This window comes from Massilia sp. UYP11 (assembly GCF_050434805.1).
Classification (GTDB): Bacteria; Pseudomonadota; Gammaproteobacteria; order Burkholderiales; family Burkholderiaceae_D; genus Telluria.
This window is the reverse complement of sequence record NZ_JBNDJE010000009.1, coordinates 1-55964: the sequence shown is the minus strand read 5'-3', so window position 1 is coordinate 55964 and position 55964 is coordinate 1. Positions and strand designations below refer to the sequence as shown.

Sequence of the window (55964 nt, the reverse complement as noted above, 5' to 3'; positions counted from 1 at the left end):
TGCCGTCCTGGCCGTTCTGGCCGTTCTGGCCGTTCTGCCCGCCCCCGTTGCCGAGGCCCTGGCCCATCGCGCCGTTGTTGCCGTTGTTGTTACCGGCGTCGGCCACCGAGGTCGACGACACGCGCAGGTTCGACATGCCGCGTCGCTGGGCGGTCAGGTAGTTCACGTGGAACATGCGGGTCTGCATCGTCAGCGGACGGATGCTGATGCGCGCGCCCTCGATCCGGTAGTCGTAGCCGTACATGTCGCGCACGGCTTCGAGCGTCTCGACCAGGGTCACGTCCTTCAGGTTGGCGCTGATGTTGCCGCTCACGTCCGGGTGCACCAGCATGTTGTAGCGGGTGCCGGCCACGATCGAGCGGAAGAACTGCTGCGCCGGCACGTTGTTGAAGGCGACGTTGAAGCGCTCTTCGAGCGCCGGCCGCGCCTTCGGCAACTGGCTGGCCAGGGCCGCGGCCGGCGGCAGCAGCGCATTGGCCACCGCATCGTCGACCGCCGGCCGCGACGCCGGCTGGCTGCTGGCCTTGGCCATCTCCTGGGCGATGGCGTCGTAGGTGGCGTTCGGCGGCGCGCTCTGGCAAGCGCCCAGCAACAGCGCCGCCGCCAGCGCGCAGGGAGTCGCGAAAAGCTTGGTCATGGATTGCCTCGTCATTTGGCGGCGGCTGTCATGCCCGGCAGCGGCGCGTCCATGCGCAGCACCTGGCGCTCGGCGCCGCGCACCAGCACGACCTCGTTGGCGCTGACGCGCGCCACACGCGCGCCCTTGAAGGTCTCGCCCGGACGCACCGTCTCGCCGTCGATCACGGCCACGTGACGGCCGCCCGCATGGCGCGCGATCAGCACCGATTGCAGGCGCGGCCCATCGTCGCCGGCGTTGGCCTCGGGCGCGATCCGGTCCATCCCCGGCGGTGGACGGGTCGGATCGAGCAGCGTCTGCGCGCCGGCGGGGTGGGACAGCGCCAGGCAAGCCAGCGCGCTCAGGAACAGGTTTTTCACAGCTTCATCCATTGTCGGTCCAGGCTCAGGGTGTGCAGGGTGAGCGTCAGGCGCGCGGCGGGATACGCCTCCACGTCGAGCTGCGCGCGGCCCCAGAACATCCGGGTCGGCATCGCATCGAGTGCGCTCATGTAGTCGACCATGTCGAGATAATTACCGCGCACCGTGACTTCGATGCCGTGGCGGTACAGCAAGGGGGCGGGGGCCGGCGCCGACGTTGGCGCCGACGTTGGCGATGACCTCGCCGGCCCCGCCAGCGGCTCGACCGGCAAGGTGCGCATCGACACCAGCTTCAGGCGCCCGTTGGCGCGCAGGATGCCGTCGACCAGTGGGCCCATGCGCTCGGGCGGCACCAGGCCGTGCTCGATGGCCAGCAGCTGGTCGCCGAGCTGGCCCACCTCCTGGCGCAGCGCATTCAGGCGCGTGCGCGCCGGCGCGTCGGGGTCGAGCTGGAAGGCTTGCACGCGGCCCGTGATGGCGTCGTCGATGGCGGCCATGTCGGCGCGCTGCTGGGCGATCTGGCTGCGCAGCGCCTCGCGCGCCGCGTCCATCGGCGAGAGCACCAGCGCGTGGCCGAGGATGGCCAGCAGCGCGCACGCCGCCAGGCACACCAGGGCGCGTTCGCGCAGCGACAGCGCGTCGATGCGCGCACGCAGCTGAAGGATGCGCTCCTTGATTTGCCCGCTCATGGAACAGGTTCCTCGACAAGCGATTGCAGGCTGAATTCGATATAGGGCGCCGGGCGCGTGGCCGGCTTGCCCTCGGCATCCTGCACCTGCAGCGGCGCGGCCTCGCCGATCTGCAGGCTGGCGAACGACTTGCCCTGCATCAGCGGCTCATGGGTCAGGCGATTGAGGTAGCCCGGCACCATGGCCGGATCGACCGTGCGGCCCTTGATGCCGATCTGCGCGCCGCCGGCGCCGATCGTCACGCCGGTCAGCCACAGGCCCTGCGCGCTCTGGCGCGCCAGCGCCTCGAAGTAGCCGGCGAAGCCGCCCGCGGCTCCCAGCTCGCCGCGCGACAGCGCGCCGGTGATGTGGCGCATGGCGGCCAGCCGGCTGCTCGCCTCGGCGGTCTGCGCTTCCAGCGTCGCATCCTTCTGGCGCGGGGTGAATTCGCGGTTGGCCGACGCCAGGCGCGCCTGGCGCAGTTCGAGCTGGGCCGCGCCGCTGTCGGCCTGCCGCCGGAGTTCCGTCGTTTCCATCTGGCCAATGACGGCGAGGATGGCGACGCCGGCGAGCACGGCGCCGACCGCCAGCGCGATGGTGGCGCTCGACAGCGCCTGCTTCTGCGGCTGGAACGCTGGATTGAACAGGTTGATCTGCTGCTTCATGCGCCCTCGCCTTCGCGCAGCGCGGCGCCGATCGCAAGAAAGAAGCGCTGCTGCTGCGCCCGGTCCGCCAGCTCGGGCGTGCGCGACAGGTCGAACAGCGTGGCCAGGTCGAGCGTCTCGACCGGCGTGTACAGGTTGCTCGACAGGTATTCGTCCAGGCCAGTGACGGCCGACGGGCCGAGCACCAGCTTGGCGACGCTGATGAAGGAATACTGGCGCTCGAAATGGTCGAGCGAGCGTTGCAGCTCCAGGGTGATCTTGTCGAAGCTCTGGTGCTTGCGCTCGTGGTCCGCCTCGAGCAGCTGGTCCAGGGTCACGTCGAAGCGCCGCGACAGATACAGCTCGCCGCGATACGACACCGTGAGCAGGCCGCCGTCGTCGCCGAACGACAGCATGGCGACGCCGCGCCCTTCCGGCTCCAGCATGGCCGACACGTTGCGCTGGGCCATTTCGGGGATGTCGATAGCATGCAGGTCGACTTTCGCGTCGAGGAACATCTTCTGGCGCGGCTGGATCACGGTGTTGCGGGCGGCGACCGCGAAAATCGATTGCTGGGCGCGTGAACTGGCGTCCAGCGGGATGTCGAGCACGTCGATGGTCGCCTCGAGCGCCGGGAAATCGAGGATATCCTTCAGGCGCCAGCGCATGGCCGTCTTCATTTCATCTCGCGGCACGTTCGGCGCTTCGACGTTGAGAATCTGGTATTCGCCGCCGGCCAGCAGCGTGACGACGTGGCGCGATGCGACTTGACCCTCGCGCGCCACCTTGTCCAATGCGTCAACGCCAGGGTGGCCAGGGAAGAACTGCATCACGCCGAGAGCCGGCCTCGCATTCGCGTGGCAGTCGACTGTGACGGCCGCCACCCCATCTCGCAGCAAAGCAATGGCTAGCCAGCCATCCTTCTTTTTTGCTCTATTAAACAGGCGCATGCAGGCAGCTAAGGTAGTCGAGACGGTTGCCGGTGGCAGAACTCTCTTGATTATAGACAATGCTACGCGGAAAAATCGCAGAAACTCGCGAATCCTGCAATTGACCGATTCCAGCGTGGCATACGTACATCAGGATAGAAGGAGTTCGTTACCGGGTCGGTTGTCGCGATAAAAAAGCGCTGCCTGGGCAGCGCTTCGATGGTGCCCGATTCGTTATTCACATTTGAGGGGATTCGCCACCGTCACCACAGCGGCGCCGCCACTCTCTGGGGCCGTATAGACGACATTACACGTATCCGCGAGATCTGCAGGCAAGTTCTTAGGCACAACGCGCAAACCCTTGGTGCCGATGGGGGTTGTGGTGAACTCTTCGTCCACACCCGCCGCTCTCGCCATCGTCGCGGCGGTTGGATACCCGTGCTCCATCGCCACGACGTGTCCGCCTTCGACCGTGATCGAGCTGGCGTTATTGATCAGCCACTTGCCATGCAGCATGGCCGACGTCGACACCAGCGAGCCGCGCGCGGCCTGGACTGCAGCTGCGCGGGCATCGCCGCCCAGGCCCGCAAATTTCGGCAGCGCGGTCGCGGCCAGGATACCCAGGATGACGATCACGACGATCAGCTCGATCAGGGTGAAACCACTCTGCGCTTTCTTGTTAAAACTGCCTTTCATTATTTCTTCTCCATGACGATAATAGGACGAGTGGCCATGCTGCCTAGCGCTACACTGCTGCACGATTCTACCGTGAGAACTCGCAACTTTGATGTCTTGGCGGAAAACAGGTCGCCATATTGCAATGTTTCATTGATGAAATTTTAAGTTTCATCGGGCCCGTGCGTGCTTTTTACAACATGGCGCCCGGCCGGCGCTCATTTCGGATGCAGCGCGGCCTGCCCGAGGTCCCACATCGGCATGAAGATCCCCAGCGCCAGGATCAGCACCATCGCGCCGAGGAAGGTGATCAGGATCGGCTCGATCTGGCTCGACAAGGTCTTGAGTTCGTAGTCGACCTCGCGCTCGTACATCTGCCCGATCTCGTCCATCAGGTCGTCGATCGACCCGGTTTCTTCCCCAACCGCGATCATCTGCAGCACGATCGGCGTGAACACGTTCGCCGCGGTCGAGGTGCGCAGGATGCTCTCGCCGCGCTCGACGCCGTCGCGCATCTGCTCGATGCGCGAACTCAGGTAAGCATTGTCGGCGGTCTGCGAGACCACGGTCAGCGCATGCACGATCGGCACCCCGCTGCGCATCGACAGCGCGAAGCTGCGCGCGAAGCGCGCCATCGTGGCCTTGTGGATGATCTTGCCGGCGATCGGCAGGCGCAGCTTGCAGCGGTCCCAGTCCAGCCGCCCCTTCGCGGTGCGGGTCCAGGCGCGAAATCCGAACCAGGCCAGCGCCGCGCCGCCGGCGATCGCCGGCCACCAGGTGACCGTGAAGCTGGAGGTCGCCAGCAGGATGCGCGTCATCAGCGGCAATTCGGACCCGAACGATTTGAACACCGAGGCGAACTGCGGGATGACGAAGATGTTGACCACCACCATGGCGAGGACCATCGCGATCACCACGAAGCCCGGGTAGCGTAGCGCCGTCTTGACCCGCTCGCGCATGTCGCGATCGAACTCCAGGTGGTCGAACAGGCGCAGGAACACTTCTTCGAGGCGCCCGGTCATCTCGCCCACCTTCACCATCGCCAGGTAGAACGGCGAGAAGCATTGGGGGTGACGCATCATGGCCGCCGACAGCTCGCGCCCGGCGTCGAGCGACTCGCGCAAGTCCTTGATCACGCGCGCGAACGACTTGCTGATGGCCGACTCCTGCAACCCGGCCAGGCCGCGCATGATCGGCACGCCCGACTTGAGCAGGGTATGGATCTGGCGGCTGAACAGCTGCACGTCCATCGACGTGACCTTCTTCTCGAACAGGCGTTCGCGCCAGAGCAGGCCCTTGGCGCCGGCGCGCTTGCGGGTGGCGCTGATCTCGATCGGCGTGACGCCGCTGCCGAACAACTGGTCGGCCACGGCTCCGCTGTCCGCGCCCTCGAGCACGCCCGTTACCTGCTCGCCGCGTCCATTGCGGCCCTTGTAGGCGAAATATGGCATCGATCAGTCCCGGGCGTCAGTCGTCCATCTGGTTACTGACCCGCATCGCCTCGGCGATCGTCGAGCGCCCCTGCACCGCCAGGCTCACCGCGTGGCGGCGCAAGGTCTCGCCGCGCATCTCGCCCTGGGCGACCTTGAGGAAATGCCCCGGATCCGGGTGGTTGACGGCGTCGGTGACGGCGCGCGTCATCTCCAGCAATTCGTAGACGCCGGTGCGGCCGCGATAGCCGGTGCCGTTGCAGTGCGAGCAGCCCTTGCCGTGATAAAAGCGCGTGCTCGCGGCCTGCTCGCCCAGTTCGGCGCGCAGCCAGTCGATCTCGTTGGCGGCCGGCCGGTAGTCGACGGTGCAGCTCTCGCAGATCACGCGCACCAGGCGCTGGGCCAGCACGGCCTGCAGCGAGCCGCTCACCATATAACGCGGCACCCCCATGTCCATCAGGCGCAGCGGGGTCGAGGCGGCGTCATTGGTGTGCAGCGTCGACAGCACCAGGTGACCCGTCATCGCGGCGCGCAGGCCGATGGCGGCGGTTTCCTGGTCGCGCATCTCGCCGACCAGCACGATGTCCGGGTCTTGCCGCAGCGCCGAGCGCAGCACGCGCGCGAACGACAGCTCGATCTTGTCGTTGACCTGCACCTGGTTGATGCCCGCCAGCCGGTATTCGACCGGGTCCTCGACCGTAATAAGCTTTTTCTCGACCGAGTTCAGTTCGGACAAGGCGCTGTAGAGCGTCGTGGTCTTGCCGCTGCCGGTCGGCCCGGTCACCAGCACCAGGCCGTTCGGCCGGGCGACGATGGCGCGGAAGCGCTCGACCAGGCGCGCCGGCATGCCGATCGCATCCAGGCGCAAGTTGGCGCTGACCTGGTTCAGCAGACGCATCACCACCGATTCGCCGAACTGGGTCGGCATGGTCGAAATACGCACGTCGATGCGCTGGCTGCGCACCTTGACCGCGAAGCGGCCGTCCTGCGGCAGGCGTTTCTCGGAGATGTCGAGATCGGCCATCAGCTTGAGGCGCAACGCGAGCGGCGTGGCGACCTTGAGGTCGGCCTCGGTCTGCAGGTGCAGCACGCCGTCGATACGGAAACGGATCTGCAGCCGCCCCTCCTGCGGCTCGATGTGGATGTCGGATGCGCGCACCTGGGCCGCGTCGTCGAACACCGATTGCAGCAGCTTGACGATCGGCGCTTCCTCGAGCCCCGGATTGGCGGCCAGCGCACCGAAGTCGATCGACGCATCGCCCAGGTCGGCCTCGACCTCGCGCGCGAGACCCGTGATCTCGCCGGTGCGGCGGTAGATGCGGTCGATCGCGGCCAGCACCTCGGTCTCGTTGACCACCGCCAGCTCGACACCCTTCTTGATGAGGCGCGCGATCTCGTCGTAGGCGAACAGGTCGGTCGGGTCGGATACGCCGACCAGCATCGTTTCCTTGCGGTCTTCCAGCACCAGCGCGCGGAAACGCCGCGCCGCGGTCTCGGGCAGCAGGCGCACCAGCTCGGCGTTAATGTTGTAGAACTTCAGGTTCAGGTAAGGGATGTCGAGCTGGCGCGCCAGAGCGCCCGAAATCTGGTCTTCGGTGACGAAGCCGCTTTCGACGAACACGCGGCCGAGCTTGCGGCCGGTACGCTTCTGATCGGCGAGCGCCTGCTGGAGTTGCTCTTCGCTCAACAGTTTCTGCTGCATCAGCACTTCGCCGAGGCGGACTTTCTCTGGCCTTGCCATACCATCCCTTGGGTTAATTCCTGCAAAAGGGATTCTAATGCCTGAAGGCACAATAGTGATTATCAGCATCATGCGGGCGCGCAATTCTGTCTCGGTTTCGCCTCGTTGCCAGTATCTTCCACTCACCTTCCGGTAACAATCTCCCTTCGACTGACGCATCTGTGGCGTTCAATCCGGACCAGGTGGAAGGTCCGGCATGTTGCAGGGTGAATACGATGCACGATGGCAATTAAAACCGGTGCTATGCGGCATGGATGGGGCCAGCTAACATGCTGGCTGTGTCCGTTACCACGTTAAAACCAGGAGTCGTCCTTGCCGTTTGCCCGTCTTTCGCTGCCTTCGATCCGCGCCAAGCTGTACATCCTGGTGCTGGCGTGCGCGCTGCCGATCCTGGTCGGCTACGTCGCCCTGGCGCGCGACGCCGCCGTACGCGAGCGCAACCACGTTTCGCGTGACGCCCAGACCGTGGCCGAGGTACTGGCGGCGGCGGTCGATCGCGACATCGACAGCGGCGAGACCGCGGCCCGGGTCCTGGCCAATACGTCGATCATGACCCGGGGCGACATGGTCGCCATCCACGAGATGGCCAGGGGCCTGCTGCGGCCCGACTTCCCGGCCCAGGCCTTCGTCCTGAGCCTGCCGAACGGTATGCCGTTGATTAATACTCGCTATCCCATCGGCGTTTCGCTGCCGCGCACCGGCAACGAGGACGACATCCGGCGCGTGGCCGTGACCGGCAACACCGTGGCCTCCGGCCTGCACCGGCTGGACGACGGCGGCCAGTACGCGCTGTCGGTCGAAGTGCCGATCTGGCAGGAGGGCGAGGTGCGCTTCGTGCTGTCGGTGCACCTGCGTCCGCGCCGCATGGCCGAGCTGCTCGACAGCCAGCACCTGCCGGAAGGCTGGATCGCCGGCATCTACGACCGCCGCTTGTTGACCATCTCGCGCAGCGGCGACCGTGGCCAGCACCTGGGCCTGCCGATGGCGCCGGCGCTGGCCAAGGCCGTGGCAAGCGGCGGCGCCGGCACCGTCGAACTGCCGCAGGATGGCGGGGCGCGCGGCTACGCGGCCTTTGCCCGTTCCCCCGAACATGGCTGGGTGGTGACGATCCGCTATCCGTACCACGCGGCGCGCGAGCTGCTGGGGCAGTCGATGGCCAAGACGGTGGCCGCGATCGGCGGCATGCTGGCGATCAGCCTGGCCCTGGCCTGGGCCCTGGGCGGCTCGATCGCGCGCGCCGTGCAGGGACTGGCCGGCCCCGCCGAACAGCTGGGACGCGGCGCGCCGCTGGTCTTGCCGCTCTCGAACATCCGCGAGGTGGAGACGGTGGCGCGTGCGCTGCGCCGGGTGGACGCCGAGCTGCAGGAACACCGGCACGGCCTCGAGACGCTGGTGGCCGAACGCACGCAAGAGCTGGAGCGCTCCAAGGCGCAGCTGGAGACGGTATATGCCTCGATCCCCGTCGGCCTGTGCTTCATGGACCGCGAGCTGCGGGTGGTGATGGTCAACGACTACCTGGCCGACATCAACGGCCGCCCGGCGCGCGACCATGCGGGCCGCAGCCTGCCCGAGCTGCTGGGACCGATCGGGGAGGAATTCGAAACGAACTACCGGCGCGTGCTAGCCAGCGGCCGGCCGCTGGTCGAGATCGAGGCCGCCGGCGAGGCCCCGTCGGCGCCGGGCAGCACGCGTCACTGGATCTCGAGCTACTTCCCGGTCTATGGACCCGACCGCCGGCTGATGGGCGTGAATGTGGTGGTGCTCGACGTCACCGAGCGCAAGCTCCAGCAGCAGCGCGAGCGCGACCACCAGGAGATGTTCCGCGCCCTGTTCGAGGCCGCCGGTGACGCCCACCTGCTGCTGGCCTACGGCGCCGGCTACGTCAGCGCCAACCAGGCCGCGGCCGACCTGTTCGGCTTCGCCAACCCGGCTGCCCTGCTCGACGAGTCGCCGGCCAGTCTGTCGCCGCTGCTGCAGGCCGACGGCCGCGCGAGCGACGAGGTGGCGATGGAGCACATGCGGCGCACGCTGGACGAGGGCCGGGATGCCTTCGAGTGGCTGCACCTGCGCGCCGACGGCAGCGTGTTCCATGCCGACATCCTGCTGACCCGGGTCGACATCGGCGGCGTCGGCATGATGCAGGCGACGATCCGCGACATCAGCACCCGGGTCGCGGCCGAGGCGGCGCTGCGCGCGACCGGCGTCCAGCTCGAGGCGGCGCTGCGCCTGGCCGAACAGGCCAGCCGCGCCAAGAGCGAGTTCCTGGCGAACATGAGCCACGAGCTGCGCACGCCGATGAACGCCATCGTCGGCCTGGCGCGCCTGCTCGAGGAGGGCCAGCTGGGCCGGCGCGAACGCGGCTATGTGGCGCGCATGCGCACCGCTACCCGCTCGCTGCTGGGCATGCTGAGCGACCTGCTCGACTTCTCGCGCATCGAGGCCGGCCAGCTGAACCTCGAGCGCATCCCGCTGCGCCTCGACGAGATCCTGGCCAGCATCGCGGTGCTGCACGGCCCCGGCGCCTGGGCCAAGGGCGTCGAGCTGACGTTCGCGGTCGATCCCCACCTGCCGCCGCTGCTGGAAGGCGATCCGGTGCGGCTCGAACAGGTGCTGCTCAACCTGGTGGGCAACGCGGTCAAGTTCACCGAGCGGGGCGAGATCGTGCTGTCGATCGCGCCGCGCGGCGATGCCGACGGCCAGCTGCTCCTGGCGTTCGAGGTGCGCGACACCGGCATCGGCATCGCTCCCGAGGTGCAGGCCGGGATCTTCGAAGTGTTCTCGCAGGCCGACAGCTCGACCGTGCGCAAATATGGCGGCGCCGGCCTGGGACTGTCGATCGCGCGCCGCCTGGTGGAGCTGGCCGGCGGCGCCCTGCGCCTGGAGAGCGTGCCCGGCGACGGCGCCGCCTTCCGCTTCGAGCTGTCCTTCCCGGTGCTGGAAGCCGCGGCCGACGCGCCGGCCGGTCACGACGATGCCCTGCGCGTACTGGTCGCCGACGACAACGCCAGCGCGCGCGCCGCCCTGGCCGCGGCCTGCGCCGCCTTCGGCTGGCGCGTGGACACGGCGCCCGATGGCGCCGCCGCCCTCGATGCCTTGCGCGCTGAGCGCTATGAGTTCGCTTTCGTCGACAGCGCCATGCCCGGTCTGGACGGCCTGCCGTTGATCTCGGCCGTGCGCACGGCGCACGCGCATGTGCCGCGCTTTTGCCTGCTGGCGCCCGACCCCGACACCGAGCGCTATGCCGAGCTGGCCGATGGGCTGGAGAATGAGTCGGGCCTGGCGGCGGTGCTGGGCAAACCCTTTACCCGGGCCAGCCTGCGCGCGGCCGCGTGCCGGCTGCTGGGCGGCGCCGGGGCGGCGCTCGCGCTCCCCGCCAGCACGCCGCTGGCTGGCGCCCTGCGCGGCCTGCGCGTGCTGCTGGTCGAGGATAACCTGATCAACCAGGAAGTGGCGGGCTTCATCCTGGCCCATGCCGGCGCCACGCTCGAGATCGCGGCCAACGGCCGCGCCGCGCTGAGCATGCTGCAGGAAGACGCCGCCTTCGACGTGGTGCTGATGGACTTGCAGATGCCGGTGATGAACGGCTTCGAGGCGACCGCCGCGATGCGCGCCGCCGGGCTGGACCTGCCAATCGTCGCCATGACCGCGAATGCGATGGACGAGGACTGCCAGCGCTCCCTCGACGCCGGCATGCAGGCCCACCTGGCCAAGCCGATCGACGTCGACGCGCTGGTGGCGACCTTGTCGCGGGTCACCGGCCGCGCGCAGGGCGCGCCCGCCGCGGCAAGCGCGGCTGCGGGCGCCGCGTCCGCGCCGTGCGCGCCACTGCCGCACCTGCCCGGCATCGACCTGAAATCGACGCTGCCGCGCTTCGCCGGCAGCATCGAGCGCTTCTGCGAGGTGTTCGTACGCTTCGCCGAGGGCCAGGCCCACACCTTCGGCGAGCTGCGCGCGCACGTCGAGGCCGGCGAGCGCGGCGCCGCAGGCCAGCTGGCGCACCGGCTGCGCGGCGTGAGCGCCAATCTCGGCGCCACCGGCGCGGCCGAGGCGGCCCGCGCCCTCGAACAGGCGCTGCGCGATGCCGACGACGCCACGGTGCGCCTGCGCCTGGCGGACCTGGCGCGCGCGCTCGAGGCCGTGACGGCGACGGCGCGCGAGCTGGCGCCGCCCGCGGCCCGTGAACCGGCCCAGGAACTACCTGGCATGGACCAGGGCGCCACGCTGCACGATGCGCTGGCGTGCCTGCTTCACTTACTGGAGAATAACAATATGAGGGCGATCGCCGCCGAAGGCGCCTTGCGGCCGGCGCTGGCGCTTGACGCCGGGCAGCCGGCCGCGGCCGCGCTGGCCGACGCTGTCGCCACCCTGCGCTTCGGCGACGCGGCGCGCCAGGTGGCAGACCTCATGAAGCGAAAGGGAACCCCATGAGCTGGACCGAGATGGCGCTCAATGGCCGCATCCTGGTGGTCGACGACGCGATGGAAAACATCCAGATCCTGCATGCGGCGCTGCAGGAAGAGCAGGAAGTGCTGTTCGCGCTGGACGGCGCGCGTGCGCTCGCGCTGGCGCGCAGCCAGCACCCCGACCTGATCCTGGTCGACGCGATGATGCCCGACATGGACGGCTACGCCGTGTGCGCGGCCCTGCGCGCGGCGCCCGAGACGCGCGACATCCCGGTCATCTTCGTCACCGCGCTCAAGACGCCGGAGGACGAAACCCGCGCGCTGGAGGCGGGCGCGGCCGACTTCATCACCAAGCCGGTCAACGCGGCCGTGGTGCGCGCCCGCGTGCGCACCCAGCTGACCGTCAAGCGCCAGGCCGACGCCCTGCGCGCGCTGACCCTGACCGACCCGCTGACGGGCGTGGCCAACCGCCGCGCTTTTGATGAGCGGCTGGAAGCCGAATGGCGCCGCTGCGCGCGCGCCGGGCTGCCGGTGGCGCTGATCCTGGCCGACGTCGACCATTTCAAGGCCTATAACGACCACTACGGCCACCAGGCCGGCGACGCCTGCCTGGTGCAGGTGGCGGCGGCGCTGCGCCGCGGCGCCGGCCGCACCCACGACCTGGTCACGCGGTATGGCGGCGAGGAATTCGCCATTCTGCTGCCCCAGCTCGACGCGCTCGGCGCCGAGGGCGTGGCGCACCGCCTGCAGGCCGAACTGGCCCAGCTCGGCCTGCCGCATGCGGCCTCGCCCACGGCGCCGTACCTGACGATGAGCCTCGGGCTGTCGAGCCTGGTGCCGCGCGACGCGCAAGGGCCCAACATCCTGGTGGCCAGCGCCGACGCCCTGCTCTACCAGGCCAAGGCGGGCGCAATCAGTATCGGATGAGCGGCATCGGCGCACTCGGCAGCGCCGGCAGCGCCGGCGGCCACGGGGTCTAGTGGCTGCGCCTCGGGTGCTACCGGCGCGTCAGGGGTAGCAGCGGATCAGAAATTCGGCCACGCATACGGGCTTGGTCGCCCCATCGGCTTCGATCGTCACGTCCCAGGTGAATTGCCAGCCGCCGGCAACCGGCTCGGCGCCGTGCAGGGTCCAGCGCCCGCGCACCCGGCTGCCGGCCGGCAGCGGACTCGGGAAGCGCACCCTGTTCAGGCCATAGTTCACGCCCACGCGCATGCCCTCGATCGCCAGCGCGCTGGTCAGCATGGCAGGCAGCAGCGACAGGGTGAGAAAACCGTGCGCCACCGGCTGGCCGAATGGCGACTCGCGCCTGCAGCGCTCGGGGTCGAGGTGAATCCACTGGCGGTCGTCGGTGGCTTCGGCAAAAGTGGCGATGCGGTCTTGCCCGACTTCGAACCAGTCGGAGACGGCGACTTCGCTGCCGATCCGGGCCGGCAGCGCATCGAGTGCGATCGTGACAGCCATCAATTCTCCTTGGCGGGCCGGCGCCCGTAGAGGCCGACGCCGTCGATCGTGCATACCGCGACGCCGTGCTGGTTGGTGGCGGTCCAGGTCGACCAGACGACGCCGCGATCGGGCTTGCTCGCGGACGCCTTGACCTGGCGCGTGAGATAGTGCACGCGCAGGGTGTCGCCGGCGCGCACCGGTTGCAGCCAGCGCACGCCGTCCAGGCCGGGCGAACCCATGCCGTCGGCCGCGCCCAACAGGCCATCGACCACCAGGCGCATCATCATGCTGCAGGTATGCCATCCGCTGGCGATCAGGCCGCCGTAGGGCGACGCTTGCGCCGCCTCGGCGTCGACGTGGAAGGACTGCGGATCGAACGCATGGGCGAAGGCGAGAATCTCGGCTTCGGTGACGGTGCGCTCGCCCAGCGCGATCTCCTGGCCCGGATAAAAGTCTTCGAAATACCAGCGCTTGCCAGCCGGCGCAGCGGGCAGTACGCGCTCGCGCGCGTGGGCCGGCGTGCCTGCTCCTTCGTCTGCTCCTGCCGTCATGCCGCCTCCCGGAAACCTGGCTGCGCGATGAAGCGGTCCAGGTGGTGGCCCATATCGCCCAGCGTCAGCTCGATCATCGACAGGCGCTTGAAGTAGTGCGAGGCCGGCAGTTCGTCGGTCACGCCCATGCCGCCATGCAGCTGGATGGCGCCCTGGCCGATGAAGCGCGCGGCCAGGCCGACGCGGTACTTGGCGGCCGACACCACACGCCGGCGCGTCTCGCGGGCGGCGGCATCGCGGTCGCCATCGCGATCGGCATCGGCGCCACCGGAACGCGCCAGGGCCAGCGCCGCCAGCAAGGCCATCGATCGCGCCTGTTCGAGGTGGATCGCCATGTCGGCCATCCGGTGCTGCAGCGCCTGGAACTTGCCGATCGGCGCGCCGAACTGCTGGCGCGTCTTGAGATACTCGAGCGTCATGTCGAACAGGGCCTCCATTGCCCCCAGCGCCTCCGCGCACACCAGGCCGGCGGCATAATCGAGCGCTGCATCGAGGATGGCGCCGCCCTCTTCCACCCGGCCGATCACGGCGTCGCGCCCGACCACCACGCCGTCGAGCGCCACGTCCGCCGCGCGCAGGCCATCGAGCGTACGGTACGCCGTGACGCGCAGGCCTGCGCTGTCGCGCGGCACCACGAACAGGCTCACGCCATCCATACCCTGCCCTTCGCCTACAGCCCCTGCGCTGCGCGCCGATACGATCAGGGCGTCGGCTTCGGCGCCATGCACCACCACGCGCTTCTCGCCATGCAGGCGGTAGCCGCCATCGACGGCATCGGCCCGGGTGGCGATGTCGAAGGCGTCGTGCCGCGACTGGCGCTCGCCCAGCGCGCAGGCGAGCTTGAATTCGCCGGCGGCGACCCGCTCGAGCAGCGCACCATGCCCCGCCTGTGCGCTCCCCAGGCGCAGGAATTCGGCGCCCAGTACCGTCGCCATATACGGTTCGACCACCAGTCCACGGCCGAGTTCCTGCATCACGGCGAACATGGCGAGGGCGTCGCCGCCGAAGCCGCCGCGTTCCTCGGGCACCGGCAGCGCCGTCAGGCCCAGTTCGGTCATCGTGGCCCAGGCGTCCGGCGAGACGCCCGAGGTCGAATGGACGATCGCGCGCCGCGTCTCGAAGCCGTAGTCGCGGCCGATCCAGCGCCGCACCGCATCGGCCAGCTGCTGCTGTTCCTGGTTCAGTTCGAAATGCATGCCGTCCTCACAGTCCCAGGATCATCTGGGAGATGATGTTGCGTTGGATTTCGTTCGACCCGCCGTAGATCGAGGTCTTGCGGTAGTTGAAGTAATGGCCCGCCAGCGGCGCCGCATCGTCGTCGCCCGCGACGGCGTGCTCGCGCGCGCCGGCCAGGTAGGCCGGATCGAAGGGCAGCGCCTGCGGGCCGGCCGCTTCGACCATCAGCTCCGTCAACTCCTGCTGGATCTCGGTGCCCTTGACCTTCAACATCGACGCCTCGGGACCGGGGGCGGCGTCGCCCCTGGCCAGCACGCGCAGCACCGTCATCTCGAGCGCGATCAATTCGATCTCGAGCGCCGCCACTTTCGCGCCGAACAGGGGGTCGTCGAGCAGCGGCCGTCCGCGCTTCTGTTCGCGCAGCGCCAGGCGCTTGACGAAGGCCAGCTCGCGCTTGGAGCGGCCCACGGAGGCGATGCCGGTGCGCTCGTGGCCGAGCAGGTATTTGGCGTAGGTCCAGCCGCGGTTTTCCTGGCCCACCAGGTTGGCGACCGGCACCTTGACGTCGTCGAAGAAAACTTCGTTGACTTCGTGGTCTTCGTCGAGCGTCGCGATCGGACGCACCGTGATGCCGGGACTGCGCATGTCGATGAGGAGGAAGGAAATGCCCTCTTGCTTGCGCACGCCGGGATCGGTGCGCACCAGGCAGAAGATCATGTCGGCGTGCTGGGCCAGCGTGGTCCAGGTCTTCTGGCCGTTGACGACGTAATGATCGCCATCACGGACCGCGCTCGTCTTGAGCGCGGCCAGGTCCGAGCCGGCGCCCGGTTCGGAATAGCCCTGGCACCACCAGTCCTCGCAGGACAGGATGCGCGGCAGGTAATAGTCCTTCTGCTGCTGGCTGCCGAAGGCCATGATCACGGGCGCCACCATATTGACGCCGAACGGCAGGACTTGCGGCGTGCCGGCCAGCGCGCATTCTTCCTCGAAGATATGGCGCTGTAGCGGCGTCCAGCCGGTGCCGCCGTATTCCACCGGCCAGCCGGGCGCGGCCCAGCCCTGGGCGGCCAGGATGCGGTGCCAGCGAACGTAGTCGTCGCGGGTCAGGCGCAGGTGCTGGCGAACCTTGTGCCGGAGGTCGGGGGGAAGATGGGAAGCGAGAAAGGCGCGGACCTGGTCGCGAAAGACCAGGTCCTCGTCGGAGTAATACAGGTCCACGTCGTCTCCTTGTTGTTGTCGTCATGAATAGCACGATCGTTCACAAGGATTGTACCCGAATCAGCCGCGCCGCCAAGCCTGGGCAGCGCGGATCAGCGCACCTGGCGCGGGCGGGAAGCGCCCGGGCCGGCAAGCCATTTACTGCTTAGCGTTGCGGCGGCGCGAGAACACGCCAGCGCCCATCAGGCCGGCCATCATCAGCGCGATGGTGCCTGGTTCCGGCACCGCATTGACCTGGTTCGGCAGTGCGCCGATCTGGTCCTGGCTTGGCAGGGCGAAGATCGGTTCGGCATCCGCCACCGGGACGGTCACGCTGCCGCCACCGCTGGCGCTGCCCGAGCCTGGCGCGGCCGGGGTGGCGCTGCCGCCACCCACTGCGACGCTGCCACCCACCGCGGCGCCGCCGCCAGTGCTACCGCCGACGGCTGGGGCGCCGCCATTCTGACCAGCCACGATCCTCACGCCATCGCCATCGTTGATGACAGAGACCGAGTTACCATAACGCGCTGCCAGCAGGCCGTTACCGGCGCTCAGCACGTACGAGGCGTCGATACCTTGCTGAACGAAGAGCTGCTGTGCGTCCGCGGACGACAGGCTGGCGCTTGCCATGCCGATCAGGTTGCCGTTGGAGCCGTGCGCGACGCCGCCAACCAGGCTGACGTCGCTGCCGAGCACGCCGGAACCGATCACACTGGTGCCGTTACCGGCGGTCCATCCATTCTGGAAGCCTGTCGTGGAGACGACTTCGGCCTGGGCTGCACCGGCACAGGCCAAAAGGGCAGCAACAACGAGGTGACGTGTTGACATAGAGATAACTCCTGAGTTAAGTAAGGATTATTGTTTTTGCAACTGCAGAGTTATCGTATCACAAACTAAAAATACCTATCTATTAACTATCTGCAAATCGTGCATGCGATCTTATTGTCGAGTGATAGTTTTCTCATGCCAATTCTGTGATCTTTAAAGCAATTTCATTTCCTTTAGATGCTTGCCTAAAGAACATGTACTTTTAACAGACACACGAACGTCCGCCGGTCACCATGATTGCCTTGCCAACAGGTCGGCCAGGTACGGCAAGGCCTGTTTGCTGGAGACCAATAAAAAAGGCCGCACCAGTCACGGTGCGGCCTTCACGCTGCGGCGCGGCGTGTTGTCGGCGTACTTACTTGCTTTCGACCACGGTCATATATGGCATGACGCGTGACGCCATCCGGGTATCGGTCTTCAACATGCCGACCTCATCCGCCAGGATATTCGCGGCTTCCTGCAGCATCACGTCCTTGGCATCCTTGGCCGCCTTCTCTGCTGCCAGTTCGGCCTGGAGATTGCGCTCGTCGGCTTGCAGGCCATCGTCCTGGCGCGGCGTGCCGCGCAGGGCGACCACCGACTTCTCGGGCTTGGTCGGATCCGGCGCCTCGGCGCGTTTCTCGGCGCTGCCCGGACCGCTGGTGGGCTCGTCCGGCGTGGCCGACGTGCCCGCCAGGCGCGCTTCGCGCAATTTCGAGCGGGCATCCTGGGCGTCGCGTTCCTTGCGGCGCACGACCTCGTTGAGCGAGATGACGTTTTCCTTGCGCAGCTTGAGCACCTCGTTGATATCTTCCTGCAGGAACTGGAAGTCCTTGTCCTTGGCGATGCGTTCTTCATGGCGCTTCTGCAGCGGTGCGACGAGCTCCTTCAGGTCGCCCAGCGGCATGTATTGCGCCGGCTTGATCGCCACCCATGGCAGCGCATTGTCGTAGGACGATTCGCCAAAGGTGTCCATATCGGTCAGCACCGGCAGCTTGATGTCCGGCGTGACGCCACGCAACTGAGTGGTGCCGCCATTGATGCGGAAGAACTGGGCAATGGTCATCTTCAGCTCGCCGTAGCGCATCTTCTCGTTCGGCGCAAAGCGGTCGAGGTCGATCAGGGTCTGGACCGTACCCTTGCCGAAGCTCGGCTCGCCGATCACAAGGCCGCGGCCGTAATCCTGGATCGCCGCCGCGAAGATTTCGGACGCCGAGGCCGAACCGCGGTTGATCAGCACGCCCATCGGACCATCCCACGCCAGGCCCGGCTTGGTGTCGCTCTCGACTTCGACCCGGCCTTCGGCCGTGCGCTGCATGACGACCGGGCCCTTGTCGATGAACAGGCCGGTCAGCTCGACCGCCTCGATCAGCGAACCGCCGCCGTTATTGCGCAAATCGATCAGGACGTTGTCGACCTTCTCTTTCTTGAGCTCGGCGAGGATGCGTTCGACGTCGCGGGTCGCGCTGCGGAAATCGCGCTCGCCCTTGCGGCGCGCTTCGAAATCCTGATAGAAGGTCGGCAGCGAAATCACGCCGATGCGGCGCTCGACGCCGTTTTCCTTGACCTTGATGATCGTCTTCTTGGCGGCCTGCTCTTCCATGCTGATCTTGTTGCGCACCATCGACACGGTCACGTGCTTGGCGTCCACGCCGCCGTCGCCCGGGATCACATCCAGGCGCACGGTCGAGCCCTTCTCACCGCGCACCAGCGCCACCACGTCGTCCAGGCGCCAGCCCAGGACGTCGACGAACGGCTTGTCGCCCTGGGCCACGCCGACGATGCGGTCGCCGACCTTCAGCTTGCCGGACTTGTCGGCCGGGCTGCCCGGCACGATTTCGCGGATGATGGTGTAGTCGTCGCGCGTCTGCAGCACGCAGCCGATGCCTTCGAGCGACAGGCGCATCGCGATGTCGAAGTTGTCGGCCGAGCGCGGGCCGAGATAGTTGGTGTGCGGCTCGATCGCGGTCGCATAGGCATTCATGAACATCTGGAACACGTCCTCGTTGTTCAGCTTGCCGATGCGGCTGACATAGTTGTCGTAGCGTTTATCGAGCGTTTCGCGAATCGACTTGTCGTCCTTGCCCGCCAGCTTGAGGCGCAGCCAGTCGTTCTTGACGCGCTTGCGCCACAGGTCGCGGATGTCGTCCTCGCTCTTGGCCCAGGCCGCCTTCTCGCGGTCGAGTTCCATGGTCTCGTCGGCGCCGAAATCGAAATTGGTCTTGAGCAGGCCGCGTGCATAGGCCATGCGCTCGGCAAAGCGCTTCTGGTACAGGTTGTAGATGGCGAACGGCGCGTTCAGGTCTTCGTTGTTGATGGCGTCGTCCATCTGGGTGCGCAGCGCGGCAAACCGATCCAGGTCGGCCTGCACGAAGTACAGCTTCTCGCCGTCGAGCCCATCGAAGTAATTGTCGAAGATCTTGGCCGACATCGCGTCGTCCAGCGGCACCGGGCTGTAGTGATAGCGGCCCAGCACGCGCGAAGCCCACAGCGCGGCCTGGGTCTGGGCGGCGATCGGCTTCATCTCGGGGGATGCCGGCGCGGCCTTCTTGTTGGCATCGAGGGGTTTGGCGGGCGCCGCGGGCGTTGCGATGGCAGCCGATTTCTCGGGCTGCGCGGTCACCACGTGGGCGGACATGGCAAATGCCAGGGCTGCGATGAGCACGTGCTTCTTCATTCTGCGTTTCTCCGAACGGAATTCCTTGCGGATGCGACATGACCATATATCGATAAGCCAGCCATACCGCGCTTTACGGTCCATTCTACAGGATAGAACCCGGCGCCAGAGGCGGCTTGTCCCGCCGAAAACGCCGAAATCGCCGGGAATTAAGTCTGCCGTAAGCCATTTTTTGCGCGGTATTTACGCCTTGATAAGCCCCAGCACCGCATCCTTGCAATACCAGCATGCCGCGACCAGCGCCAGCAGTGGCGCCCAGGGCCAGGACCGGGCCGCCAGCTTCCAGTCGACCGGCGATGGCCAGAATGACAGGAACTGGGGCGCGAGGAAGAACATGATGGCCAGGTCGGCCGGCGCGAAGTCCAGCCCCCCGCGCGTGCGCCACCACGCCACGCCCAGCGGCACCAGCAGCACCAAGAGCGGCGCCAGCGCGGCCGGGGCCGCGTTGTACCAGCGCAGGTTGGCAAAGGTGACCGAGCCGAGTTCCCAGTTGTGGCCGCCGGGTTGGCGTCCTTTTGGCCGCTTGATCCGGCGCGGGACGACGCTCATCCCTACCGGCTCGGCATTGGTCAGCAAGCCCATTGAGAAGTGGGCAAGCTCATGGCACAGGGTGCCAGCGGCGGTGAACACGAAAAAGGCGGGATGTGCGCTGGAGGCGATCCACAGCAGCACGGCCAGCGCGGCCGAGGGGATCAGGTACAGAGCGATGTCGAGCGCGGGCCCGGCCGCGGCGCAGGCGGCGGCGGGGAGCCAGGCGCCGCAACCGAACGACATGGCGGGCTCAGGCCGAGTAGAAGCAGCGCCCGCAGGCCTGACGGTAGCGCTCGTTGCCGCCGATGCTGACCTGCTCGCCCTCGCGGATGCGGCGCCCCTGTTCGTCGACGCGGATATTCATGGTCGCTTTCTTGCCGCAGGTGCAGATATTCTTGATTTCCTCGATATCGTCGGCCAGCGCCAGCAGGTAGGCCGAGCCGGGGAACGGCTCGCCGCGAAAGTCGCTGCGCAGCCCGTAGCAGATGACGGGCACGCCCCGCACCTGGGCCAGCTGGTGCAGCTGACCGACCTGGGCGCTGGTGAGAAACTGGGATTCATCGACCAGCAGGCAAGCCACGCCCGACACTTGCTCAAGGAAATTGGTGTCGGCATCGAACACCTCCGCATGGCGCTGGGCGCCCAGGCGCGAGGTGATCAGGCCGACGCCATAGCGGTTGTCGATCGCCGCCGTGTAGAGCTTGACCTGCTGGCCCTGCTCTTCGTAGTTATGGGCGACCTGCAGCAGGGCAGTCGATTTGCCCGCATTCATCGCCGAGTATCTGAAATAGAGTTTGGCCACTGCCCTGTCCTGCCTTGCTGTCCTTTGATGCGAAGCTGCGATTATAGCAAGCCCGTCGCAAGCCCGAAACAAGCCCGAAGCAGGCGCCGCCAGCCATCCGGCGCCAGACAAGAGCGTGATCAGCCCGAAATCGGCTGCGCCGGATTGCCCGCGACCTGGGCGCCGGCCGCCACATCATGGGTGACGACGCTGCCAGCGCCCACGATGGCGTCGTCGCCGATCGTCACGCCGGGCAGGATGATGGCGCCGCCGCCAATCCAGACGTTGCGTCCGATCGTGACCGGCCGGCCCGATTCGAAGCCGGCGCGGCGCAGGGACGGGTCGCGCGGATGGTCGGCGGTATAGATATGCACGCCCGGGCCGATGCGGCAATCGTCGCCGATCGTGATCGGCGCGACGTCGAGGAACACGCAATCGAAGTTGATGAAGACGCGCGCGCCGAGGGTAATGTGCCAGCCGTAGTCGCAGTGAAACGGCGGACGCACGGTCGCTCCCTGCCCCGCGCGCGCGATCCGTTCGCCCAGCAGCGCCGGCCAGCCGGCCGGTTCGCCCAGTGCCGCGTTGTAGCGCGCCAACCAGGCCGCCGTGGCGTGCTGCTCGGCGCGCAATTCGGGATCGCTCGCATGGTATGGCATGCCAGCCAACATCTTCTGCTTTTCGCTCAGTTCCACGAGGTCCTTTCTGTGGTGGCTGTCATGCTGCCGCGGCAGGCACTACTGGCCCGGATGGTATTTGCGTTCCAGGTTACGCTCGATGTCTTCCTTGTAGAACAGTACGTCCTTGAACTCGCCGCGCGCATACATCGCCGCCTGGTCGTTGAAGTGCGGCGAGCGCGGATCGCCGCTCTGGCCGCCGGCCAGGATGCTCTTGGCCTTGATGCGCGGGCCGAACTCCACCGCCGCGACGAAGCTGTTGCCGCGATCGCCGTAAATGCGCTTGGTCTTCTGCTTGGCCGACATGCCGAACGAGGCCAGCGAACCCCAGTTGGCCGAGGCGAACGCCACCGGGATACTCGGCTTGCCGTCGTCGTATTGCTGGTCGACGTCACCGCTGAGGCGCTGGAAGCGGTTGATTTCGCCCCACGGCGTGCGCCAGTCGCCGAAGTCGGCCTGCAGCCTGTTCGAGGCGCGCACCAGCGCATCGAGACGATCGGCCGGGCTCAGGCGAGCAGCGATGTAGTCGACCGCCGGGATGCTGTCGGCACGCGCACGCGCCCCATGCTCCGCCACCATCTCTTGCCCCCAATAGATCGCGAGCGAGGTCGGCACCGAATCGATCGCGTAACGCAGGTTCCAGTCGCGCAGCACGGCGATTTGTTCCGCCAGACCGGCCTTGCGCGCATCGCTTTCGGGCAGCGCCGCATGATCGGCCACCACGGCCGGCACCACCGGCTCGAACGCGGCCAGGCGCGTGTCGTACGACGCCGCGATCAGCCCGTCGATAGTGAGCGCCTTCGCGTCCTTGAACACACGGTCGGCATTGCGGCCACGGGCATTCTCGGGCAACGACCACATATAGGCCGGGTAGCTGGCGCATTTCGGGCTGCTGCCGGCACCGGCCGCATTACACGGCCAGTTGTTGGTGTTGGAGATGTAGCCACTCGCTGGGTTCAGCAGGGTGATCGTTTCCTTGATCTCGTGCAAGCCCTGCCACTCGGTGGCCGGATTGCTGCCGTCGACCGGCCGGGTCCAGTCAAAGCGCGGATCGCGCTTCGGAATGAAATTGCCGTGGAAGTAGGCAATATTGCCCTGCCCGTCGGCGTACACCGTATTGTTCGAGGAATTGGTGCGCAGCTCCATGGCCTTGTAGAACGCGTTGTAGTCGCGCGCCTTGGTGCGCGTATAGGACTGGGTCAGCGCATTGAGCGGATCGTCCATCATCTTGACCGACACCCATTTATCGCCCTCCTGGCGCACGACCGGGCCGTGGTGGGTGAAATAGGCGGTGACGCTGCGGCTGGCCATGCCGCCGTTCGGCGTCTTGTATGGCACGTTGATCTGGGCAACCCGCATCCGGCCTTCGTGCTTGCCGTATTTGTAGAAGAACTCGCCATCGCGCTCGACCACGGTCTCGAGGTATTCGTCGATCACGTCGCCGCCGCCCGAGGTGTGCATCCAGCCCAGCTTGTCGTTGAAACCCTGATAGATGAAGAACTGGCCCCAGGTCACGGCGCCGTAGGCATTGAGTCCCTCGTCGCTGATCATATGCACCTCGGGACGGAAATAGAACGAGGTATGCGGGTTGATCATCAGGAGCGCATGGCCGTTGGCCGAGCGCCTGGGGGCGATGGCGAAGCCGTTCGAGCCGCGCGGCTCGGGGTCGAAACCCTTGTCGAGGCCGCCGCCGGCGAGCACCGGCCGCTTGCCATAGAAGCGTTCCAGTTCCTTGAGGTCGATCGACTCGATGTCGCCGCCGATGCTGCCTTCACTGAACGTCAGGGCCATCCACGGCTCGAAGCGGGTCAGGAGCTTCGGCTTGACCTCGGGGTGGGTATGCAGGTAGTAGTTCAGGCCATCGGAGAAGGCATTCATCAGGTTCTTCAGCCACACCGGGCTGGCGGCGTACTTGGCCTGCATGTCGGCCGGCTGGATGTACAGCTTCATGCGCAGGTCGCGCCAGATTTCCTTTTCGCCCTCGACCTCGGCCAGGCGCCCCATCGCATTGATGTAATTGAGCTCGATGCGATTGAAATCATCCTCGGCCTGGGCGTACAGCATGCCGAACACGGTATCGGCGTCGGTGCCGCCATGGATGTGCGGAATGCCCCATTTGTCGCGCATGATCGTCACGCGGTGCGCGCTCGCCTTCCAGCGCGCGACCTCGGCGGCACTGAAGGGTTGCGCGGCGGGCGCGACCGGCGCGGCGCCGGCAGGCGCCTTGCTCTGCGCAACGGCGAGCCCTGGGGCGGCCGCAGCGGCCAGGAGAGCGCCGAGCAGGGCCGGCGTGAACGAACGTGGCATGCGCATCGATGGTCTTCCTTCAGGTCGTGTCAGTCGTCGGCCAGGCCGGCATTGGCCAGGCGCTGCTTGAGCCGCTGGTTGTCGGTCAGCAGCGTGGCCAGGCGGTCTTTCAGGCTCGCCACTTCCTTGCGCAGGGCCGCGAGCTCGTCTTCCGGATCGAGCTCGGCCTTTTCCTTTTTCGGACGGCTGGCCATCTTTTGCTCGCGCACCTGGCGCGCGGCCTGCTGCAACTCCTTGCGGCCGCCGGCGACGGCGGCGATCTGCTGCTCTTGCGGCAGCTGCGCCACGTTGGCGGCGGCGTTGATCGAGATGGCGCCGGTACGGACAGCCTCGCGCAGCTGCGGGGTGGCGGCCTTCTGGATGCGCTCGATCTGGCTGATGGTATTGCTCGACACCCGCGCCGCGCGCGCGACGTCCTCGCGCGTGTTCCAGGGCGGCGTGGCAGGGTCGGCCGGGGCGTTGTCGTCGCCCTCCTCCGCCGGCGGATGCTCGGCCATGCGCGCGGCGACGATTTCCTTCTTGCGCAGCGCGAACACGCCGCGCTGGAAGTCCGACACGCTGCGGCGCGCCAGGTGGTTGTCGATCATCCACAGCATCACGTCTTCGAGCGAGGCGAAGTTGTTGTTGTGAACGGTGCGGAACGGAATGCCGTGCTTGGTGCAGATCTCGTAGCGGTTATGGCCGTCGATCAGCGTGTCGCGCCAGAGCACCAGCGCGTCGCGGCAGCCCTCGGTCTGCAGGCTGCGCTCGAGCGCGGCGTATTCGATGTCGGTGAGCGGGTCGACGAAGGACCGCAGCTCGTCGTTGATCTTGATGTCCAATTCTTGTCCTTGCTAGTCTTGCCTGGGGCGGCGTCATGGATGACGCCGTTTGGCATGCTACACCATCCGGCGAGGGTTCCAAAGATGCAAGAGACCGTTTGGGGAGGGATGGGCGGGCAATCATGCCGCAATACGGGGGCTGATCGGGGGATAAAGTTGCCGAACTGCTCCGACTTGAGCACGCCTGTGCTAGAATCGCGGGCGTTGCCCGGATGGTGAAACTGGTAGACACCGCAGACTTAAAATCTGCTGCCAGCAATGGCGTGCCGGTTCGATTCCGGCTCCGGGCACCAGTGTTTACAAGGCTCTCACTGAGAGGCTTGCTCCGATTGTAGTTCCGCAAAATCGAAGTGGTTTCGCAAAAACCTTGGTTGCGAAACGGTTATAGCGAATCGAAAACCACACTTACTTGTCCTTGGCGCGCTGGAAGGTACAGGGGCGCCCCTCGACTTTGTCACGAGCAACGCGGCGACCATCGTTAGGTCGCCCTCGCACGGACCGTGCCGTCAAGTATTCCCGCTCATCACGCTTTTGGCCGAGCCGACGAAGCTGCTCCGCTTGGCTATGCATTTTTACAGTATGCCAGTGCGCTTGCTTGACCTGGGTCGCTGCCGGCGCCGATCGGTCCACTACGCTACCCTGATGTGCGCCCGAACCGACCTCATGGCCGCCAGCCACGTCGACGTTACCCTCACCCTGCTGCCGTTGATCGGGCTGGCAAATGCGGAGCAGATGCTTATCGGCGCCGGCGTGCCACGCACCGTTCTCAACCGCGTGCTAACGCACCCAGCGGAGCGCCGCCCAATGATTGAACCCGAGGTCAAGATTAACGCCCTACCGGCGTCCGGCTGAGGCAGACTCGACAAAGCGGCTCCTGCGCGCTCGCTTTATTGTTGACGCCAACCAATTCACCCACGCAGCGCATCGGCCACGATGGCCTTTCCAACTTGGGAGGACACGATGGCTCGACAACAGCGGATGACGACATGCGCGGTGGCTCTACTGGCGGCTCTGCTGCCGGTCGAGTTGCTTGCCGCACCCTACACCCCAACCTTAACCGGCGAGAAGTTCGTTCGGGACGTTTTGGCCGCGCCTGACAACGGCGCTGCTTCGATGCGTCGTGAGCGCGCGATGGGCTACATGGATGGCGTCATGGATGGCACGGTCGGTTTGCTCTGGTGCCCGGCTGGCCAGCACGTTGGGCATGAGCTCAGCTACCTGGCCGCTGAGCAAATGAAGTCGCTGCCGGCGGACCAGTTGAAGAAAGGCGCCGCGCCGTTGGTCGTGGCTGCCTTGGCCAAGATCTACCCGTGCCCGGTCAAAGGGAGGACGTCATGAGGCCGCCACTGCTCAGCGTGATGATGCACTATCCCCGTCGCACAACGCGTGAACACCTGTATGCCGATATTGGCTGGAATGACCTCATCGACAACAAGGCCTACAACGACACCTGCGCGATCCGCATGAGCTATGGCCTGCTCATGGCCGGGGTGAGTTTGCCCGGCGCGCGCATGAAGGCGAAGGCCGGCGCCCCTCAAGGGCAAATACATTGAGCCGGGCCAGGCCAAGCTGTCGAACATACTGCGGCAGCAGTGGGGCACTCCCGAGGTCTATCAAGGTGAGCAGGCGGCGCGCAATGGAATCGGCTCGCGTACAGGCGTGGTGTCGTTCTTCCGCATTGGCGGAGGCCACGGCGGACACATCGACCTGGTCGTGCACAAGCCCGGCGGAACTTTCCAGGATTGCGCTCGAGTCTGCTTTTGGGACTCGGATACGATCTGGTTCTGGCCTCTAACGTGACTCCACCGGCCGGCATCGCCTGGCGATGGGCACCCTAGTTCGACCTGGCCTGCACGGTCTTCACGTGGCGAGCCGCGCACTCAGCATACTGGCGCAGCAGCTCGAAGGCCCAGGCCTGCCAGACGTCGTAGTCGGCGGCGACCGGGTGCTCGGTCACCGGGCACCGCGCCGCCCGCGCGCTATCGAGCGGCGGCCTGGTTGGCGGCGTCGATGGTGGCGTCGAGGTCGCACACCCGGACAGGATCAGGGCATCAATCAGCGACAAGGAGCTTCGCGCTGCGCAGCTCCTTGGTGAGCGCCGTCATGCCCGGCGCCAGGGTGGATTGGATGGTGGCCGACTCGCTCGCGGCGGTGCGGATCGCCGCAGCGTCGGCCTGGACATCGGCGAGTGAAAGCGACAGGGCCATATCTGACACCTTTTCCACTTGTAGCTCGGCGACCCGACGGTCAAAGTCGCGTGCCATGACACCTTCGCCCAGCAGCTCGAAACAGCACATCCTGGTTTCGACAAGGCTACGCCGGTGGTTGCCGCTCCACCTCTTCCATATTGCCCGCCCCACCCTTTTTGTTGTCCGCAGGATATCGTTACGTGCATCGGCACCGCAGCGGTTCGCCCTCCAGGGCTTAGCGTTCTTGCGGATCGCGATAATGGCATGCGCGGCGCGCAAGGCGATGGCCACCTGTAGCGTCTTTTGCCGCCGGCTTGCCGTGCTGTAGCCCGGCGCCGGCCAGTCGAGCCCAGCCAGGCGCAGCAGGCTTGCGCCATGCCATGGCCTGGCGTAGTGGTAAATTGAAGAGGCACTTGATGCTCAGGCAGAACTCGATCGACTCGTCGCTGAACGTCTGGCTGCGCCCGCGTTTGCTGCTTGGCTGGCCGTGCCACTTCATCGGGTCCAGCCAGATGAGCAGCGAGCCGCGTGACCTCAACGCTTCGTTGTACGTCTTCCAGTTGGTCGTGCGGTACTTCTGCGGAGCTGGTTACGTCCGTTCGGGCTACCAGACCTGCGGATATTACGCTGCCCCAGCCTGATTTGCGCAACAAAGCCTCGCAGAGGGAGAAACACCGGAAACAGGTCGGCTATCTTCATGATGCGTCGACAAGGTGCGCCAGGATGCCCAGCACCTTGCGACGCACGAAAATAGTGTGTAGATGACACGAGGCGCACCAGAACTGACCGTTCGATGCATTTCCACATCATTTCGCCCGGCCCAAGTGCACTGCTCGGTGCCGACGCCGGGACCTTGCACTACGAAGAGACGCACCTGTTACTGGAAGGGGCCCTCGAAAAACCGTCACAAGCGGCGGGGCTGCGCGGCCCGACCGCAACGCAACGCAACGCGCATCAGGTTGTCGACATGCCCGAAAGTGGCACGGAAAATGCTACCTACCATCTCATGCGAGATGAACAGACTCACCACAGTGCCTCCGCCACCGGGTGGCTGGCCAGCCTGGAACTGGAAATCGCCTTCAAAGGCGGCGCCAGCGTCCTGGCTCGCAACCGCCATCACGGACCGCTACGCGTGCAGAAGCCGCTTTATCCGGAAGGCATCCAGACCGCTCACGCGATCGTGGTGCATCCTCCAGCGGGCATCCGCGCCGGCGACCGGCTCCAGATCGACACCAGGGTCGGCCCGGCGGCGCACGCCTTCCTGACTTCTCCAGGTGCGGCCAAGTGGTATCGCGGCGACGACGGCGAAGCGACCCAGTCGGTACAGCTATCGGCCGGCGACGGCGCGGCGCTCGAATGGATGCCGCAAGAGACCATCTACTTCAACGGCGCCCGGGCGGCGCAGCGCCACATCGTGCAGCTTGGCCTTGGCGCCCGCTATATCGGCTGCGACGTGATGTGCTTCGGCCGGCAGGCCAGCGGCGAGCGCTTCGAACGTGGCCAGCTGCGCCTGCATTCGGAGATCTGGTGCGGCAGCCAGCTGCTGTGGTACGAGCAGGCACGCCTGCGCGCCGGTTCGGAAGCACTCAATGGTGAGTTCGGGCTCGATGGCCAGACCGTCTGCGCCACCCTGACGGCAGTCGGGCCGGCGCTCCCCGCTCTACTCCTGGCGCAGATCCGCGCACTTGACCCTGCGCTCGGGGCCAGCCAGCTCAAATCCGTTTTCATGGCGCGCCTGCTATGCAGCGACAGCGAACGCGCGCGGCGGGTGATGACGCGCGCTTGGCAGCTGCTGCGCCCGCACCTGATTGGCCGCCCGGCGCTCGATCCCCGCATCTGGGCCACCTGACCTCACCCTTGCACAGTACCGACATGGACCTGAGACCAAGAGAAAAAGACAAGCTGTTGATCTTCACCGCCGCCCTGCTGGCGGAGCGGCGCCGCGCACGCGGGCTGAAGCTGAATTATCCGGAATCGGTGGCACTGATCTCGGCAGCCATCATGGAAGGCGCGCGCGATGGCCGCAGCGTCGCCGAGCTGATGTACGAAGGCACACAGATCCTCGCGCGCAGCGACGTGATGGAGGGCGTGCCGGAGATGATCCCCGACATCCAGGTCGAAGCCACGTTTCCGGACGGGACCAAGCTCGTCACCGTCCACCACCCGATCGTTTGAGGTTGAGTCCATGATTCCTGGTCAAACCATCCTGCGCGAGGACGACATTGTCCTCAACGCCGGTCGCCCTGCGCTCACGCTGCGTGTGGCCAACAGTGGCGACCGCCCGGTGCAGGTCGGCTCGCATTTCCATTTCGCCGAGGTCAATCCGGCGCTGCGCTTCGATCGCGCCGCCGCGCTCGGCATGCGCCTGAACATTGCCGCCGGCACGGCAGTGCGCTTCGAGCCCGGCCAGCACCGCACGGTCGAGCTCATCGCACTGGCAGGGGCGCGCGAAGTCTACGGCTTCAATGGCCAGGTGATGGGCGCCTTGCCCCCACTGGCGGAGAACTGAGATGGCCACCATCAAGCGCCAGGCCTACGCCGAGATGTACGGTCCCACCGTGGGCGACCGCATCCGCCTGGCCGATACAGAGCTGTTCATCGAGATCGAACACGACTACGCCGCAGCCCACTACGGCGAGGAAGTCAAATTCGGCGGCGGCAAGGTCATTCGCGACGGCATGGGTCAGTCGCAACGGCTGCATGCGGACGTCATGGACACCGTCATCACGAATGCGGTCATCGTCGACCACTGGGGCATCGTCAAGGCCGATATCGGACTGAAGGACGGACGCATCGCGGCCATCGGCAAGGCCGGCAATCCCGACATCCAGCCCGGCGTGACGATGACCATCGGCGCGGCGACCGAAATCATTGCAGGAGAAGGCCATATCGTCACCGCGGGGGGCGTCGATACCCACATCCACTTCATCTGCCCGCAGCAGATCGAAGAAGCGCTCACGAGTGGCGTCACCACCATGATCGGCGGCGGCACCGGGCCGGCGGTGGGCACGGCGGCGACGACCTGCACACCCGGTCCCTGGCATATCCATTCCATGCTGATGGCGGCCGATGCCTTTCCGATGAACCTGGGTTTCATGGGCAAGGGAAACGTCAGCCTGCCGGGCCCCCTCGAAGAACAGATCAGGGCCGGCGCAGTGGGCCTGAAGCTGCATGAAGACTGGGGCAGCACGCCGCAGGCCATCGACAACTGCCTGGCCGTTGCGGAGCGCTTCGACGTGCAGGTTGCGCTGCACTCCGATACGCTCAACGAGGCCGGCTTCCTGCAAAGCACGCTCGGCGCGTTCAAGGGCCGCACTATCCATACCTTCCACACCGAAGGCGCGGGCGGCGGGCATGCGCCGGACATCATCGCGGCCGTCGGCGAGGCCAACGTGTTGCCCTCGTCAACCAACCCGACCCGCCCGTACACGGTCAACACGCTCGACGAGCACCTGGACATGCTGATGGTCTGCCACCACCTCGACGCGTCCATCGCGGAGGACGTGGCATTTGCGGAGTCGCGCATCCGCCGCGAAACCATCGCCGCCGAAGACATCCTGCACGACCTGGGCGCCATCTCGATGATGTCCTCCGACTCCCAGGCACTGGGCCGCGTCGGCGAAGTCATCCTGCGCACCTGGCAAAGCGCGCACAAAATGAAAGTACAACGCGGCCACCTGGCGGACCCCAACGCGCCGAACGCGCCGGCGGCCACCCACGACAACTTCCGCGTCCGGCGCTACATCGCGAAATACACGATCAATCCGGCCATCACCCACGGCGTAGCGCACGTAGTGGGCTCGATCGAGGTCGGCAAGCTGGCCGACCTGGTGCTGTGGAAGCCGGCGTTCTTCGGGGCCAAGCCGTCGATGATCCTGAAGGCCGGCATGATCGCGATGGCGCAGATGGGCGACCCGAATGCGTCCATTCCGACGCCGCAGCCGGTGCACTACCGGCCGATGTTCGGGGCATTCGGCGGCGGACTGAAAAAGTCCGTGACCTTCGTCTCGCAGGCGGCGTTCGACGACGGCATCGCGCAGCGCCTGCAGCTGACGAAGACGGTGTTGCCGATCCGCGGCACGCGCGGCCTGGCCAAGGCCGACATGATCCACAACAGCGCCACCCCCGTCATGCAGGTGGACCCCGAAACCTACGAGGTGCGCGCCGACGGCCAGCTCCTCACCTGCGAACCGGCCACCGAGCTGCCGCTGGCGCAGCGCTACTTTCTGTTTTGAGGCGTATTTTGGAGGACTATCCGATGCTGACCCTGCATACCCGCCTCGAGCGGGCCGACCATGCCACCGCGCATGTCACTGCGCATGTCACTGATGAAGCAGTGCTGGCCTACGACCAGCGCGAGCGCTGCCGCTTGCGTCTCTCGCTCGCGTCGGGCGCAGCGGCGGCGCTGTTCCTGCCGCGCGGCTCGGTGCTGCGCGACGGCGACCTGCTCACCGGACCGGAAGGCGCGGTGGTGCGCGTCCGCGCGGCGATGGAAGCAACCTACCGCGTCAGCGCACACGATCCACAAGCGCTGGTGCGCTGCGCGTTCCACCTCGGCAACCGCCACGGCCAGGTGCAGATCGGCGTCGACCACCTGCGCATCCGCGCCGATCCGGTGCTGCGCGACATGCTGGCCGGCCTGGGCGCCACCGTAACAGAAGAGCATGCGGCGTTCCATCCGGAGCCCGGGGCGTATGGCGGTGGCCACGGCCACGCCCATGGCCACGAATCGCGCCACCTGCTTGCCCCTGTTCCGCTGCGCCAGAAAATCCACCGCCCGGGCGACGCGGAGAGCGCGTGAACGGGACGGCCCTGCTGCACCTGCTGCAATTGGCCAGCCCGTCGCTGCCAATCGGCGCGTACAGCTATTCGCAAGGCCTCGAAACGGCCATCGAACGCGGCAGCGTGCGGTGTCCGGACAGCGCGGCGCGCTATCTGGCGCGCCAGCTGGGCGATGTGCTGGCGCCATGGGACGGCGCCGTGTTCTGGCGCCTGCTGGCCGCCTGCAGGATTGGCAATAGCAGCGGCAATGGCGCTGAGGACAGCGCCGGGGGCAGCGAAGCATTCTGGCAATGGAACGCGCGTTACCTGGCCTCGCGCGAAAGCGCGGAGCTGCGTGCGGAAACGGTGCAGATGGGCTACTCGCTGACCCGGCTGCTCATGGAACTGAATCTGGTTCCATCCGGCCCGATGCGCGACACCTGCCTGCCCGCCGCGCTGGCGCAAGCCGTGCATGCGCTGGGGGTGCCGCATGAGGAAGCGTTGCTGGCGATGCTGTTCTCGTGGACCGAGAACCAGGTGCTGGTGTGCGTGAAATCGATCCCGCTCGGCCAGGTGGCCGGGCAACGCCTGCTGCTGGGGCTGAGGCCGGCGATCGAGCAGGCGGCCGCGCAGGCGCGCTCGCTGCCTGACGACGAATTATCGAGCTGGGCGCCGGGATTGGCCCAGCTGTCCATGTACCACGAAATCCAGAGCGGCCGGCTGTACCGGTCGTGATCATGAAAGGAGCAAGCATGCAATCGAATCCCCTGCGCGTGGGAATCGGCGGCCCGGTCGGATCGGGCAAGACGGCGCTGTGCGAGCAGCTCTGCAGGGCGATGCGCGACCGGCACGACATGGCCGTCATCACCAACGATATCTACACCCGCGAAGACATGGAGATCCTGCTGCGCGCCGGGGCACTGCCGCCGGAGCGCCTGATGGGGGTCGAGACCGGGGGCTGCCCCCACACAGCCATCCGCGAAGACGCCTCGATCAACCTCGAAGCCATCGCACGGCTGCAGGCGGACTTTCCCGGCCTTGAACTCATCCTGGTGGAGTCGGGCGGGGACAACCTGGCGGCCACCTTCAGCCCTGAACTGTCGGATCTCACCCTGTACGTCATCGACGTGGCCGGCGGAGAAAAGATTCCGCGCAAGGGCGGGCCGGGCATCACGCGTTCGGACTTGCTGATTATCAACAAGACCGACCTTGCCCCGCATGTGGGCGCCAATCTCGACATCATGGCCGCCGACGCGCGCCGCCAGCGCGGCGACCGGCCCTTTGTGTTTACCAATCTGCGCACAGGCGCCGGCGTGGACGACATTGTCGCCTTCATCCGCGAACAGGGTCTGCTGGACGCCGTCAACGAGGAGCACGCAGCATGAAACGCTTGAGCAACCTGAGCATCCTGGCCATTCTGATCTCCGCCGGCAGCGCCTGGGCACACCCGGGTCACGCCAGCGGGGGCTTTGCCGCCGGCCTCGTCCACCCTCTGCTCGGGCTGGACCACTGGCTGGCCATGCTTGGGCTGGGGCTGTGGAGCTGCGCCGCCGCCATCCCCCGCAAGGCGCTGGCAACGGTCTGCGCCGCCATGGCGGTGGGTGCGTTCGCGCCCCTGGCGCTGCCCGCAGTGGAGCCGCTGCTCGCGGCGAGCGTGCTGGTGGCGGGCCTGATGGGCCTTGGCGCCACGCGGCTGCCGGCAGTCCTTGGCCTGGTCCTCGCAGGCGCGTTCAGCCTGGTGCATGGCCATGCGCACGGACAGGAAACGGCCGGCCTCGCCGCAGCGGCCGGCGCACTCTGCATGAGCATGGGCCTGATGGCCATCGGCTGGCTGGCCGGACGCAATGCACGCCTGCAGAAAGTGGCGCCGGCACTGGTCACGCTCGCCGGCGCCGGCATGCTGGGCTTCGCCTGACGGATCGGGACTGTTGAAACGACCGGGCTGGCCGCCCCCAACGAGCACCATGTCGAGCGCGGATGATCTGGTCACGAGAGTTCGCATGCTCGAGGACCTGATTTCGTTGGGTATTCCAGTCTTGCCCGCGCAGGCGCGCGAACCCTGGCGGCGGCCAGCTGTTCGCGCGCGGCGACGTCAGCGCGGTGCACTACGTCGAGTCGCTGGCCGCTGGCGGCCCAGCCTGCGCAGCCGGCGGAGCCGGGGAGCGCCGTGACCGGCAGGCCGGCACTGCTGGCCGCCAGCGTGGGGTATGGCGTTTCACAACACCCGAGTAGCCGAAAGCGACCGAACGGTGCCATTGCCCGTTCAAAATCTTGCATAGTTACAAGTTCCGTATTACGCTGACCAAGTTAACTTCTGGTGAGCATCATGGGATTTTTTTCGGCATCAAAATCGGTGTTGTCCGCCATCGCAGGCGCGCTGATCACGACCCATTCCTGGCAGTACAACGCATCCCGAGGCCAGCGCACCTGCACCTGCTGCGGGCGGCAAGAGGAAATGGTTCTCGATCTGGTCAGCACGAACTGGGAAATGCTCGCGCCGGGCGACCCGGCCGCACACGCCGTTAGGACAGTTCCTGCCGAACCGTCCCCTTGCACCGAGCCAGACCTTGCCGCAGCACGCACCCCAGGCATCTCCACCTGAGCACACGACATAAAAAAAGGCCGCTGCCGCACGAAGCAGGCAACGACCGAGTCCTCGGCAGGGCCGAGATGGAGACACAAGAGAACCGACCACATCGCCGGTAATGACATAAGTATGCGGCCATTCCGCGCGGTCACAAGGCCTGAAAGAGGTAATCGGCACCGCGTCCTTGCGTCAGAGCAGTCGTACGCATACAGGACAATTTTTACTCGCGTTCAGTCTCCCTTCTTTCTTAGTTTTTGATTCACATCAACCACATTCCTGACACGCACCCCGCGTGGGAATAAAGTGGACTTCAAGTAATCCAAGCACATAGGTCAGATGCCGTCCACGGTCCTGCTCCAGCGGCGGATACCGGCACGTCCATCCGCCCGAGTGCGCATTGCGCGAAAGAAAGGAACGAGCATGTACAAGACCATCGTGGTTCACGTCGACGGCAGTCCCGAGCAAGAGGCGCGCCTGCGCGCCGGCGCCATGCTGGCCAATGCCTTCGACGCCCACCTCGTCGGCAGCGCCGCCACCGGCATCTCCTGGTTCGAATATTCGCTGCTGGTCGGCTCGATGGGCGCGCCGATGATGCCCGAATCCGATTTCAACGGGGTGCGCGAGGCGGTCGAGGCGCGGCTCGAAGAATTCAGCACCGCGGTCCAGCGCCTCGGCGTCAACAGTTTCGAAACGCGCATGCTCGAGGACGACGCCCGCTACGCCCTGCTGCTCGAATCGCGCTACGCCGACCTCGTGATCGTCAGCCGCGACGCCGAACCGATCGTGGTGCCGGGCATCCCGATGCAGGCGCGCGGCTTGCCCGAATACGTCGCGCTGCACGGCGCGCGTCCCGTGCTGGTGGTGCCGCCCGGCTGGAAAGAACGCCCCCTGCCCGGCACCGCCGTCGTCGGCTGGGATGGCAGCATGCAGGCGATCCGCGCCATCAGCGCCGCCCTGCCCCTGCTGCGGCAGGCCGATGCCGCCAAGCTCGCGCTCGTCAATCCCGGCGCCATGGCCGAGATGCATGGGGAAGAACCGGGCGCGGACATGGCGCTGCACCTGGCGCGCCACGGGGTCAAGGTCGATGTCGTCATCGAGACCACGCGCAGCAGCACCGGCGAGGCGCTCCTGAAGCTGGCGCGCGAACACGATGCCGGGCTGCTGGTCACGGGCGCCTTCGGCCACAGCCGCTACCGCGAGTTCGTCCTCGGCGGCGTCACCCGTGCGCTGCTGGCGGGCAGCACCACGCCGCTCCTGATCGCGCACTGAACGCCGCAGCATGTCGCCAGCCTCCGCCATGGCGCCCGATACCCGCCCCACCCCCCGCCCCGATGCCGCCGACAGCACGCGCCGGCTCGAAGGCAGTGCCTGGCTCGGCGGCACCCACCGCCATGCGCGGATCGCCGGCGGCGGGCAAGTCCATGCCGACCTGGTGCTGTGGGCCTGGCTCGGGCGCATCACCGGCAACCTGTCGCCGGCCGCGCTCGGCCTGGCCTGGTTCGACTGGGCCAGCCACCTCCTGATGTCGCCCGACAAGCAGCATGAGCTGGCCACCGACGCCGTCCTCGGCTGGCAGCGCTGGCTGCAATACCTTGCCACGCCGGCCGGCCATGCGGTCGACCCGGTACGGCCACTGGCCCAGGACAAGCGTTTCGTCGATCCGGCCTGGAGCACCGCGCCCTGGCGCCAGCTCAGCCAGGGCTTCCTGATGAGCCAGCAATGGTGGCACCGCGCTACCTCCACCGTGCGCGGCGTCGCGCCGCACCATGCCGACGTCGTCACCTTCGTCGCGCGCCAGCTGCTCGACTGCGTGGCGCCGTCGAACTTCGTCACCACCAATCCGGTCGTGCAGCGCACCGTGCTGGCCAGCGGCGGAATGAACCTGGTCAATGGCGCCATGCGCGCCTGGCGCGACGTGCAAGGCCTGCTCGCGGGCAAGCCGCGCGTGGTCAAGCACCGGCCGGGGCGTGACGTCGCCGTCACGCCGGGCAAGGTGGTGATGCAGAACCGGCTCATCGAGCTGCTGCGCTACGATCCGGCCGGCACCGCCGTGCACGAAGTGCCGCTCCTGATCGTGCCGGCCTGGATCATGAAGTTCTACATCCTCGACCTGTCGCCGCACAACTCCCTGGTGCGCTACCTGGTCGAGCACGGACACACCGTCTACATGGTGTCCTGGAAGAACCCGCAAGCCGATGACCGCGACCTCACCATGGACGATTACCGCCAGTTGGGCATCACCGCCGCGCTCGACGCCATCGTGGCCCAGACTGGCGCCAGCCAGATCAATGCAGCGGGCTATTGTCTGGGCGGCACCCTGCTCGCGATCGCCGCCGCCGCCATGGCGCGCGACCATGACCGGCGCCTGGCCAGCATCTCGCTGCTGGCGGCCCAGGTCGACTTTACCGAGCCCGGCGAGCTGTCGCTGTTCATCGACGACAGCCAGGTCAGCTTCCTGGAGGCCGCCATGTGGCAGCAGGGCTACCTCGACACGCGCCAGATGGCCGGCGCCTTCCAGCTGCTGCGCTCCAACGACCTCATCTGGTCGCGGCGCCTGCGCCACTACCTGCTCGACCTGCCCGAGCAAGAGAGCGACCTGATGTCCTGGAATGCCGACGCCACCCGCATGCCCTACCGCATGCACACCGAATACCTGCACCGCCTGTTCCTGCGCAACAGCCTGGCCAGCTCGCGTTACCTGGCCGGCGGACGGCCCGTCTCGCTGAGCGACATCGACGTGCCCATCTGCGCGGTCGGCACGCTCACCGACCACGTCGCGCCATGGCGCTCGGTGTACAAGATCATCCCGCTGACCGACACCGAGGTCACCTTCATTCTCACCAGCGGCGGCCACAATGCCGGCGTGGTTTCTCCGCCGGGCAGCCCCAACCGCAGCTACCAGGTTGCCGTGCACCGCCATGACGACCCGTACGTCGATCCCGACCGCTGGCTGGCGCGCGTGCCCCAGCTCGAGGGCAGCTGGTGGCCCACCTGGGAGCAATGGCTTGCCCGCCATGCCGGCAAGCATGTACCCCCGCCGGCGCCGCTGCCAGACATGGCGCCCGCGCCGGGCGAATACGTCCTTCAGCAATAGCCTGGTTCCTCCTTACGCCTCACCGCACCGGCCCGCGCCGCAGGTCGGCGCGCATGGCGCCCGCGTCGCCGTCGCCGTCGCCGTCGCCGCCAGCCTGCGTACGCTGGCGGCTGATGCCCGCAGCCCACAGATACTTCAAGTTTCAAGGGAACGCGGCCTTCCCGACAGCTGACTTAGAATCAATTCGACAATTCCGCAAGCCCTTCCACACCTGTCGGCGCCGACGTCTTTACGCCAAGAACGGGCGTGGGCAACGTACTCAAGAGAAGGAAGCCACAAGCATGGACCAATTCAGCGACGTCAAGCTCACCCGACGCGACCTGTTGATCGCCGGCGCCCTGTCGGTATCGACCGCGGCCGTACCAGGCGCGCACGCCCAGCAGGCCGCACCAGCGGCTGCCGCGACCACCACTCCCGAGCCAGTCACCACCGGCGTTACCTTCACCGTCAACGGCAAGCAGGTGACGCTGCAGCTGGACACCCGCACCAGCCTGCTCGACGCGCTGCGCGAGCACCTGCATCTGACCGGCTCCAAGAAGGGATGCGACCAGGGCCAGTGCGGCGCCTGCACCGTCATCATGGACGGCCGCCGCATCAATTCCTGCCTGTCGCTGGCGGTCATGCACGAAGGCGCCGAAATCACCACCATCGAGGGCCTCGGCACGCCAGAGAAGCTCCATCCGATGCAGGCCGCCTTCATCAAGCACGACGGCTACCAGTGCGGCTACTGTACCCCCGGGCAGATCCGTGCCAGCGTGTCGGTGATCGAGGAAATCCGCCAGGGCATTCCGAGCCACGTGACCGCGGACCTGAATGCGAAGCCCCTGCTCTCCGTGGAAGAGATCCGCGAACGCATGAGCGGCAATATCTGCCGCTGCGGCGCCTACTCGAACATCATCGACGCAATCACCGAAGTGGGAGGGGTCAAGGCATGAAGGCATTCACCTACCAGCGCGCCACCTCGCCGGGTCAAGCCGCCGAGCTCGTCGCGCGCACCCCGAACGCCCGCTTCATCGCCGGCGGCACCAACCTGCTCGACCTCATGAAGCTCGAGATCGAGACCCCGACCACCCTGGTCGACGTCAACGGCCTGGGCTTCGACCAGATCGAACCCACAGCGGACGGCGGCCTGCGCGTGGGTGCGCTGGTGCGCAACACCGACCTGGCGGCCGATGCGCGCGTGCGCAAGGATTACGCCGTGCTGTCGCGCGCCCTGCTGGCGGGCGCCTCGACCCAGTTGCGCAACAAGGCGACCACCTCCGGCAACCTGCTGCAGCGCACCCGCTGCCCCTATTTCTACGATACGGCGCAGCGCTGCAACAAGCGCCAGCCGGGCAGCGGCTGCGCCGCCATCGGCGGCTACACCCGCCACCACGCCGTGGTCGGCGCCAGCGACGCCTGCATCGCCGTCCACCCGAGCGACATGGCCATCGCCATGCGCCTGCTCGACGCCGAGGTCGAGACCGTGAAGGCCGACGGCAGCATGCGCAGCATCCCGATCGCCGACTTCCACCGCCTGCCGGGCAACACGCCGCATATCGAGACCGTGCTCGAGCCGGGCGAATTGATCACTTCCGTCAAACTGCCCAAGCCGCTGGGCGGCGTGCACGCCTACCGCAAGGTGCGCGACCGCGCCTCCTACGCTTTTGCCCTGGTGTCGGTCGCCACCGTGATCCTGCCCGACGGCAGCGGACGCGTGGCGGTCGGCGGCGTGGCCCACAAGCCATGGCGGGTCGAAGAGGCCGAGCGCCAGATGGCGCAAGGCGCCAAGGCGGTGTCCGACCGCCTGATGGCCGGCGCCCGCACCACCGACGACAATGCCTTCAAGGTGGCCCTGGTGCACCGTACCCTGGCCGACGCACTGGCCACCTCTGTTTCAGCAGCGAAGAAAGGCTGATCCCATGAAATTCACTACTCCAGCCACCACCAATCCCATCGACCGCCAGCGCTATGTCGGCCAGCCGCTTGACCGCATCGATGGTCCGCTCAAGTGCACCGGCACGGCGCCTTACGCCTACGAGCACCACAAGGAAGTGCCGAACGCCGCCCACGGCTTCGTGGTCGGCTCCGGCATCGCCAAGGGCCGCATCGCCTCGATCGAGATCGAGGCCGCGCGCCGCGCGCCCGGCGTGCTGGCCGTGGTCACGGCCGCCAATGCCGGCAAGCTGGGCAAGGGCGACAAGAACGTCGCCCACCTGCTGGCCGGCCCGAAGATCGAGCACTACCACCAGGCCGTGGCCCTGGTGGTGGCCGAGACCTTCGAGCAGGCGCGCGCCGCGTCCCACCTGGTGCGCGTGAAGTACGTCGAGGAAAAAGGCCGCTTCGACCTGGCCGCCGAAAAGAACAAGGCGGTCAAGCCGGACTGGGAAGACGACCCGGCCGACTCCAGCGCCGGCAACTTCCAGCGCGGCTTCGATACCGCGCCCGTGAAACTCCACGCCACCTACACCACCCCGGACCAGTCGCACGCGATGATGGAGCCGCATGCGTCCACCGCGGTCTGGGAGGGCGACAAGCTGACGGTCTGGACCTCGAACCAGATGATCAACTGGTGCGTCCAGGACCTGTCCAAGACGCTGGGCATGCCGAAGGAGAAAGTGCGCGTGATCTCGCCCTATGTCGGCGGCGGATTCGGCTCCAAGCTGTTCCTGCGCGCCGACGCCGTGCTGGCGTCGCTCGGCGCGCGCGCGGCCAAGCGTCCGGTCAAGGTGGCGCTGCACCGTCACCTGATCTTCAACAACACCACCCACCGCCCGGCCACGATCCAGCGCATCCGCATCGGCGCCGGCCGCGACGGTCGCATCATGGCCATCGGCCACGAGTCATGGAACGGCAACCTGCCCAAGGGCAGCTCGGAAGTGGCGACCCAGCAGACCCGCCTGCTGTACGCGGGCGCCGACCGCATGACAACGACGCGCGTCGCCCTGCTCGACCTGCCTGAGGGCAATGCGATGCGCGCCCCGGGCGAGGCGCCGGGCATGATGGCGCTCGAAGTCGCGATGGACGAGATGGCCGAAAAACTGAACATCGACCCGGTGCAGTTCCGCATCCTGAACGACACCAAGGTCGATCCCGAGAAGCCGATCCGCAAGTTTTCCGAGCGCCGCTTCGTCGAGTGCATGCGCATGGGCGCCGACAAGTTCGGCTGGAACAAGCGCAATCCCAAGCCCGGACAGACGCGCGAAGGCCGCTGGCTGATCGGCTACGGCGTGGCCTCGGCCTTCCGCAACAGCCCGGTGATGAAGTCGGCGGCGCGGGTGCGCCTCGCGCAGGACGGCAAGGTGATCGTCGAAACCGACATGACCGACATCGGCACCGGCAGCTACACCATCATCGGCCAGACCGCGGCCGAGATGCTGGGCGTGCCGCTCGAGCGGGTCGAGGTGCGCCTGGGCGACTCCAGCTTCCCGGCGTCGAGCGGCTCGGGCGGCCAATGGGGCGCGAACAGCTCGACGTCGGGCGTGTACGCCGCCTGCGCCAAGCTGCGCGAACTGGTGGCGGCCAAACTCGGCGTCAACGAGCGCGATGCCGAGTTCGTGGACGGCGCCGTCCGTGCGGGCGGGCGCGACCTGCCGCTGGCGCAGGCCGCTGCCGGCGGCGAGCTGGTGGCCGAGGACACGATCGAATTCTCCGGTGGCCTCGACAAGAAGAACCAGCTCTCGACCTTCGGCGCCCACTTCGTCGAAGTGGCGGTCGACCCGGTGACCGGTGAAATGCGGGTGCGGCGCATGCTGGCCGTGTGCGCGGCCGGCCGCATCCTCAATCCCAAGCAGGCGCGCAGCCAGGTAATCGGCGCCATGACCATGGGCGTGGGCGGTGCGCTGATGGAACACCTGGTGGTCGACAAGCGCCTCGGCTTCTTCGCCAACCACGATCTCGCCAGCTACGAGGTGCCGGTGCATGCCGACATTCCGCACCAGGAAGTCGTGTTCCTGAAGGAAGAAGACGAGCTGTCCTCGCCCATGAAAGCCAAGGGCGTCGGCGAACTCGGTATCTGCGGGGTCGCCGCGGCGGTCGCGAACGCGGTCTACAACGCCACCGGCGTGCGGGTGCGCGAATATCCGATCACGCTCGACAAGCTGATCGAGAAGATGCCGCTGTCCGCCTGAGCGCAGGCGGGCGCATGTCAGGCTGACGTTCAGCCTGACATGCAGGCGGACATGCAGCCGACGGCGTCCAAGCAGTGGCGTTCGCCGCGCGTTGCCGCGTACAAGGCCTGGTCGGCCGCCTCGCTCAGCGCGTGCGGCACGCTCAGGCGCGTGCGGTCGAAGGCGACGCCGGGTCGGTCAGGCAGGGCTTTGCAGCAAGTGCCAGGCCATCGCCACGCAGACGATCGCCACGAAGAGCAGCAGGCCGAACACGAAGATGCGCATCGAATTGGCCAGGCCCGTCACGGCGCGGTTGGCGGTCTCGCCCAGCTTGCCCCGCCGGCGCGCCCCGTTCAGCAGCAGCGAGAAGAAGATGAACAGGGTCGCGCAGATCAGTACCAGCTTCATCTAGGTTCGCACCGCCACCAGGATCAAGGCCACCACGGCCAGCAGCGCCGACAGGCCGGCGGTCACGCCGAGCCAGGTGATCTTCTGGCGCTGCACGTCCATCTTGGCGATCAACTGGGCGTTCTGATCGGCCAGGTTGGCGATCAGTTCCGAAGCCGAGCGCATCTGGTTGCGCAGGTCGTTCAGCTCGGCGTCGCTCTGTTCGGCACGCGCGATCAGGTGGCCGATGACGTCGTCTTCTTGTGCCGCCATCTCAGGGCTCAAGCCGGTCGCCGGGTTCACTTCCCCCGGTCTGCGATTGACCGTGTCCCACAAGCGGCGCGCGCCGGTCGCCACCTGGGGCGCGGCGTGGATCACCTCGCTCCATGGGACGGTCTTCAATACGGTCCACCAGCCTGCTGCCATACCTGCTCCTTGTCAATCATGTGAGGCTGGAGCATACCATTGCCGGACGGTGCGGCCAAACGCCGCACGCGTCCTGCACCGGGCTCGCACAGATCTTGCACGGATCCTGCACGGGTTGTGCATGGGTCTCGCATGACGGCGCGCCTGCCGCGTGCTGCCCGACAGCGGCTTGCGCTAGTATCGCGTCATGTGTGGACGATTTGACCAGAGCCAGACGGCTCGCAACTACGCCAGCGCGATCGGCTGGCTCGACGCGGTGTACGACAGCGAATCCGCGCCGGCCTACAACGTGCCTCCCGGCACTTACCGGCCTGTGCTGCATATCCAGGACGGCCAGCGGCGGGTGGACGACGTGTACTGGAGCTACCAGGCGCGTTGGGCCAAGGGCAAGGTGCCGGTGACGATCAATGCGCGCATGGACAAGCTCACCAACCGCTACTGGCGCGGCCTGCTCAAGTCGGGGCGGGCGCTGGTGCCGGCCGAAGGCTGGTATGAATGGACTGGCGAAAAAGGCCACAAGCAGCCGTGGCACATCCACCGCCGGGACGGTGCGCCGCTGTTCATGCTGGCCCTGGCCAATTTCGGCGGTTTTACCGAAAGCCGCGCCGAAGCCGGTTTCGTGCTGGTGACCGACGACGCCTCGGGCGGCATGCTCGACATCCACGACCGGCGGCCGGTGGTGCTGGATGCGCGCGACGCCGACACCTGGCTCGATCCAGCGCTCTCGAGCGAGGAAGCGCTGGCGTTCGCGCGCCGCGCCGCCCTGCCCTCGGATGCATTCGAATGGCACGCGGTCAGCACGCTGGTCAACCGGGCCGGGGTCGGCGGTCCCGAAGTCGTGCAACCCATCGATACCGAAGCCGAATGAACAAAGGCCCGGACGCTCGCACGTCCGGGCCTTTCAGCTGGCGGCCACGCCGCCAGCGCTCCTCGGTAGCGCCGCTTGACCTGGCGCTGCCGACGGCTGCTTAGCGCTGATTTAGCGCTAATTTAGCGCTGATTCAACGCTGATACGCGCCGAGGTCGATGCTGCCGCCACGCGCCTTGCCGTCGATGTCGGTCTTCGGCGCATAGGTCGCGAGGCCACGACCGATTGCCGGCGAGCTCGCCGTCAGCTTGTAGTCCGGCGTTGCCGCGGTGCGCGAGTAGCCGGCGAACAGCGGTTCCGAGCTGATGGTGCCCGTATGGGTCAGGCCATTACGCAGCTGGAAGTTGTAGGTCGTGTTCTTGGTGACCAGGTTGTTTTTGTACGTATTGCCCTTGCCGGTCGTGCCCTGCTCGGAAATGCCGTACTTGTTGTCGTACACGATGTTGTTGTGCACGTGGACGTTGTTGGCGCCCGCTTTGGTGAAGTAGAAGTCGCCGCCGCCGACGATGATCCCGAACACCGACGAGCTCACCGTGTTGTTGACGATCTGGAGGTCCGTGGCGTCGTGCCACAGGTGGATCGCCGCCGAGCCCACGCGGTAGACCACGTTGTTCTTGATCGTGCCCGAGGTGCTGTGATAGATGCCCTGGACGTAGGTGCAGCCGGCCGGGCCGATATCGTGCACGACGTTGCCGATCACGTCGCCCTTGACGCCCTTGTAGTAGCTGTCCACGCCGATCGCCGAGCCGCCGGCGCTGTTGCACGGAATGGTTGTCGCCATGTGGTGCACGCGGTTGCCCTGGATGACGTTGTACGAACCGCCGGTATAGATGCCGAGCACCCATTTGGTGCCGCTGCCGATCTTGCTGCCATCGACGTCGAAACCGATGATGCTGACGTAGTTGCCGCGGTTGTCCCAGGCGGTCTTGTTGGTCGAGTTGGCAGGCGGCACGATCTTGGCGCCCCACTTGGTCGTCGACACCCAATAAATGCGGCTGCTTGCCGTGCCACTGGCGGTGGTCCGGATGCCGCCGGCGTAGGTGCCGGGCGCCACGAACACGGTGGTGCCGGCCTTCGTCACGGCCTGGGCGGCGCGCGCCAGGGTCTTGAACGGCGCGGCCTTGGTGCCGGCGGCGCTGTCCGAACCGGTCGGCGAGACATAGAAATTGTTTGGCGTAGCCGGGATGCCCGCGCCGACGACAGGCGCTGGATTGCGCGCGGTATATTCGGGGCTGCGCTTGATCTCCGCTTCGATGTTCGCCAGGCTGACGCCACTGTTCATCGCTTGGGTCCAGAACTGCCAACCTTCCGCATCGGGTTCACGGCCGAGCAGGGTCAGGTACAGCTGGCGCACTTGATCCTGGGCCGAGGCAGCGGCGGTGGCGGCTGGCGTCGGGCTTTGCGGGGCCGTGGCGGCCTGGGCCGATGCGGTGGCGGCCAGCAGAACGGCTGCGGCAACGGCAGTCAGGTTGGTACGAAGGTTCGAGGCGATCATGGTGCTGCTTTTCATCTGAGGTTTCCTTCTAGTCCGGAAAAAACACCGGGCAATGGAGGGGCCACGCGCAGGGCGCGGCAGTCCACGCGGGACGTGGGCTTCTCCTGATGTGTCGGAGCGGACGGGGCGCATGCGCCCGTCCACGAGGTCGCCAGCTGGCGCTGGCGTGGGTGACGCCGGATGAAGCTGGCCAGGGCTGGCTTCGGTCCGGCTCGGTACTGCGGGGGGACTGCGTGGTAGTGCTTAGCGCTGGTAAGCGCCGAGGTCGATGGCCGTGCCACGCGCCTTGCCGTCGATGTCGGTCTTCGGCGCATAGGTCGCGAGGCCACGGCCGATTGCCGGCGAGCTCGCTGTCAGCTTGTAGTTCGGCATCGCCGCGGTGCGCGAGTAGCCGGCGAACAGCGGTTCCGAGCTGATGGTGCCCGTATGGGTCAGGCTATTGCGCAGCCGGAAGTTATAGGTCGTGTTCTTGGTGACCAGGTTGTTTTTGTACGTATTGCCCTTGCCGGTCGTGCCCTGCTCGGAAATGCCGTACTTGTTGTCGTACACGATGTTGTTGTGCACGTGGACGTTGTTGGCGCCCGCTTTGGTGAAGTAGAAGTCGCCGCCGCCGACGATGATCCCGAACACCGACGAGCTCACCGTGTTGTTGACGATCTGGAGGTCCGTGGCGTCGTGCCACAGGTGGATCGCCGCCGAGCCCACGCGGTAGACCACGTTGTTCTTGATCGTGCCCGAGGTGCTGTGATAGATGCCCTGGACGTAGGTGCAGCCGGCCGGGCCGATATCGTGCACGACGTTGCCGATCACGTCGCCCTTGACGCCCTTGTAGTAGCTGTCCACACCGATCGCCGAGCCGCCGGCGCTGTTGCACGGAATGGTCGTCGCCATGTGATGCACGCGGTTGCCCTCGATGACGTTGTACGAACCGCCGGTATAGATGCCGAGCACCCATTTGGTGCCGCTGCCGATCTTGCTGCCGTCGACGTCGAAACCGATGATGCTGACGTAGTTGCCACGGTTGTCCCAGGCGGTCTTGTTGGTCGAGCTGGCAGGCGGCACGATCTTGGCGCCCCACTTGGTCGTCGACACCCAATAAATGCGGCTGCTTGCCGTGCCACTGGCGGTGGTCCGGATGCCGCCGGCGTAGGTGCCGGGCGCCACGAACACGGTGGTGCCGGCCTTCGTCACGGCCTTGGCGGCGCGCGCCAGGGTCTTGAACGGCGCGGCCTTGGTGCCGGCAGCGGTATCCGAGCCGGACGGCGAGACGTAGAAATTGTTTGGCGTGGCCGGGACGGTCGCGGCATTGGCCGCCATGGCGGCGGCCAGCATGGCGACGGCGGTAGCGGCGCGGGCGACGCTGGTACGGGTCGGAGCGAAAGTAGCAAAAGTCTGCATGTCGAGGTCTTACCTTAGGTGAACGAGGTAACCCTTTGAACGCAGGAAACTTCCTAAGTTCAACTTTTTCTAGGAAATTTTTTCTAGAAGTATCAAATTCCTAAACGAAATTTCACTGTGGAAATAAAATACGCGCCAGCGATGGGCGTCGTGATACGTACCCGAGGCGGCGTAGTCGAGTGATCTAGCTAACCGCGCGTCGTGCGGTATGCGCTTGCGCGGCATGTGCTGGACGGCAATGCGTCCGGGCACGGTGTCGAGTCGAAACGGCCGGCCTCTGTGAATGAAGTTAACTTCTGTAGTCCAAGTTATTCAAAGAATTTTTTCCGGATGAAATCACTCCTCACGAGATTCGTCCCCATAGAAATTAAACCTCCCCATGATCTAGATCGAATCAAACGCGAAACCAAAAGTCGCGCTCAGCAGTCTTATCCCACTGCTACTTAACGCGAGGTGATTTCAATGGGCGAATACATGCAAATCCGGGGCATGCTGCAAGACGGCGAGGAATACGCAGGTCTGATCTTGGGCAAGGACGAACCCGACTACCACCTGGTCCTGCTGCCAGGCGATTCCTCCGACGTCAGCTGGCCCACTGCGGTGGACTGGGCCATCGCTCATGGGGGGGCGCTGCCGACGCGGCGCGAACTGGCTCTGCTGTTCGCGAACCTGCGCGAATCGTTCGAGCGCAACTGGTACTGGTCGAGCGAGCCGCACGCCACCCGCGCGCAGCTGGTCTGGGGCCAGAATTTCGCGAGCGGCATCCAGACCATCTATGGCCGGCCCTACCGCGGCCACGCGCGCGCCATACGGCGCATCAGCACGGCGGCTTGAGCCGGCGGCGCGGGCGACCCTGGGTCAGGGCTTCGGCACGCTGGAGCGGCCGATGTCCTGCTCCATATTGGCCAGGTACCAGGCAGTCGCGGTCATCAGCGCCACATGGCGGCGCAGGATGTCCGGATCTACCTTGTCCAGGGTGTCGGCCGGCGTGTGGTGGTAGTCGAAATAGCTTGAGGTGTCCACGATCGGGGCGAAGCTCGGCACGCCCGCGCGTTCCAGACCGGCCAGGTCGCCGGTGGCGAGCACGTCCTGGCGCTGGAACACGTTGGCGCCGATCGGCTGCAATGCCGCCTGCAGCGGCGCGAACAGCTTGACCGACTGCGGCATCACGCTGGCGCGCAGGCCGAAGGGGCGGCCGACGCCGTTGTCGCTCTCGATCGCCCCGAAGTGCTTGCCCGCGTTCGCCTGTTCGGCGGCGAGGTAGGTGCTCGCCCCGCGCTGGCCGTTCTCTTCATTCATCCAGGCGACGAAGCGGATGGTGCGGCGCGGACGGTAGTCGAGCTTTTGCAGCACCTCGAACACGGCCATCGCGCTGGCGACGGCCGCGGCGTCGTCGTGCGCGCCCGGCGACAGGTCCCAGGAGTCGAGGTGGCCCGAGACGATCACGATCTCGTCCGGTTTCTCGGTGCCCGGCAAGTCGGCGATCACGTTGAAGCTGTCGGCGTCCGGCAGGTTCTGCGGGGTCAGCACCAGCTTCATGCTCAGCGGGCCGCGCCTGGCCAGGCGCGCCATCAGCATCGCGTCCTCCGCCGTCACGGCGGCGGCCGGGATGCGTGCGTTCTCAAGCAGGCCCGACGAACCGGTATGCGGCAGGCGATAGGCCGCGCCGCCGACCGACCGCACCAGCGCGCCGACGGCGCCGAGTTCGGCCGCCATGCGCGGACCGTTGCGGCGATAGGCCGACCCCTGTCCATAGGCATGCCCGGCCAGGCCGCGATCGGCCATGTGCTGGTCGAACGCCACGTCGAACAGCACGATCTTGCCCTTCACTTCCGCGGCGCGGGTCTTGAGTTCATCGAAGCTCTTGAGCACGAGCACCGGCGCCACCAGGCCCTCGGCCGGAGTCGCGCCCGAGCCGCCCAGCGCGGCCAGTACGACGCGCTGGGTCACGCCTTGCGGGCGCCCCGTGTACTCGACCAGCTCGCCGGTCTCGATGCCGCGCACCCAATGCGGCACCTTTACTGGTTGCAAGGTCACCCTGGCGCCGAGCTTGCGCATCGCTTCCGCCACCTGGGTGACCGCCGCCGCCGCGCCGGGCGAGCCGGACAGGCGCGGACCGATCAAGTCGGTCATGTCTTCGGTGCGTTGCCAGGCGTAGTCGCTGCTCATCGCCGTGTCGCGGATCTTGGCGAGGGCAGCCGGATCATTGCCGGGGCTGGCAGCCAGGGCCGGCACGCCCAGCAGCGCGGCGGCGATGACGCCCATGACGGGAAGATGGTGGAGACGGAAGCTGCGTTTCATGCGCGGAAACCCTTGCTAGTTCGAAAGGATTCAAACGATAGCGCATTCGGCAACTTTTTGCCCCTGTTTTTTGCCGTACGTACATGCGGCAGATGGCGGCGCAGCGCCGTGCTCAGGCCCGCACCAGGCGCACCAGGGTGATCTCGGATGGCGCGCCGAAGCGCTTCGGCGGCCCCCAGTAGCCGGTGCCGCGGCTGGTATACACCCACATGTCGCGCACACGGTTCAGTCCAGCAACGAAAGGCTGCTGCAGCGGCACAAACAGGTTCCACGGAAAGAACTGGCCGCCGTGGGTATGGCCCGACAATTGCAGGTCGAAGCCGGCCGCCGCCGCCGCCGGCGCGCTGCGCGGCTGGTGGGCCAGCAGCACTTTCACGCCGACCTCGGGCGGCGCGCCACGCAGGGCGCGCTGCGGGTCGCTCTTGTGCTCGGGGTGGAAGTGGTGGGCGGTATAGTCGGCCACGCCGGCGATCATGAGCGCGGCGCTGCCGCGCCGGCGCACCACGTGCTCGTTCATGAGCACCGTCAGGCCCAGCCGCCGCACCTCGGCAATCCACTCCAGCGCGCCGGAATAGTATTCGTGGTTGCCGGTGACGAAGAACACGCCGTCGCTCGCCTTCAGCCGCGCCAGCGGTTCGGTATGCATGGCCAGGCGCTGCACGCTGCCATCGACCAGGTCGCCGGTCACGGCAATGGCGTCGGCGCCGAGCTTGTTGACCTGGTTGACGATGGCGTTCAGGTAAGGCCGCTTGATGGTGGGGCCGACGTGGATGTCCGAGATCTGGGCGATGGCGTAGCCGTGCAGATCGGCCGGCAAGTCGCGGATCGGCACGTCGACCTTCACCACCCGCGCCACCCGCCGCGCGTTGACGTAGCCGACCATGGTCACGGCCAGCGCCACCAACGGCACGGCCAGCGCGCTGCCATGGGCGAGCGCCGGCGTCAGCGCGCCGAAGGGCAGCAGCACCAGCAGGACGATGTCGCGCAGCACGGTCGCGACCAGCAGCGACGAGAACAGGCCCATCGACAGCAGGCCGAGCCAGGCGGCCAGGTCCGACCACCGCCGCCGCCGCCGCAGCGAGGACGACACCAGGCCGACCGGGACCAGTGTGCCGAGCAGGCCCAGCAGAATGACGGCGGCGACGGTGCCGGCCGCCGCCAGCCCGAGGTCGGGCAGCAGGCGCATGCCGATATACACCAGCAACAAGACCAGCAGGGAGAAGACAATGACGATGCTACGGCTCGGGCGCATGGCAGGTTCGGATAACGGTGGTCGTGCGTAGATGGGGCGCCCGACGCTGCTTGCAAGGTGGAATGTTACTGGCTGAGATGCAGTTGTAAAAAACTGTATTAACGAATGGCATGATCCGCCGTCGGGAATATAGTACCTCCATGCCCGGTGTCGCAGTTATCATCCCGATCTCCGCCAGGGTACGAGGAAAAACCATGTTGAAATCGACAACCCTTGGTGCTGTGCTGCTGGCCGCTGTCGCGGTATCGCCGGCGGCAATGGCCGGTGATCGTGGTACGAACACGGCCGTTGGCGCGGTGCTCGGCGCCGTCGTCGGCCACACGGTCGGCGGCACCGGTGGCGCGGTCGCCGGCGGCGTGATCGGCGCGGCGGTGGGTAATTCCATCAACACCCGCGACGACCGCCGTCATTATGGCCATCACAATGGCTACAACAACGGCTACCACCAGCCGCGACCGGTGTACGTGCAGCAGCGACCCGTGTATGTGCAGCCGCGCCCGGTCTATGTGCAGCCGCGCCCGGTGTACGTGGAATCGCGACCGGTCTATGTCCAACCGCGCCCGGTGTACGTGCAGCCGCGCCCGGTCTATGTCGAGCATCGTGGCCGCGGCTGGGACCGTCATGACCGGCATGACCGTCGTGACCGGCACGATCGCTGGGACCGCGACGACCGCCGCGGCCACGGCCACGGCCACGGCTACGGCCGCTGATCCACGCCGATCCGATGAGCCGCGCACCGCGCGGCTTTTTACTGGGCGCCACACGGCCACGGCGCCTTTCCCCTCCCCTCCGCTAGTTCCCCGCATCGGCGCCATGCGCCAGGCTCGGGGGACACCATGTACGAAGCAGGCACCGTCATTTCGCTGGCCGGCGGCCAGTACCGCTTGCGCGAGGCGCTGGCCGGCTCGGCCTATGGCGTCGTCTGGCGCGCCGACAGCCTGCACGCCAACGGTTGCGTCGCCCTCAAGCTGGTCAACCTGGAACAGATGGAACGCGCACCAGTCGGCTTGCGCGCGCGCTGGCTGGCCAGCGCCAGCACCGAGATCGCCTTCCTGCGCGCCCTGGCGCCCTGGGACGCCCGCCACATCGTGCGCCTGCTCGACAGCGGCGAGCACGCCGGCATGCCGGCGATGGCGCTCGAGCTGCTCGACGGCGACCTGGCCGGCCACCTGAGCCGCGCAGCGGCGCTGGGGCGCACGGTCGCCCCCGACCGCGCCCTGGCCTGGATCGGCCAGGTCAACCAGGCGCTGGCCAAGGTCCATGCCAGCGGCTGGCGCTACCTCGACCTCAAGCCCGGCAACCTGCTGCTCGACGGCGCCAGCGACGCCGTCAAGCTGGCCGATTTCGGCACCAACCGCCGCCTCGACGACTTGCGCGCCCACACCTACGCCGGCACCGCCAACTGGCAAGCCCCGGAACAGTTCTTCCCCGACGCCGACGGCTACGCCACCGAAGCGCGCACCGATTATTTCGCCCTCGGCGCCCTGCTCTACTACCTGGTCTGCGGCCGCCTGCTGCGCTACAGCAGCGCCTGCGGCCAGGCCTGGCAGGCGCATGGCCGCCATGCGGCGGCCAGCCTGCTGGGCGAACGCCAGGTGCGGCCGGCCGTGCTGCAAGCGGACGAAGCGGCGCTGTTCGCCGCCCGCCTGGGCCCTGCCGCCGCACCCGGCCTCGCGCTGCTGCGCGCTTTGGTGGCCGAGCGTCCCGCCGACCGTCCACGCCACGCGCTGGACATCAGCCGCAGCCTGGCGCGCGCCGTCTCCGCCCTGGATGCCGAACCGCTCGAGAGCGCGGCATGAAGCATGTCGCACAGCGTGGCATACCGCGAGGCATACCGCGTCCGCCCCTCGGCGCCGGTCTCGCCTGGATTCTTCTGGCGCTGCTGTGCGCCGTGCAACTGCTGGCCCTGCTCAGGACGCCGGCGGCCTGGTCCCCGTCCGAGATCGCGGTGACGCTCGCCGCGGGCGAATCGGTCATGCTGGGGCGCCACGAACTGGGCGCGCCGCGCGCCGCTTCGCGCCAGCTGGTGTTGCGCCGCGACCGCGACGGCGCCTGGCTGCTGCGCAACGCCGAACCGCTGCAACCCGTGCTGCTGCGCCGCGGCGATGCGCGCGAGCGCAGCAGCGACTTGCCGCTCGCGGCCGGCCAGCGCATCCGGGCCGGCGCGCTGCAACTGCAGGTGCTGGCCGCCGATGCGGGACGCGCTACCTTGCACGACGGCGAACGGACCTGGGACTACGACGGCGCCACCGTGCTGCGCGATGGCCAGCCGCAGCCGGCCTGTGCCGACAGCGGCCTGCCGGCGCGCGCGCTGGCCGCCTGGAACCGCCTGCTGCCGCAAGGCGCGAGCCTGGCGCGACCCCTGAGCCTCGGCGGCCTGCTCTACTGCGGCAACCGCATCGCCGCCGCCGCGATCGAACCGGGCGAGGTCCTGCTGCTGCGCCAGGACGACGGCCGCATCGCCTTGTCGGCGCGCGGCGCCCGGCCGGTGCTGGTCTCGAGCGGCGCCGGCTGGGTCGATGCCGCCCAGCGCGAGCTGCCGCTGGCGGACGTGGATGCCTTCGCCGTGGGCCGCACCCTGTTCACACTGGCGCCGGACGGCGCCACCCTGCGCCTGTCGCCGTCGCGCCAGGTCGCGTTGTCGGCTGCTCCCTCCAGCCAACTGCCGGCCGCGGTGAGCTGGCGCTGGGAACGGCGCGACCATCTCGCCTTGCCCGCGCCGCCGCCGCTGGCCTGGGTCGCCGCCGGTCTCGTCCTCCTGGCGGCGCTCGCCTGCATCGCGCCATCGCTGCGCCGGCGCAGGATGGATCGGGATCTCGTGCGCCCGTGCGCGGCCGCCCTGCTGGCCTCCAGCGCCATGCTGCTGCTGGTCACCCAGCGCACCGTCGGCGCCCCCGGCGCCGCCATGTCCCTGCTGCTGGCCTGGGCCACCCTCTGGCTGATCTTGCTGTACCCGCGCCGCACCGGGCTGCTGGCCTCCAGCGCCGCGCTGCTGCTTGGCGCCGGGTTGCTGGTGCAGCTCGAATTGGGCCTGGGGGCCGGCGACACCGCCTGGCTGCGCCACTTCCAGAACACGGTCGCGCTGCTGGGCCTCGGGCTGCCGGGCGCCCTGCTGTTGCTGTCGCGCTTCGCCCACGGCGCCGTGTCACGCCCCACCACCGAACGCGTGCTGCTGGGATGCGCCGCGCTCGCGCTGGGCGGACTGTTGCTGCAGGTGTGCTTCGGCAACGAGACCGGCGTGTTCGACATCCAGCCCTTCGAGTTCGCCAAGTTGGCCCTGGCCGCGCTGAGCGCGCACTGCCTGGCGCTGGCCGCCGGCGGCGCGACCCAGGCCAGGCGCGACTGGCGCTTCTGGCTGCGCATGGCGGCGCCGGTGCTGCTGTTCATGTTCCTGCTCGCGGTGGCCCTGGTGCGGGTCGACGATTATTCGCCGCTGCTGCTGCTGCTGGTATGGTGCGGCGCCATGCTGCTGGCCTGGGGCGCGAGCCATGGACGGCGCGCCGCGCTGGCCTCGATCTTCCTGGCCGCCTGCCTGGTGGCAGCCGGCGGCGTGACGATGCGCGCCGGCGGCGAGCTGCTCGGCGCCTTCGGCTTCTATCCCGAGCGCTTCCAGGTCTGGAGCGAGCCGACGATCCACCCGCACACCGGCCAGCAGATGCTGCAGGGCAGCCGCGCCATCGTCCAGGGCGGCTGGCTGGGCGCCGACGGGCTGCTGGGCCTTGCGGCGCTGGGCGGCGCGGCCGGCGAGGCGCTGGCCATCCCCGCCATCCAGGACGACTTCGCCCCGTCCTTCCTGCTGCACCGCCACGGCCTGGCGGCGGGCCTGGCGCTGTGGAGCCTGCAGGCGCTGTTCCTGGCGGCGCTGCTGCGCGCCGCCGCCGGCGCCTGGCGTTGTTCGAATGCGTCCAACGACTTCCGGCGCGCCTGGGTCGGCCGCTTCCAGTGCTTCGCCCTGTGCGGCGGCGCAGCCTTCATCGCCGGCCACCTGCTGCTGTCGTGGGGCACCAACCTCGCCATGTTCCCAATCATGGGCCAGCCCATGAGCTTCCTGTCCGCGGGCGGCTCGCACCTGCTGTTTTTCATCTGCCCCCTGCTAGCGTTCGGCATGGCGAGCACCCAATTCAACGAGGAGAGTCAATCATGCCGGTCTATGTCCAACACGAAGTCCTAGGCAAGGTGCAGGATGTGTTCAACGCCGACGCCCTGTGGCAGGCGCCTGGCCTTGCGCTGTTCTCGCGCCGCCCGCTGCTGCGCGACCTGCTCGAGCGCTCCCCGCGCGAGCAGCGCGGCCGCGCCGCCACCCGCTGCTTCTCGCACGTGACCCTGGTGCTGCCGCAGGACGAGGTCGACGACGACCGCCACCTGACCCGCGGCGCGCGCGTGCGCGACCTGGCCCAATCGCTGGCCGCCCTGCACCAGAAGGATTTCGGCGACCTGCTCGGCGGCGAGGAGGTGCGCTACCACGTGCTGGGCAGCGACGACCTCGATCCGGGCGAGGTGCAGGTCAAGTTCGGCCACGCCGTCTACCTGCCGGCGCCGGGCGAGCAGGTCCAGTACACCGTGACCGCCTCGCGCGACAGCGCGATCTGGCAGCCGGTATGCGCCATCTACCCGAACCAGCGCCTGACCCTGGTCGGCCTGGACGCCGCCAGCGCCACCTTCGCGGCGCCCGGCTGGCCGTTTGGTCCGGACGGCGGACTGCTGCTGGTGAACGACGGCCCGGGCGCCCCGCTCGAACTGCAGGTGCGTCCCAAGGACAGTTTCGACTGCCGCTTCGACGCCGCCAACGGCTACTATGTCCTGCGCGGCAAGGGCGCCAGCGCCCAGCGCCTGCTTGTGAAAATCAGCCGCGCCGGCGCGGGCGCCGCCGCCCGTGCGCAGCCGGCGCCGGTCGCCGACCCGGTCATGCCGAGCGCTTCGCCGCAGCGCAGCCCGGCGGTGTGGAAGTCGCGCGCCGTCACGCCGCCGGCCGCCGACCTGACCGCGATGCCGCTGGCCGCGCCGGCCCCGGCGGCTACGCCCGCGCCGACGACGGAGCCCGACGCCACCTATGCCCCGGTGGCGCGCCATCGCATCACGCTGGCCGCGTTGGCCCTGCCGCGCCTGAGCCGCTACCGCGAGACCGGCGCCCAGGCGCTGGAGGTCGGCCTGGACGCTCGGTTGCTGCCCAGCGCGCCGGGCAAGGACAGCGTCATCCGCTTCGCGGTCGACGACGCCGACGAGTTGCACGCGATCACCCCGGCCGGCCGCCAGCGCATCGCCGTGCCGTCCCAGTTCGCTCCGCTCGACAACGCCAGCATCCGCCTGCTGGCGGTCCAGCAGCAACTGGCCGAGCGCTACAGCGCACTGCTGGTGCTGCCGCAGGGCCCGTCGCAGCCGGCGGCAGCCGGCACGCGCCTGACCTTCGGGCGCGGCATGCCGTCGCTGGGGGCGCTGCGCGTGCTCGACACGCCGCAATGCGTGCGCCAGGGCGACGGCGCCCCGGCCGCCAGCGCCGACCGCCTCGGCCTGTCGCGCAACGCCTTCAGCTGGGAAGCCTCGAACGATGGCCTGCGCGTGGCGCGCCTGTCGCCCACCCAGGCGCTGTACCACCTGGACGAGCAACTGGCGCTGGTTGCCCAGATCGAGAGCGCGACCCCGGAGCAACCCTATCTGATCCCGCCGGGCCATCACCTGGCGGCGGGACACTACGTGCTGCGCTTCGACGCCTGAGGACGGCGATGGTCACCCTGACGCAGGCGGCCGCGAATTGGCTTGCATTCGCGCTTGCCTTCGGCGCGGCCCTGGTGCTGACCCTGTGCCTGTGCGCGTGGCTGACGCCGCGCGCCTGGTGGTGGCGGCCGAACGCGCGCGCACTCGGCGTGCTGGGCGCCGGCACCGCGGCCGGCGGGACGCTGTTGCTGGCCATGTTCGGGACGCCCGCGCCAGGCCCGCAACTGGTGCAGTCGGCACAGGAGCAGGAGGCGGCGGGAGTCGAGGTACCGGTCGCCGGCGCCCGCTATCGCGTGCACGATGCGCTCAACCTGCGCGTGGCGGGAGGGATCGGCGCCGCACGCCTGCTGGTGGTGCCGGCCGGCGCGCGGGTGGAAGCGACGGGCTTGCGCGACGGCGACTGGTGGCAGGTGCGCGCCACGGTCGACGGCAAGGCGGTCGAGGGCTGGGCCAGCAGCCTGTGGCTGCGGCGCGCCGATGAGTGATTTTTGACTGCGGACGAACGATAAATTTTGCCATAGCGCTCACGGCGCGCGGGTACGCGACGAGCCGATGTCGACCCGGAGTCGACGTAGCCAGATCGCTACACGCCGTCGCTATTCCACTGAGACAGGCCATCTACCGGCTGGGGTAACCTGCTTTCGAGCCATTTCGTGACGGTTCCCGGTCTGAACGTGCTATCTGCACATTCGATTACCCAGGAAAGATAATCTCTGGGCCGTCCATTAAGGTAGGGCGGTGGAGAAAGCGGCTTGAAAACGGTTGGAAGCCGCTCACTGACCGAAAGATAGTTCAGCACATGTGCCAACTCCTGAACCACTTGCCATGCAAGCGGATGGTCAACGTCAATCGCAAACTGAACCGCCCCGGGTTTTGTAGAGGCTCCATTCTTTGAGAAAATGGAGCTATGAAGAAGCAACCGAAGTATTCCCCCGAAGTCATCGAGCGCGCT

The 55964-nt window shown here is 67.3% G+C and carries 53 protein-coding genes, 1 tRNA gene and 2 pseudogenes (1 of these 56 running past the window's edge); 28 read left to right on the top strand and 28 right to left on the bottom strand.

Annotated features, from left to right (window positions below; genetic code table 11):
- The 8 genes from mshL to ABIB38_RS14180 form a co-directional block, all read right to left on the bottom strand.
- Positions 1–637, bottom strand: the start of a protein-coding gene (gene mshL, locus ABIB38_RS14215; RefSeq protein ID WP_429204782.1) for a pilus (MSHA type) biogenesis protein MshL. It extends 1166 nt beyond the left edge of the window; only the first 637 of its 1803 coding nucleotides appear in the window; its start codon is at positions 635–637; its stop codon lies beyond the left edge, outside the window.
- A gap of 11 nt (positions 638–648) precedes the next feature.
- Positions 649–996 carry a hypothetical protein gene (locus tag ABIB38_RS14210; RefSeq protein ID WP_429204781.1) on the bottom strand — a complete coding sequence of 116 codons (348 nt, stop codon included), beginning with the start codon at positions 994–996 and terminating at the stop codon, positions 649–651.
- A complete protein-coding gene (gene gspM, locus ABIB38_RS14205) occupies positions 993–1685 on the bottom strand; it encodes a type II secretion system protein GspM (protein ID WP_429204780.1) in 693 nt (230 codons plus the stop codon). The genes ABIB38_RS14210 and gspM overlap by 4 nt, the downstream gene beginning before the upstream one ends.
- Positions 1682–2329, bottom strand: coding sequence for a hypothetical protein (locus tag ABIB38_RS14200; RefSeq protein WP_429204779.1), 648 nt, complete (start codon positions 2327–2329; stop codon positions 1682–1684). Before ABIB38_RS14200 ends, gspM begins: the two co-directional genes overlap by 4 nt.
- A complete protein-coding gene (locus ABIB38_RS14195; RefSeq protein ID WP_429204777.1) occupies positions 2326–3258 on the bottom strand; it encodes an agglutinin biogenesis protein MshI in 933 nt (310 codons plus the stop codon). The genes ABIB38_RS14200 and ABIB38_RS14195 overlap by 4 nt, the downstream gene beginning before the upstream one ends.
- 213 nt (positions 3259–3471) lie before the next feature.
- A complete protein-coding gene (locus ABIB38_RS14190) occupies positions 3472–3933 on the bottom strand; it encodes a type II secretion system protein (RefSeq protein WP_429204775.1) in 462 nt (153 codons plus the stop codon).
- A 197-nt stretch (positions 3934–4130) separates the two neighbouring features.
- Positions 4131–5363, bottom strand: a complete 1233-nt coding sequence (locus ABIB38_RS14185; protein ID WP_429204774.1) for a type II secretion system F family protein — start codon at positions 5361–5363, stop codon at positions 4131–4133.
- A 16-nt stretch (positions 5364–5379) separates the two neighbouring features.
- A complete protein-coding gene (locus ABIB38_RS14180) occupies positions 5380–7083 on the bottom strand; it encodes a GspE/PulE family protein (RefSeq protein WP_429204773.1) in 1704 nt (567 codons plus the stop codon).
- A gap of 312 nt (positions 7084–7395) precedes the next feature.
- Here ABIB38_RS14180 and ABIB38_RS14175 point away from each other — a divergent pair, with 312 nt between their 5' ends.
- Together ABIB38_RS14175 and ABIB38_RS14170 are read left to right on the top strand one after the other, a co-directional pair.
- The gene (locus tag ABIB38_RS14175) at positions 7396–11511 is read left to right on the top strand and encodes a response regulator (RefSeq protein WP_429204771.1); all 4116 of its coding nucleotides are present in this window, start codon (positions 7396–7398) and stop codon (positions 11509–11511) included.
- Positions 11508–12413 carry a diguanylate cyclase domain-containing protein gene (locus ABIB38_RS14170; RefSeq protein ID WP_429204770.1) on the top strand — a complete coding sequence of 302 codons (906 nt, stop codon included), beginning with the start codon at positions 11508–11510 and terminating at the stop codon, positions 12411–12413. Before ABIB38_RS14175 ends, ABIB38_RS14170 begins: the two co-directional genes overlap by 4 nt.
- Before the next feature lie 81 nt (positions 12414–12494).
- Here ABIB38_RS14170 and ABIB38_RS14165 read toward each other — a convergent pair whose 3' ends face one another.
- The 11 genes from ABIB38_RS14165 to ABIB38_RS14115 all read right to left on the bottom strand — a co-directional run bounded on the left by ABIB38_RS14165 (position 12495) and on the right by ABIB38_RS14115 (position 24454).
- Positions 12495–12950, bottom strand: coding sequence for a MaoC family dehydratase (locus tag ABIB38_RS14165; RefSeq protein WP_429204768.1), 456 nt, complete (start codon positions 12948–12950; stop codon positions 12495–12497).
- Positions 12950–13483: a MaoC family dehydratase gene (locus ABIB38_RS14160; RefSeq protein WP_429204766.1), complete on the bottom strand. Its 534-nt coding sequence runs from the start codon at positions 13481–13483 to the stop codon at positions 12950–12952. The genes ABIB38_RS14165 and ABIB38_RS14160 overlap by 1 nt, the downstream gene beginning before the upstream one ends.
- A complete protein-coding gene (locus tag ABIB38_RS14155; protein WP_429204764.1) occupies positions 13480–14679 on the bottom strand; it encodes an acyl-CoA dehydrogenase family protein in 1200 nt (399 codons plus the stop codon). The genes ABIB38_RS14160 and ABIB38_RS14155 overlap by 4 nt, the downstream gene beginning before the upstream one ends.
- A 7-nt stretch (positions 14680–14686) precedes the next feature.
- The gene (locus ABIB38_RS14150; RefSeq protein WP_429204762.1) at positions 14687–15877 is read right to left on the bottom strand and encodes an acyl-CoA dehydrogenase family protein; all 1191 of its coding nucleotides are present in this window, start codon (positions 15875–15877) and stop codon (positions 14687–14689) included.
- 138 nt (positions 15878–16015) lie between these two features.
- Positions 16016–16684 carry a PEP-CTERM sorting domain-containing protein gene (locus ABIB38_RS14145; protein WP_429204760.1) on the bottom strand — a complete coding sequence of 223 codons (669 nt, stop codon included), beginning with the start codon at positions 16682–16684 and terminating at the stop codon, positions 16016–16018.
- A 355-nt stretch (positions 16685–17039) separates the two neighbouring features.
- Positions 17040–19340, bottom strand: a complete 2301-nt coding sequence (locus tag ABIB38_RS14140) for a carboxy terminal-processing peptidase (protein ID WP_429204758.1) — start codon at positions 19338–19340, stop codon at positions 17040–17042.
- 183 nt (positions 19341–19523) lie between these two features.
- Positions 19524–20114: a hypothetical protein gene (locus tag ABIB38_RS14135; RefSeq protein WP_429204757.1), complete on the bottom strand. Its 591-nt coding sequence runs from the start codon at positions 20112–20114 to the stop codon at positions 19524–19526.
- 7 nt (positions 20115–20121) lie between these two features.
- Positions 20122–20673 (bottom strand): thymidine kinase, encoded by a 552-nt coding sequence (locus tag ABIB38_RS14130; protein ID WP_429204755.1) that lies wholly within the window; start codon positions 20671–20673, stop codon positions 20122–20124.
- 119 nt (positions 20674–20792) lie between these two features.
- Positions 20793–21344 carry a sugar O-acetyltransferase gene (locus tag ABIB38_RS14125; protein WP_429204753.1) on the bottom strand — a complete coding sequence of 184 codons (552 nt, stop codon included), beginning with the start codon at positions 21342–21344 and terminating at the stop codon, positions 20793–20795.
- A gap of 42 nt (positions 21345–21386) precedes the next feature.
- Positions 21387–23639, bottom strand: coding sequence for a penicillin acylase family protein (locus ABIB38_RS14120; RefSeq protein ID WP_429204752.1), 2253 nt, complete (start codon positions 23637–23639; stop codon positions 21387–21389).
- A 23-nt stretch (positions 23640–23662) separates the two neighbouring features.
- Positions 23663–24454, bottom strand: a complete 792-nt coding sequence (locus tag ABIB38_RS14115; protein WP_429204750.1) for a hypothetical protein — start codon at positions 24452–24454, stop codon at positions 23663–23665.
- A 206-nt stretch (positions 24455–24660) separates the two neighbouring features.
- On the opposite strand from ABIB38_RS14115, the gene ABIB38_RS14110 reads away from it, so the two are divergent.
- From ABIB38_RS14110 to ABIB38_RS14090, 5 genes are all read left to right on the top strand, one after another.
- Positions 24661–24747 (top strand) — tRNA-Leu (locus ABIB38_RS14110).
- A 370-nt stretch (positions 24748–25117) separates the two neighbouring features.
- Positions 25118–25306: a hypothetical protein gene (locus tag ABIB38_RS14105; protein WP_429204748.1), complete on the top strand. Its 189-nt coding sequence runs from the start codon at positions 25118–25120 to the stop codon at positions 25304–25306.
- A gap of 108 nt (positions 25307–25414) precedes the next feature.
- Entirely contained in the window at positions 25415–25792 is a 378-nt protein-coding gene (locus tag ABIB38_RS14100; RefSeq protein WP_429204746.1) for a Rap1a/Tai family immunity protein, read from the top strand.
- Entirely contained in the window at positions 25789–26007 is a 219-nt protein-coding gene (locus ABIB38_RS14095; protein ID WP_429204744.1) for a hypothetical protein, read from the top strand. Before ABIB38_RS14100 ends, ABIB38_RS14095 begins: the two co-directional genes overlap by 4 nt.
- On the top strand, positions 26003–26254 hold the full coding sequence (locus ABIB38_RS14090) for a hypothetical protein (RefSeq protein ID WP_429204915.1): 252 nt from the start codon (positions 26003–26005) through the stop codon (positions 26252–26254). The genes ABIB38_RS14095 and ABIB38_RS14090 overlap by 5 nt, the downstream gene beginning before the upstream one ends.
- Before the next feature lie 34 nt (positions 26255–26288).
- Here the strand turns inward: ABIB38_RS14090 and ABIB38_RS14085 are convergent, their stop codons facing one another.
- Both ABIB38_RS14085 and ABIB38_RS14080 read right to left on the bottom strand, forming a co-directional pair.
- A complete protein-coding gene (locus ABIB38_RS14085; protein ID WP_429204742.1) occupies positions 26289–26519 on the bottom strand; it encodes a hypothetical protein in 231 nt (76 codons plus the stop codon).
- Positions 26520–26676: 157 nt separating this feature from the next.
- Positions 26677–27181, bottom strand: a pseudogene (locus ABIB38_RS14080) (transposase); the annotation flags it as partial.
- A 255-nt stretch (positions 27182–27436) separates the two neighbouring features.
- On the opposite strand from ABIB38_RS14080, the gene ABIB38_RS14075 reads away from it, so the two are divergent.
- From ABIB38_RS14075 to paoC, 14 genes are all read left to right on the top strand, one after another.
- Entirely contained in the window at positions 27437–28492 is a 1056-nt protein-coding gene (locus ABIB38_RS14075; RefSeq protein ID WP_429204740.1) for an urease accessory protein UreD, read from the top strand.
- 23 nt (positions 28493–28515) lie between these two features.
- Positions 28516–28818 carry an urease subunit gamma gene (locus ABIB38_RS14070; RefSeq protein ID WP_429204739.1) on the top strand — a complete coding sequence of 101 codons (303 nt, stop codon included), beginning with the start codon at positions 28516–28518 and terminating at the stop codon, positions 28816–28818.
- A gap of 10 nt (positions 28819–28828) precedes the next feature.
- Positions 28829–29152, top strand: coding sequence for an urease subunit beta (locus ABIB38_RS14065; RefSeq protein WP_429204737.1), 324 nt, complete (start codon positions 28829–28831; stop codon positions 29150–29152).
- Between the two features lies 1 nt (position 29153).
- Positions 29154–30878, top strand: a complete 1725-nt coding sequence (ureC, locus tag ABIB38_RS14060) for an urease subunit alpha (RefSeq protein WP_429204736.1) — start codon at positions 29154–29156, stop codon at positions 30876–30878.
- 23 nt (positions 30879–30901) lie between these two features.
- A complete protein-coding gene (ureE, locus tag ABIB38_RS14055) occupies positions 30902–31444 on the top strand; it encodes an urease accessory protein UreE (protein WP_429204735.1) in 543 nt (180 codons plus the stop codon).
- Positions 31441–32139 carry an urease accessory protein UreF gene (locus ABIB38_RS14050; RefSeq protein ID WP_429204733.1) on the top strand — a complete coding sequence of 233 codons (699 nt, stop codon included), beginning with the start codon at positions 31441–31443 and terminating at the stop codon, positions 32137–32139. Before ureE ends, ABIB38_RS14050 begins: the two co-directional genes overlap by 4 nt.
- Positions 32140–32156: 17 nt before the next feature.
- Positions 32157–32789: an urease accessory protein UreG gene (gene ureG, locus ABIB38_RS14045; RefSeq protein WP_429204731.1), complete on the top strand. Its 633-nt coding sequence runs from the start codon at positions 32157–32159 to the stop codon at positions 32787–32789.
- Entirely contained in the window at positions 32786–33319 is a 534-nt protein-coding gene (locus ABIB38_RS14040; RefSeq protein WP_429204729.1) for a HupE/UreJ family protein, read from the top strand. The genes ureG and ABIB38_RS14040 overlap by 4 nt, the downstream gene beginning before the upstream one ends.
- Positions 33320–33730: 411 nt before the next feature.
- Positions 33731–34006 carry a hypothetical protein gene (locus tag ABIB38_RS14035; protein WP_429204728.1) on the top strand — a complete coding sequence of 92 codons (276 nt, stop codon included), beginning with the start codon at positions 33731–33733 and terminating at the stop codon, positions 34004–34006.
- A 405-nt stretch (positions 34007–34411) separates the two neighbouring features.
- Positions 34412–35260, top strand: a complete 849-nt coding sequence (locus ABIB38_RS14030; protein ID WP_429204726.1) for a universal stress protein — start codon at positions 34412–34414, stop codon at positions 35258–35260.
- A 10-nt stretch (positions 35261–35270) separates the two neighbouring features.
- Positions 35271–37085: a PHA/PHB synthase family protein gene (locus ABIB38_RS14025; protein WP_429204725.1), complete on the top strand. Its 1815-nt coding sequence runs from the start codon at positions 35271–35273 to the stop codon at positions 37083–37085.
- A 281-nt stretch (positions 37086–37366) separates the two neighbouring features.
- A complete protein-coding gene (paoA, locus tag ABIB38_RS14020; RefSeq protein WP_429204724.1) occupies positions 37367–38020 on the top strand; it encodes an aldehyde dehydrogenase iron-sulfur subunit PaoA in 654 nt (217 codons plus the stop codon).
- Positions 38017–38982, top strand: a complete 966-nt coding sequence (locus ABIB38_RS14015) for an FAD binding domain-containing protein (protein ID WP_429204722.1) — start codon at positions 38017–38019, stop codon at positions 38980–38982. The genes paoA and ABIB38_RS14015 overlap by 4 nt, the downstream gene beginning before the upstream one ends.
- A gap of 4 nt (positions 38983–38986) precedes the next feature.
- The gene (gene paoC / locus ABIB38_RS14010; protein ID WP_429204721.1) at positions 38987–41194 is read left to right on the top strand and encodes an aldehyde oxidoreductase molybdenum-binding subunit PaoC; all 2208 of its coding nucleotides are present in this window, start codon (positions 38987–38989) and stop codon (positions 41192–41194) included.
- 177 nt (positions 41195–41371) lie between these two features.
- Here the strand turns inward: paoC and ABIB38_RS14005 are convergent, their stop codons facing one another.
- Both ABIB38_RS14005 and ABIB38_RS14000 read right to left on the bottom strand, forming a co-directional pair.
- Complete coding sequence (locus ABIB38_RS14005) at positions 41372–41581, bottom strand: hypothetical protein (protein ID WP_429204719.1); 210 nt, start codon at positions 41579–41581, stop codon at positions 41372–41374.
- On the bottom strand, positions 41582–41986 hold the full coding sequence (locus tag ABIB38_RS14000) for a hypothetical protein (RefSeq protein WP_429204717.1): 405 nt from the start codon (positions 41984–41986) through the stop codon (positions 41582–41584).
- Positions 41987–42173: 187 nt separating this feature from the next.
- Between ABIB38_RS14000 and ABIB38_RS13995 the strand changes: the two genes are divergently transcribed.
- Positions 42174–42854 (top strand): SOS response-associated peptidase, encoded by a 681-nt coding sequence (locus tag ABIB38_RS13995; protein ID WP_429204716.1) that lies wholly within the window; start codon positions 42174–42176, stop codon positions 42852–42854.
- Positions 42855–42987: 133 nt separating this feature from the next.
- On the opposite strand, the gene ABIB38_RS13990 is transcribed toward ABIB38_RS13995, so the two are convergent.
- Positions 42988–44364 (bottom strand): DUF4214 domain-containing protein, encoded by a 1377-nt coding sequence (locus ABIB38_RS13990; RefSeq protein ID WP_429204714.1) that lies wholly within the window; start codon positions 44362–44364, stop codon positions 42988–42990.
- Positions 44365–44592: 228 nt separating this feature from the next.
- Positions 44593–45747, bottom strand: coding sequence for a choice-of-anchor Q domain-containing protein (locus ABIB38_RS13985; protein ID WP_429204713.1), 1155 nt, complete (start codon positions 45745–45747; stop codon positions 44593–44595).
- A 474-nt stretch (positions 45748–46221) separates the two neighbouring features.
- Here ABIB38_RS13985 and ABIB38_RS13980 point away from each other — a divergent pair, with 474 nt between their 5' ends.
- Positions 46222–46581, top strand: a complete 360-nt coding sequence (locus tag ABIB38_RS13980; RefSeq protein ID WP_429204711.1) for a DUF1566 domain-containing protein — start codon at positions 46222–46224, stop codon at positions 46579–46581.
- 24 nt (positions 46582–46605) lie between these two features.
- Here ABIB38_RS13980 and ABIB38_RS13975 read toward each other — a convergent pair whose 3' ends face one another.
- On the bottom strand, positions 46606–48048 hold the full coding sequence (locus ABIB38_RS13975) for a M20/M25/M40 family metallo-hydrolase (RefSeq protein ID WP_429204709.1): 1443 nt from the start codon (positions 48046–48048) through the stop codon (positions 46606–46608).
- Positions 48049–48160: 112 nt separating this feature from the next.
- Positions 48161–49300: a metallophosphoesterase gene (locus tag ABIB38_RS13970; protein WP_429204707.1), complete on the bottom strand. Its 1140-nt coding sequence runs from the start codon at positions 49298–49300 to the stop codon at positions 48161–48163.
- A 194-nt stretch (positions 49301–49494) separates the two neighbouring features.
- Here ABIB38_RS13970 and ABIB38_RS13965 point away from each other — a divergent pair, with 194 nt between their 5' ends.
- The 5 genes from ABIB38_RS13965 to ABIB38_RS13945 all read left to right on the top strand — a co-directional run bounded on the left by ABIB38_RS13965 (position 49495) and on the right by ABIB38_RS13945 (position 55497).
- Positions 49495–50010 carry a glycine zipper 2TM domain-containing protein gene (locus ABIB38_RS13965; protein WP_429204706.1) on the top strand — a complete coding sequence of 172 codons (516 nt, stop codon included), beginning with the start codon at positions 49495–49497 and terminating at the stop codon, positions 50008–50010.
- Between the two features lie 126 nt (positions 50011–50136).
- Complete coding sequence (locus tag ABIB38_RS13960) at positions 50137–51099, top strand: protein kinase domain-containing protein (protein ID WP_429204704.1); 963 nt, start codon at positions 50137–50139, stop codon at positions 51097–51099.
- The gene (locus ABIB38_RS13955) at positions 51096–53471 is read left to right on the top strand and encodes an FtsW/RodA/SpoVE family cell cycle protein (RefSeq protein ID WP_429204703.1); all 2376 of its coding nucleotides are present in this window, start codon (positions 51096–51098) and stop codon (positions 53469–53471) included. Before ABIB38_RS13960 ends, ABIB38_RS13955 begins: the two co-directional genes overlap by 4 nt.
- Positions 53441–55012, top strand: a complete 1572-nt coding sequence (locus tag ABIB38_RS13950) for a hypothetical protein (protein ID WP_429204701.1) — start codon at positions 53441–53443, stop codon at positions 55010–55012. The genes ABIB38_RS13955 and ABIB38_RS13950 overlap by 31 nt, the downstream gene beginning before the upstream one ends.
- Positions 55013–55020: 8 nt before the next feature.
- A complete protein-coding gene (locus tag ABIB38_RS13945) occupies positions 55021–55497 on the top strand; it encodes an SH3 domain-containing protein (protein ID WP_429204700.1) in 477 nt (158 codons plus the stop codon).
- Positions 55498–55595: 98 nt separating this feature from the next.
- Here the strand turns inward: ABIB38_RS13945 and ABIB38_RS13940 are convergent.
- A pseudogene (locus ABIB38_RS13940) lies at positions 55596–55964 on the bottom strand (hypothetical protein); the annotation flags it as partial.

What these genes read in the sequence shown, in the direction of transcription:
- gspM (WP_429204780.1), bottom strand. Translation starts at nt 1,685, where the DNA reads ATGAGCGGGCAAATCAAGGAGCGCATCCTTCAGCTGCGTGCGCGCATC.
- ABIB38_RS14200 (WP_429204779.1), bottom strand. Translation starts at nt 2,329, where the DNA reads ATGAAGCAGCAGATCAACCTGTTCAATCCAGCGTTCCAGCCGCAGAAG.
- ABIB38_RS14195 (WP_429204777.1), bottom strand. Translation starts at nt 3,258, where the DNA reads ATGCGCCTGTTTAATAGAGCAAAAAAGAAGGATGGCTGGCTAGCCATT.
- ABIB38_RS14190 (WP_429204775.1), bottom strand. Translation starts at nt 3,933, where the DNA reads ATGAAAGGCAGTTTTAACAAGAAAGCGCAGAGTGGTTTCACCCTGATC.
- ABIB38_RS14185 (WP_429204774.1), bottom strand. Translation starts at nt 5,363, where the DNA reads ATGCCATATTTCGCCTACAAGGGCCGCAATGGACGCGGCGAGCAGGTA.
- ABIB38_RS14180 (WP_429204773.1), bottom strand. Translation starts at nt 7,083, where the DNA reads ATGGCAAGGCCAGAGAAAGTCCGCCTCGGCGAAGTGCTGATGCAGCAG.
- ABIB38_RS14170 (WP_429204770.1), top strand. Translation starts at nt 11,508, where the DNA reads ATGAGCTGGACCGAGATGGCGCTCAATGGCCGCATCCTGGTGGTCGAC.
- ABIB38_RS14165 (WP_429204768.1), bottom strand. Translation starts at nt 12,950, where the DNA reads ATGGCTGTCACGATCGCACTCGATGCGCTGCCGGCCCGGATCGGCAGC.
- ABIB38_RS14160 (WP_429204766.1), bottom strand. Translation starts at nt 13,483, where the DNA reads ATGACGGCAGGAGCAGACGAAGGAGCAGGCACGCCGGCCCACGCGCGC.
- ABIB38_RS14155 (WP_429204764.1), bottom strand. Translation starts at nt 14,679, where the DNA reads ATGCATTTCGAACTGAACCAGGAACAGCAGCAGCTGGCCGATGCGGTG.
- ABIB38_RS14145 (WP_429204760.1), bottom strand. Translation starts at nt 16,684, where the DNA reads ATGTCAACACGTCACCTCGTTGTTGCTGCCCTTTTGGCCTGTGCCGGT.
- ABIB38_RS14140 (WP_429204758.1), bottom strand. Translation starts at nt 19,340, where the DNA reads ATGAAGAAGCACGTGCTCATCGCAGCCCTGGCATTTGCCATGTCCGCC.
- ABIB38_RS14135 (WP_429204757.1), bottom strand. Translation starts at nt 20,114, where the DNA reads ATGTCGTTCGGTTGCGGCGCCTGGCTCCCCGCCGCCGCCTGCGCCGCG.
- ABIB38_RS14120 (WP_429204752.1), bottom strand. Translation starts at nt 23,639, where the DNA reads ATGCGCATGCCACGTTCGTTCACGCCGGCCCTGCTCGGCGCTCTCCTG.
- ABIB38_RS14105 (WP_429204748.1), top strand. Translation starts at nt 25,118, where the DNA reads ATGGCCGCCAGCCACGTCGACGTTACCCTCACCCTGCTGCCGTTGATC.
- ABIB38_RS14100 (WP_429204746.1), top strand. Translation starts at nt 25,415, where the DNA reads ATGGCTCGACAACAGCGGATGACGACATGCGCGGTGGCTCTACTGGCG.
- ABIB38_RS14095 (WP_429204744.1), top strand. Translation starts at nt 25,789, where the DNA reads ATGAGGCCGCCACTGCTCAGCGTGATGATGCACTATCCCCGTCGCACA.
- ABIB38_RS14075 (WP_429204740.1), top strand. Translation starts at nt 27,437, where the DNA reads ATGCATTTCCACATCATTTCGCCCGGCCCAAGTGCACTGCTCGGTGCC.
- ABIB38_RS14070 (WP_429204739.1), top strand. Translation starts at nt 28,516, where the DNA reads ATGGACCTGAGACCAAGAGAAAAAGACAAGCTGTTGATCTTCACCGCC.
- ABIB38_RS14065 (WP_429204737.1), top strand. Translation starts at nt 28,829, where the DNA reads ATGATTCCTGGTCAAACCATCCTGCGCGAGGACGACATTGTCCTCAAC.
- ureC (WP_429204736.1), top strand. Translation starts at nt 29,154, where the DNA reads ATGGCCACCATCAAGCGCCAGGCCTACGCCGAGATGTACGGTCCCACC.
- ureE (WP_429204735.1), top strand. Translation starts at nt 30,902, where the DNA reads ATGCTGACCCTGCATACCCGCCTCGAGCGGGCCGACCATGCCACCGCG.
- ureG (WP_429204731.1), top strand. Translation starts at nt 32,157, where the DNA reads ATGCAATCGAATCCCCTGCGCGTGGGAATCGGCGGCCCGGTCGGATCG.
- ABIB38_RS14040 (WP_429204729.1), top strand. Translation starts at nt 32,786, where the DNA reads ATGAAACGCTTGAGCAACCTGAGCATCCTGGCCATTCTGATCTCCGCC.
- ABIB38_RS14035 (WP_429204728.1), top strand. Translation starts at nt 33,731, where the DNA reads ATGGGATTTTTTTCGGCATCAAAATCGGTGTTGTCCGCCATCGCAGGC.
- ABIB38_RS14030 (WP_429204726.1), top strand. Translation starts at nt 34,412, where the DNA reads ATGTACAAGACCATCGTGGTTCACGTCGACGGCAGTCCCGAGCAAGAG.
- ABIB38_RS14025 (WP_429204725.1), top strand. Translation starts at nt 35,271, where the DNA reads ATGTCGCCAGCCTCCGCCATGGCGCCCGATACCCGCCCCACCCCCCGC.
- paoA (WP_429204724.1), top strand. Translation starts at nt 37,367, where the DNA reads ATGGACCAATTCAGCGACGTCAAGCTCACCCGACGCGACCTGTTGATC.
- ABIB38_RS14015 (WP_429204722.1), top strand. Translation starts at nt 38,017, where the DNA reads ATGAAGGCATTCACCTACCAGCGCGCCACCTCGCCGGGTCAAGCCGCC.
- paoC (WP_429204721.1), top strand. Translation starts at nt 38,987, where the DNA reads ATGAAATTCACTACTCCAGCCACCACCAATCCCATCGACCGCCAGCGC.
- ABIB38_RS14005 (WP_429204719.1), bottom strand. Translation starts at nt 41,581, where the DNA reads ATGAAGCTGGTACTGATCTGCGCGACCCTGTTCATCTTCTTCTCGCTG.
- ABIB38_RS14000 (WP_429204717.1), bottom strand. Translation starts at nt 41,986, where the DNA reads ATGGCAGCAGGCTGGTGGACCGTATTGAAGACCGTCCCATGGAGCGAG.
- ABIB38_RS13995 (WP_429204716.1), top strand. Translation starts at nt 42,174, where the DNA reads ATGTGTGGACGATTTGACCAGAGCCAGACGGCTCGCAACTACGCCAGC.
- ABIB38_RS13990 (WP_429204714.1), bottom strand. Translation starts at nt 44,364, where the DNA reads ATGAAAAGCAGCACCATGATCGCCTCGAACCTTCGTACCAACCTGACT.
- ABIB38_RS13985 (WP_429204713.1), bottom strand. Translation starts at nt 45,747, where the DNA reads ATGCAGACTTTTGCTACTTTCGCTCCGACCCGTACCAGCGTCGCCCGC.
- ABIB38_RS13980 (WP_429204711.1), top strand. Translation starts at nt 46,222, where the DNA reads ATGCAAATCCGGGGCATGCTGCAAGACGGCGAGGAATACGCAGGTCTG.
- ABIB38_RS13975 (WP_429204709.1), bottom strand. Translation starts at nt 48,048, where the DNA reads ATGAAACGCAGCTTCCGTCTCCACCATCTTCCCGTCATGGGCGTCATC.
- ABIB38_RS13970 (WP_429204707.1), bottom strand. Translation starts at nt 49,300, where the DNA reads ATGCGCCCGAGCCGTAGCATCGTCATTGTCTTCTCCCTGCTGGTCTTG.
- ABIB38_RS13965 (WP_429204706.1), top strand. Translation starts at nt 49,495, where the DNA reads ATGTTGAAATCGACAACCCTTGGTGCTGTGCTGCTGGCCGCTGTCGCG.
- ABIB38_RS13960 (WP_429204704.1), top strand. Translation starts at nt 50,137, where the DNA reads ATGTACGAAGCAGGCACCGTCATTTCGCTGGCCGGCGGCCAGTACCGC.
- ABIB38_RS13955 (WP_429204703.1), top strand. Translation starts at nt 51,096, where the DNA reads ATGAAGCATGTCGCACAGCGTGGCATACCGCGAGGCATACCGCGTCCG.
- ABIB38_RS13950 (WP_429204701.1), top strand. Translation starts at nt 53,441, where the DNA reads ATGCCGGTCTATGTCCAACACGAAGTCCTAGGCAAGGTGCAGGATGTG.
- ABIB38_RS13945 (WP_429204700.1), top strand. Translation starts at nt 55,021, where the DNA reads ATGGTCACCCTGACGCAGGCGGCCGCGAATTGGCTTGCATTCGCGCTT.